We start from the raw sequence: 57671 nt of genomic DNA on the forward strand, positions 1-57671 counted from the left end.
GCCGGGGATGAGCGTCTCCCAGCCGACTGCTGGAGACCTCGTGGACCGTGGGCCGGGGACCGGAGCCGGAATGTGTGCCCCCGGCTGGGCTCGGGCCGGGTTCCGGACGCGTGGCGTCGGTGTCGTGCGCGATCGGCGCGTCCGAGGGCCGCCTCATGGCCGTACGAGATTCCGCAGGTCGGCGAAGCGCCGGTCACCGATGCCGTTGACCTCGCGCAGCTCGTTCACCGAGCGGAAGCCGCCGTGCTGCGTGCGGTAGTCCAGGATGTGCCGCGCCAGCACCGGGCCGACCCCCGGCAGTGTGTCGAGCTGCTCCACGGTGGCGGTGTTGAGCGAGACCGGGCCGGCCGGCCCCGTCCCCGGCACCGGCCCCGCCGGTCCGCCGCCCGTACCTCCCACGTCGCCCGAGCCCGGCATCGCGGGAGCGGCGGAAGCCCCGACGATCACCTGCTCTCCGTCCACGAGGAACCGGGCGCGGTTGAGCCCGTCGGTGTTCGTACCGGAGCGCACCCCACCTGCCGCGCGCAACGCGTCGGCGACCCGCGAACCGGCCGGAAGGCGATGCACACCCGGCTCACGCACCTTGCCGCCGACGTCGACGACGATCTCGGCCCCGGCCGTTCCTACCGCGTTCGGCGCCCCCGCCGAGGTGTCGGGCGCCGCCGGCCCGCCGCCCCGATGCCCCTCCTCGTACGGAGCGGCCGCGCGCACCACCTCCGGCGCTCGGACGGATTCCGCCCGGCCGGCCCAGAAGTGCTGGACGGCGAACACCGCGGCGACGACGAGCAACACGGACAGCGCCACCACGCTCCGCCGTTCCAGACCACACCTCGTCTGCACCCACAGCGGCATCCGCTCCCACAGCGCAAGCCCGGCCGCCGCCCGCCGCCGCTCCGCCACGCCCGCGCCGCCGCCCACGCCCACGCCCACGTCGAGATCGACGCCGATGCCCACGCCCCCCTCGCCGGTCCCAGCCGATCCCGCCGATCCCGCCGACCTGTCCAGCCCGACCGCTTCGTCCAGGCCGACCGACCCTTCCACTCCGATCGAACCGACCGCCCCACCCAGCCCGACCGACCCACCCGCATCAACCAGCCCGGCCGAAGCGTGCCCAGCCCGCCTCGCCGACCGGCGCGTCCCAGACCCTTCCGACCCTGACCCCCCAGAGGCCACGTCGACCTCCTCGCCCTCCGCGATCCCTCCTCCCCCACCCGGCGGCCCTTTCCCCGACTCCCGCCACTCACCGATGCGTTCGGCGAGCTCGGCGCGGTCGGCGCGGTCGGCGAGCTCGGCGCGGTCGGCGAACAGCGCCTCCGCCCGGCGCCGGAGCTCGTCCGCGGAGGCGTGCCGGTGCCGGGCGCGGCCCCGGACGGGGGCCCGTCGATGCCGGGTGCGCCCGTCGGACGCAGGTCCGCGTCCCGGACCACTGGTTGCGTTCGCTGCGTGTGAGCGTGATCGAAGTGCCATGCGGCGAGGATCGCCCAGATCGCCACTTCCGCGATGATCTTGGTCAAATCCCGGGGATTACCACCCAGTTGTGGATAACTCCCTCACCCACACGAGTGCTCATACACGCGGCACGCGACCCAACGGCCGTGCCGCGCCCGCCCCGCAACCACCCCACGACCACCCACGACCACCCGCGGCCATCCGCGGCCATCCGCGGCCATCCGCGGCCACTCGTGTCCACCCCGCTCAGCTCAACGCGGCGAGACCACGACCCCCAACAACCCGGGCCCCGTATGCGCCCCGATCACCGCCCCGACCTCGCTCACATGCAGATCGACCAGCCCCGGCACCCGTACCCGCAGGCGTTCCGCCAGGGCCGCGGCGCGCTCGTGGGCGGCGAGATGGTGCACGGCGATGTCGACCTGCGCGCTTCCTGCCCGGTCCGCGACGATCTCCTCGAGGCGGGCGATGGCCTTCGACGCCGTCCGCACCTTCTCCAAGGGCTCGATCCGGCCGCCCTGGAGCTGCAGCAGCGGCTTCACCGCGAGCGCGGAGCCGAAGAGCGCCTGCGCGGCGCCGATCCGGCCGCCGCGGCGCAGGAAGTCGAGGGTGTCGACGTAGAAGTAGGCGGAAGTGCCCGCGGCCCGCTTCTCCGCGGCCGTGACGGCCTCGTCCACCGTGCCGCCGGCCTCCGCGGCCTCGGCGGCGGCGAGCGCGCAGAAGCCGAGGGCCATGGCGACCATCCCGGTGTCGACCACCCGCACCGGCACCGGCGCCTCGCGGGCCGCCACGACCGCGGCGTCGTGCGTGCCGGAGAGCTCCGCGGAAAGGTGCAGGGAGACGATGCCGGTGGCGCCGGCCTCCGCGACCTTGCGATAGGTCTCCGCGAAGACCTGGGGGCTGGGGCGCGAGGTGGTGACGGACCGTCGCTTCTGCAGCGCCTGGGCCAGGGAGCGGGTCGAGATCTCGGTGCCCTCTTCAAGTGCCTGGTCCCCGAGGACCACGGTCAACGGCACCGCGGTGATGCCGTGACGCTCCATCGTCCGCGGCGGCAGGTAGGCCGTTGAATCGGTGACGATCGCGACATGGCGGGACATGAGCTGGAGGTTACCTGGCGTAGCGCCCGCGCGGCAGCCCGGCCCCTGTCACCTGATCGCCCGTGTCCGGTTCAAGTCGTGCTCTCGGGGCGGGCCTTCTTCTGCCAGGGATAGGTGGGACGCGGGCTCGGCGGGGTGATGGCGGGCCGTGCGGGCTCCTCGGCGGCGGATGTGTGAGGGGTCTTCGGCCGGGTCTGCCGGGCCGTGCCGGTGTCCGCGACGGTCGGCGTCTGCGGCCACGGCGGCGGAGGTGTCGCGGAGGCGGGTTCCGAGGTCGTCCAGTGCCGCAGGGCGCCGGCCTCGACGTCGATCTGGGTGCTCAGCGCGTCCAGGTCGTCGTCGGCGAAGCGGCCGGCCCGGTCGCGGGCGGCCCAGCGTAGTGAGTCCGCCGAGTGGATGATCCGCTCGGTGCGCTCCCGCAGGGACGGCAGCCGCTCGCCCAGCGTGGACTTGTCGGGCTCGGACTCCAGGCGCCGCAGCTCGGCATCCAGTTCGTGCCCGTGCGCGCTGAGCCGCTCGAAGAGGCCCAGGGATTCCTTGAGGGACTCGTCCTCGGCCACGCCCGCGTGCAGCGCGTCCTGGGTGGCGCGCATCGAGGTGCGCAGCTTCAGCCTCAGCTGGGCGATCTCGCCCGCGGGGCCGAACTGGGCGAAGGACTTGGCGCGCAGCGTGTGGTCCTCGACTGTGCGCTTGGCCTGGGTGATGGTGCGGTCCACTCCGCGCTTGGCGGCACCCACCGCCTTCAGGGTGGCATAGGCGCCCAGGAAGACGCAGAGCACGAAGAGCAGGGCGGCCACTGCGAACACTGCTTCCACGAGCTCCTCCTCGGTCGGTCGCGGCACACGCCGCGCCGCTCTTCAACGGTAAACGCAACGGGCAGGCCCTGAGTTCCAGAAGAACCCCGAACCTGCCCGTAAGGGACTACCCCGAGGCGCTCACTCCAGGCTCATGCCCAGCTCACGCCCGCGCCCACACGTACGACCGTGCCCGCGTCTACGCCGGAACGATGTTCACCAGCTTCGGCGCCCGCACGATCACCTTGCGGATGCCCGCTCCGGCCAGCGCCGCCACGACCTTCTCGTCGCCCAGCGCGACCTTCTCCAGCTCCTCGTCGGAGATGGCCGGGGAGACCTCCAGGCGCGCCTTGACCTTGCCCTTGATCTGCACGACGCAGGTCACGCTCTCGTCGACGACGTAGGCCGGGTCGGCGACCGGGAAGTCATGGTGGACGACCGAGTCGGTGTGGCCCAGCCGGCGCCACAGCTCCTCGGCGATGTGCGGGGCCAGCGGCGCGACCAGCAGCACCAGCGGCTCGGCGACCGTGCGCGGCACCGCGCCGCCCGTCTTGGTCAGGTGGTTGTTCAGCTCGGTGACCTTGGCGATGGCGGTGTTGAACCGCATGCCCTCCAGGTCCTGGCGCACCCCGTCGATCGCCTTGTGCAGCGCCCGCAGGGTGTCCTCGTCGGGCTCCGTGTCCACCACCGTCACGTCGCCGGTCGTCTCGTCCACGACGTTGCGCCACAGCCGCTGCAGCAGCCGGAACTGGCCCACCACCGCGCGCGTGTCCCACGGCCGGGACACGTCCAGGGGGCCCATGGCCATCTCGTACAGGCGCAGGGTGTCGGCACCGTACTCGGCGCAGATCTCGTCCGGAGTGACCGCGTTCTTCAGGGACTTGCCCATCTTGCCCAGCAGCCGGGAGACCTGCTCGCCCTGGTAGTAGTAGGCGCCGTCGCGCTCCTCCACCTCGGCGGCGGGCACCGCGATGCCACGGCTGTCGCGGTAGACGTAGGCCTGGATCATGCCCTGGTTGTACAGCTTGTGGAACGGCTCGGCCGAGGAGACGTGCCCCAGGTCGTGCAGGACCTTGGACCAGAAGCGCGCGTACAGCAGGTGCAGCACGGCGTGCTCCGCGCCGCCCACGTACAGGTCGACGCCGCCGTGCGGCTGGCCCTCGCGCGGGCCCATCCAGTACTGCTCGATCTGCGGGTCGACCAGCTTCCGGTCGTTGTGCGGGTCCGCGTAACGCAGTTCGTACCAGCAGGAACCGGCCCAGTTGGGCATCGTGTTGGTCTCGCGGCGGTACGGACGCGGGCCGCGCCCGTCGCCCAGGTCCAGGGTGACGTTGACCCAGTCCTGGTTGCGCGACAGCGGGGTCTCGGGCTGGGTGTCGGCGTCGTCCGGGTCGAAGGTCCGCGGTGAGTAGTCCTCGACCTCCGGCAGCTCCAGCGGCAGCATCGACTCGGGCAGCGAGTGCGCGACGCCGTCCTCGTCGTAGACGATCGGGAAGGGCTCGCCCCAGTAGCGCTGCCGGCTGAACAGCCAGTCACGCAGCCGGAAGTTGACCGTGCCCTCGCCGATGCCCTCGCGCTCCAGCCACTCGGTGATGCGCGCCTTGGCGTCGGCGACTCCCAGGCCGTCCAGCGAGATGTCGCCGTTGGAGGAGTTGATGATCTTCGCGTCGTAGGACGCGAAGGCGTCCTCCCACGTCGAGGTGTCGGTGCCCCGGCCGTCGGTCGGCTCGACGATGCAGTGGATCGGCAGCTCGAAGGCGCGCGCGAACTCGAAGTCGCGCTGGTCGCCCGCCGGGACGGCCATGATCGCGCCGGTGCCGTACCCCATCAGCACGTAGTCGGCGATGAAGACGGGGACCTGCTCGCCGTTGACCGGGTTGGTCGCGTACGCGCCGATGAAGACGCCCGTCTTGTCCTTGGCCTCGGCCTGCCGCTCGACGTCCGACTTGGAGGCGGCCTGCGCGCGGTAGGCGGCGACGGCCTCGGTCGGGGTCGCGTGGCCGCCGGTCCACGCCTCGTGGGTGCCCTCGGGCCAGGCGCCCGACGTGAACTTCTCGACCAGCGGGTGCTCCGGCGCCAGCACCATGTAGGTCGCGCCGAACAGGGTGTCGGGGCGCGTGGTGAAGACGGTGATGCGCTCGCCGTCGATCGGGAAGTCGACGCGGGCACCCTCGGAGCGACCGATCCAGTTGCGCTGCTGCAGCTTGATGGCCTCGGGCCAGTCCAGCGCGTCCAGGTCGTCCAGCAGCCGGTCGGCGTAGGCGGTGATGCGCATGTTCCACTGGCGCAGCTTGGCCTTGAAGACGGGGAAGTTGCCGCGCTCGGAGCGGCCGTCGGCGGTGACCTCCTCGTTGGCCAGCACGGTGCCCAGACCCGGGCACCAGTTGACCGGCGCGTCGGAGGCGTACGCCAGCCGGAAGTCGCCCAGGACGTCGGCGCGCTCGGTGTCGCTCAGCTCGCTCCACGCGCGCGTGTGCCCCGGTACGGCGCGCTCACCGGACTCGAACTGGGCGATCAGCTCGGAGACGGGGCGGGCCCGGTCGGCCTCCTGGTCGTACCAGGAGTTGAAGATCTGCAGGAAGATCCACTGGGTCCACTTGTAGTAGTCCGGGTCGATCGTGGCGAACGACCGGCGCTTGTCGTGGCCCAGGCCCAGCCGGCGCAGCTGGACCTTCATGTTCTCCATGTTGGCCTCGGTGGACACGCGCGGGTGCGTGCCGGTCTGCACGGCGTACTGCTCGGCGGGCAGGCCGAAGGCGTCGAAGCCCAGGGTGTGCAGGACGTTGTGGCCGGTCATGCGGTGGAACCGGGCGAACACGTCGGTGGCGATGTAGCCCAGGGGGTGCCCGACGTGCAGGCCGGCACCGGAGGGATACGGGAACATGTCCATGATGAACTTCTTGGGCTTGGCGACCAGCTGCGGGTCACCGGCCAGGTCACCGCTCGGGTTCGGCGCCGCGTAGGTGCCCTCGGCGTCCCAGAAGTCCTGCCAGCGTGCCTCGATGTCGGCCGCCATGACGGCCGTGTAGCGGTGCGGCGCGACCACCTCGGCGGTGGCAGCGGGGTTCGTCTCGCTCATGATCCTCAAAGCTCCATCGATCGTCTCTGCCAGCGGCTGCGACATTCAAGAAACGAAAAATCCCCTCGCACAGGAGGGGACGCCGCGCCGATTCCGACCAACCGATTCACCCGGCGGTCGGGATTGATCAGCGCGGCTCGCTAAGCAGAAGGCGTACGGCACGCATGGCGTTAGGGTACCGCAGCCGTTGAGCACGACGCGACGCGCTTACGTATGCCCTATTGGCACCGGGTGCCGCCCTCACTGACCCCGTCCGGAACACCGACCACAACGACCACAACCCCAAACCCGCAAAAAGTTACTTCGCGTAACAGCCACTAAGGGACATCACAACGACCGCGCAGTCGTTTGATAACAACGCAATAACTCAAACCTCGTACCCATCGGTATGGCGCCACTTAGAGTGCGGCAGCGGGACCGCTTTCCCGAAACTGCTCGGAGTTGCCCCCATGAACCCTCGTCGTAGTAACAGCTCGCTCCCCCAGCCCGGCCGGTCGGCCTATGGGGCGGCGTCGGCTGCCTTCCTGCTCCTCATACCCGTGTTCGTGCTGGTCGGAGGTGACAGGGTCCGGGACTTCCTGAACTTCGGTGCGGGCGTTCTGTCGCTCGTCTCGCTCAGCTGCTCGGTGATCTGGGGCCTGGTCGCCCAGGACCGGATCTTCCTGAACACCCGCCAGCGGCTCATCGGACAGGCGGTACACCGGACGACCGCGGTCGCCTCGATCGCGTTCCTGCTGTTGCACATCACCACCAAGATCGCGCTCGACCACACCACCCTGCTCGGCGCGCTGATCCCCTTCTCGCTCGGCGTCACCGGAGCCGAGGGCCTGATCGGCCTCGGCTCGCTGGCCGGCCTGCTCATGATCTTCGTGGGCATCACCGGCGCCCTGCGCAGCCGGTTCGCCTCACCGGCCCCGGTGGCGGCCCGCTGGCGTGCCATGCACATGCTGGCCTACCCGGCCTGGTGCGCCGCGCTCGTCCACGGCCTGTACGCGGGCCGCGCCGCGAAGCCGGTCTTCGTGATCCTGTACGGCCTGTCCCTGCTCGGCGTCACCGCCGCCCTGGCCCTGCGCGCCGCCCCGCGCCCGGTCAAGCGCAAGGTCGCCGACAGGATCTCCGCGTTCATGGGGACCGGCGACGAGCGCCCGGGCCGCGACGACCTCGACGCGAGCCGGGCCAGGATGGCGGAGGGTGCCGCGCTGCCTGGCTACGAGAACCAGCGCGGAACCCGCTCCCAGCCGCGCCCCCAGACCGGCAGGACACCCTTGTACGACGCTCCGGCGGCATCCCCCGCGGCCCCGGAACCCGCGAACGGCTTCGCGGCCGCCTACCGGGCCGTGTCGACACCACGCCAGCAGCAGCCCTACGCCGACCAGACCGCTCGCATGGACATGCCGTTGGACATGCAGCCCACGGAGGCGATCCCACGCGTCGACAACGGCGGCAGCACGTCGGGCAGCTGGCCCATCCCGTCGCCGCCGCCGGTGGGCGAGGCGCCGCCGTCGGCCTACGACCCGCTCCAGGACACGGGATTCAACATCCCCGCCTACGGCGGTGCGGGCGCGGCCGGGTACGGCACGAGTGACGTGTACGACACCGGTGAGTCGAACCCCCTCTACGGCACGTACAACACGAACGACACGTACAACAGCGGTCCCGCCACTGATCCATCGCCCGGTGATTCGTACGACTTCGACGCACCGGGATCGGGCGAACCTTGGAACATGCCTTCCGGAGGCTATAGGTGAACGAGGCCCTGCCCGACGTCCCAGAAGTCCGCGTGGTCGGCCTTCCCCAGCTCACGTCGGGCTTCGACCTTGTCGAGAGACTCGATCTGCCCATGCACCTGAAGGTGCACGGACCGCTCGAACCCATGGGTGGAGAGCAGCTCGCGAAGCTCTCGGAGAACATCAACCTGAAGGGCCGCGGCGGCGCGGGCTTCCCCTTCCACAAGAAGCTGCGCTCCGTCGCCGAGTCGGCGATCAAGCGCGGCGTACGGCCGGTCGTCGTGGTCAACGGCAGCGAGGACGAACCGGCCTGCCGCAAGGACACGGTGCTCATCAACCGTGCCCCGCACCTCATCCTGGACGGCGCTCTGCTGGTCGCGGAGGCGCTGGGTGCCCGCACGCTCGTGGTGGGGGTCACCCGTGAGTCGACGCAACGCTCCATGGAGGCCGCGCTCGCCGAACGCGGCCTCAGCAACGGCCGCCGATCGGCGCTGCGCGCGCGCGTGCAGCGCAATCCCGTCCGCATGGTCACCGGAGCGGCGGCGTCCCTGATCCGCTCCATCGACGGCGGGCCCGCGATCCCGCCGGGCCGCAAGGTCAGCGCCTCGCAGACAGGCGTCGGCGGAGCGCCCACCCTGCTGTCCAACGCCGAGACCTTCGCCCAGCTCGCCATCGCCGCCCGCATCGGCCCGGAGCGCTACGGCAACACCGGCCTGTACGACGAGCCGGGCACCGTCATGCTCACGGTCTCCGGCGCCGTCGCACGCCCCATGGTCATCGAGGTCCCCACGGGCGTGCCGCTGCGCTACGTCCTCCAGCTCGCCGGTGCCCCGCCGGTCCCGCAGGGCGTGCTGACCGGGGGCTACCACGGCAAGTGGATCGACGCGGCGACGGTCAACGAGGCGATCGTCTCGCGCAACTCCCTGGACGCGGTGGGCGGTTCGCTGGGCGCGGGCGCGATCCTGCCGATCAGTCAGGACACCTGTCCGCTGGGCGAGTCGCTGCGCGTGGCGCAGTGGCTCGCCGAGGAGAGCGCGGGACAGTGCGGTCCCTGCTATCTCGGCCTGCCGGCCGCCGCCCGCGGCATGGAGGACATCATCAACGGCGGCGGCCCCGCCGCTCTGGAGGCCCTCAAGCAGGTCGCCAAGAACGTGAAGCGGCGCGGCGCGTGCTCGCACCCCGACGGCTCCGCGATGTTCCTGGAGTCGACGATCAAGGCGTTCACGGACGACCTGGCCGCGCACGTGCTGGGCAACGGCTGCGGAAGGCCCGTGGAGGGCGTTCTGCCGCTCTTCGAGGGCGGTCAGATGCCCACGGGCATCCCCGGAGGCGGGGAGTCCGAGGAGAACGGTCCCAGCCGTCAGAAGATCTACGTCGACTGGACGCTGTGCCGGGGCCACGGCCTGTGCGCCGACATCCTCCCGGAGGTCTTCGAGCTGGGCGCCGACGGCTTCCCGACCGTCGCCCAGGCCCAGGTGCCGCGCTACGCGGAGGCCAAAGCTCTACGCGCGGTGCGTCGCTGCCCGGCGCTGGCCCTGCGTCTCGAGGAGGACACCCGCTCGCAGGGTGCGACCCGCAACAACCTCCCTGTCCTCTCCCAGGGCCGCGGCCGCCGCGCTCTCGGCCGCTGAACACCCGTCGGCGGGCCGCCCTCCCGAGGGCGGCCCGCCGTTCGTCTGCCGCCGCCAGACACCCGGCACACACGACGAAGGCGGGTCATCCTCTCGGATGACCCGCCTTCGATTGCTGTGGAGCTAAGGAGAATTGAACTCCTGACCTCCTGCATGCCATGCAGGCGCTCTACCAACTGAGCTATAGCCCCTCGCGGCCGTGTGGCGAAGCCACATGTTGACCGTGTCGCCGGGTTTCCCCGGCGGCGACGCCAACATTACCGGCCCATCCGGTGGAGCACCAAATCGTTTCCGTTCTGTCCGGATACGGAACTGATGTCCGGTCACGCGGTGACGAACGAGTAGAACCGCTTGAGCGTGCAGTGCTCTTCGAGAAGCCGGCCGTAGATCGGCTCGCCCTCCAGTTCGCGGTACGTCTCGATCGGGTCGCCCTTTATGATCAGCGCCCGCGCGCACTCCTCGCACCAGTACTGGTAGTCCGGGTTGACCGGCTCCATGTCGCGGACGATCGGCGTACCACTGCCGCACCAGTCGCACTTCCGCCTGTGTGCACCCATCGATCAGCTCCAGCTGTGGCCGCAGGCCGTGCACACGTAGGAGATCCCGCCGTTGTCACCGAGGACCTGAGCGACGTGCACGGAACCACAGGAAGGGCAGCTGAGGCGGACGACCGTGTCCCGCGCCGACGCTGCTTCGCGGAGGTGGCCGACCTCCACGAGGATGCTCGCAGGCATCACTACTCCCTCCCGTCGGGCCGCGCTCCCTTCCGGCCGTTTGATTCTGCCACGGCCGGACCAATACGGTCAGCGACGCCTCAGTACCAGTCCGGACACGGCACCCACCGCGGGCGTCCCGGCCGGCGCGAACACGCACGCCAGGAGCGCCTCCGCAGAGGTATACGCCTCGAAGGGCCCAAGTGACTCAAGCCGGTCCGAGAACAGTGTGCCGAACGCCGTCTCGTCTTCGGGGGCATAAGAAAATCCCGCCCCCAGGGGGACGGGATCGTCATACACCGATCTTGACAACTCGAGCGGTCGTCACCCGAGACTGTCGATCTGTGGAGCTAAGGAGAATTGAACTCCTGACCTCCTGCATGCCATGCAGGCGCTCTACCAACTGAGCTATAGCCCCTCGCGTTCTTCCCGCTCGGCGGGGCGAACAAGAAGAACTTTAGCCTGCGACCTGCCGGAAAGTGAAATCCGGTCCCCGGGGCCGCGGAGCCGCTCAGTCGTCGTCGCCGAGGACCGGCTCCGGGAGGGTGCCGGCGTTGTGCTCGAGCAGGCGCCAGCCCCTGGCCCCCTCGCCGAGGACGGACCAGCAGCAGTTGGAGAGTCCGCCGAGGCTCTCCCAGTGGAGCGCCTCCAGGCCGAGGAGGCGTCCGATGGTCGTGCGGATCGTGCCGCCGTGGCTGACGACGACGAGCGTGCCGTCGTCGGGGAGCTTGTCGGCGTGCCGCAGCACCACGGGGGCGGCACGGTCGGCGACCTCGGTCTCCAGTTCGCCGCCGCCGCGGCGCACCGGCTCGCCGCGCTTCCACGCCGTGTACTCGTCGCCGTGCCGGGCGATGATCTCCTCGTGCGTCAGGCCCTGCCAGACGCCCGCGTAGGTCTCACGCAGGCCTTCGTCGTGGGCCACCTCCAGGCCGGTGAGCGTGGCGAGCTCGGCCGCCGTGTGGGCGGCCCGCCGGAGGTCGGAGGCCACGATCGCGTCGGGCCGGAGGGAGGCGAGCAGCCGGGCGGCGCGCCGGGCCTGGGACACACCGGTCTCGGTCAGGGCCACGTCCGTGGTGCCCTGGAAGCGGCGCTCCACGTTCCACGAGGTCTGGCCGTGGCGCCACAGGATGACGCGCCGGCCCCGGCCCGGCCCACGGTCGGCGCCGGTCACCGGGGAGGCACTCACCGCTGCTCCCCGAACTCGGCCGCGTCCTCCTCGGCCCGCAGCTTGGCGTGCTCCTGGCCCTTGCCGCGGGTCGCCTTCGCGTCGGCGGGCAGCTCGAGCTCGGGGCAGTCCTTCCACAGCCGCTCCAGGGCGTAGAAGACACGCTCCTCGCTGTGCTGGACGTGGACGACGATGTCGACGTAGTCGAGCAGGACCCAGCGGGCCTCGCGGTCACCCTCGCGGCGCACCGGCTTGGCGCCGAGCTCCTTCTGGAGCCGCTCCTCGATCTCGTCGACGATCGACTTGACCTGGCGGTCGTTGGGTGCGGAGGCCAGCAGGAAGGCGTCGGTGATCGACAGGACGTCACTGACGTCGTAGGCGATGACGTCGTGCGCCAGCTTGTCGGCGGCCGCCTGAGCGGCGGTGTTGATGAGTTCGAGCGATCGGTCAGTGGCGGTCACTACAAGGCTTTCGGTCGGCGGACACTGGACACCAAGGGTCTCACGGACCGCCGAGGGCACCCCACGCGTGATGCGGATCACGTGGGGTGCCGTCCTGGGCCGGCTCGCCCGCAGGGGGCGGGGCGGCTAGGGGGAGGCCGGCTCGTAGTCCTGGCCGAGGACCACGGCGACGTTCGCGTTCCCCGAGACCTTGCCCTTGGTGACGGCGCCGGTTGGCAGGCCCAGGGTCTTGGCGACCTCGGTGGCGTTCTGCTTGTCGGCGGCGTCGGCGTAGACGACCTTGGACGTGGTCTGGGCCGCGGCGGCCGTACCGCCTTCCAGGAAGGTGAAGCCGCCGTTGAGGAGGACCACGCGGGCCTTCTCGGTGTTGTCCTTGACTCCGGTGGCGTTCTGCACGGAGACGCTGACGGCCGCGTCCTTGTCGGGGCTCTTCGCGGTGCCGCCGAGCACGTCCTTGACGACGCTGTCGCTCGCCTGCGCGCTCAGGGTGCCGTCGTTCTGGACGGGCAGCAGCGCGGTCTTGTAGTCGCCGCCCTTGGCGCGGTCGGCGAGCTTGGCGAGGAAGGTGCCGAGGTCCTTGTCCGTGAGCGAGGGGTCCAGGATCTGCGCCAGCGTCTGCACGGTGGTGGTGGCCCCCGTGGGATCGGAGGACAGCTTGCGCAGTACGCCCTGCATGACCTGGCCGAACCGCTCCAGCTGGGCGTTCTGGGCCTCGCCGGAGGCGCGGTAGGTGGCGTAGGCCACTGCCGTCTTGCCGCTCAGCGTCCGGTCCTCGCCCTTGCTCACCAGGGGCGCCTGGCCCTTCTTGGCTTCGGGGTCGGGCACGTCGGTGTTGGCGTCGACCTCGATGTTGCCGACCAGGTCGACCAGGTTCTGGAGGTAGGGGGTGTCCAGGCGCCAGGTGCCCTCGATGTCGGTGCCGAGGACGCCGTCGAGGGAGTCGCGGGTGCCGGTGGAGCCGTCGTCCTCGACGGACTTGGCGAGCGTGGTCGTGCTGCCGTCGTCGTCCGTCAGGACGAGCGAGTTGGGCAGCAGGACCGTGGTGCCCTGCTTGGTGGTGGTGTTGTTGACGAGCAGCGCCGTGGAGGTTCCGCCCTCCGCGGTGTTGTGCAGGTGGACCACGATCACGTCGCGGTTCTGCGCGGTGACCGGCGTCGCGGTGCCGGTCTTGTCGTCGGACGACGACAGGCCGGGCAGCTTCCCGGCGTACCAGAGGTAGCCGACGCCGCCGACCGCGACCAGGGCCAGCACCACCACGAGGGCGACGAGGCGGCTGCGGGCGCGGCGCTTGGCCTCCTCGCGTCGCTCGGTGCGGTTCTCGGTGAAGTTCAGCCAGTCGATGACGTCCTCGGAGTCACCGTCGGGCTCCTCGACGAAGGCGAACTGCTCGGTGTGGTACTGCCGTTCGCCCTCGGCCGGGTGATCGTCGCCGGGCCCGGAGGGGCGGCTTCCGCCCGGGGCGGCCGTTTCCTCGGCCGGGCCGGCCTGCTGCGGGATGTAGGCGGTCTGTTCGGCGACGCGGGGCTCGACGCGGGGCTGCCGGCCGCCGGTGGCGGTCTGGCCGTAGGGGTCGTACGCCGGTGCCTGCCCGCCGCCCGGCTGCGGGCCGCCGGTGCCGTACGGGTCGTAGGGATGCGGGGCGGGCGCCTGCTGGGGGCCGGTGCCGTAGGGGTCGTACGAGGACGGGGCGCCGGGCTGCTGGTGGCCGGTGGCGTACGGGTCGTATCCGTAGCCCTGCTGCGCGTACGGGTCGTACGGCTGCTGCTGGGGGGCCTGGCCCTGCTGTGGCTGTTGCTGCGTCTGGACCGGCTGGTACACCGGCCGGCCGTACTCGTCGTAGCCGACGAGTTCGTACCGGTCGTCGGGATGGCCGCCGTAGCCCGCGTCGTATCGGTCGTTCACCGGTGCCCCTCTCGGCTCACTCGCCGCGGTACAGCTCGCGCTTGTCGATATAGCGCACGACTCCGTCCGGCACCAGATACCAGACGGGGTCGCCCTTGGCGACTCTGGCACGGCAGTCGGTGGAGGAGATGGCGAGGGCGGGGACCTCGACGAGCGAGACACCGCCCTCCGGGAGTCCGGGATCGGACAGGACGTGGCCCGGCCGGGTGACCCCGATGAAGTGCGCGAGGGAGAACAACTCGTCCGCGTCCCGCCAGGTGAGGATCTGGCCGAGGGCATCGGCGCCGGTGATGAAGAAGATGTCGGCGTCGGGGTTGAGCGCCTTCAGGTCACGCAGGGTGTCCGTGGTGTAGGTCGGGCCGCCGCGGTCGATGTCGATGCGGCTGACCGAGAACTGGGGGTTCTCGGCGGTGGCGATGACCGTCATCAGGTAGCGGTCCTCGGCCGGGGAGACGTGGCGGTGGGTCTTCTGCCACGGCTGGCCGGTCGGGACGAACACCACCTCGTCCAGGTGGAACTGCGCGGCGACCTCACTGGCCGCCACGAGGTGCCCGTGGTGGATCGGGTCGAACGTTCCGCCCATGACGCCGAGACGGCGTTTGCCGGGGGGCTTCGGTTTGTTGCCGAGGCCGCTCGACGGACGGTTCTCGGCGTTGTTCGCCGGACCGGTAGGCATGTCCTGCTCTCCCATGCGTGCAGACCCTACCGGCCCGGCCTGAGCGCCCTGGCCGACAGAGGGCCGGGACGGGCCCCGCGGGAGCCCTTGCCGGGCGCCTGCCGGGCTCGCGCCGGACTCAGCGGTCGCGGTTGAAACGGGTGGTGATCCACAGCAGCAGCATCAGGATGAGGAAGGCGGAGCCGCCCACCACCAGCGGGTCGAGGCTCTCGTGGTTGCCACCGTGCTCCTCGCCCTGGGCGGCGAGGGTGACCAACTGGGCAGCGGTGCTGTGGAAGCTCATCTTCAGCAGGACCTATCCGGTGTGGGCGGGATAAAGACGTCGGCCCATCGTAAGCGGGCGGCCCGACGGCACTCACGCCGACTCCGCCATTGGGAACCTTCGTCCGACGTCACTCGTCTTTCCGCTTGTACCCCCGCAGCAGGAACCACGCGGTCAGCACACAGCCCAGCACCATCACCACCAGCACGACCCGGAGCAGATTCCCCGGCCCTTGCTGCTCGGCGGCGCTCGCGGCCTCGGCGAGCCAGGCGGCCCGGGGGTTGTGCTCCATGGCGCGGAACTCCTTCTGCTGTAGTGCCCGTCCACCGTAACTCCGCCTAGGCTGGGCTCTGCTTCGGGGGCGCAAAGGACCGCACAAGGGTCCGCAAAGGCCACTCACACGCACATGGGGGAAGACATGTCCGACGGCCACCACGACGGTCACGAGAACGTGCCGAGCAGGCAGCGCAGGCGCTTCCCGGGGATCTCCTCCCGTGCGTACGAGCACCCGGCCGACCGCTCCGCCCTGGTGGCGCTGCGCAAGCTGAGTGGCTTCGACACGGTCTTCAAGGCGCTGAGCGGGCTCCTGCCCGAGCGCAGCCTCAGGCTGCTGTTCCTGTCCGACTCGGTGCGCGTCTCCGACCAGCAGTTCGCGCATCTCAACGACATGCTGCGGGACGCCTGTTACATCCTGGACCTGGAGAAGGTCCCGCCGATGTACGTCAACCAGGACCCGCAGCCCAACGCGATGTGCATCGGCCTGGACGAGCCGATCATCGTCGTCACCACGGGTCTCGTCGAGCTGCTCGACGAGGAGGAGATGCGGGCGGTGATCGGGCACGAGGTGGGCCACGCCCTGTCCGGCCACTCGGTCTACCGCACCATCCTGCTCTTCCTGACCAGTCTCGCCCTCAAGGTGGCCTGGATCCCGCTCGGCAACCTCGCGATCATGACGATCGTGACCGCGCTGCGCGAGTGGTTCCGCAAGTCGGAGCTGTCCGCGGACCGCGCGGGCCTCCTGGTCGGCCAGGACCTCACGGCCTCGATGCGCGGCCTGATGAAGCTTGCCGGCGGCAACCACCTGCACGAGATGAACGTGGACGCGTTCCTGAAGCAGGCGGAGGAGTACGAGGCCGGTGGCGACCTGCGCGACTCCGTGCTGAAGATCCTTAACGTGCTGCCGCGCTCCCACCCCTTCACCACCATCCGGGCCGCCGAGCTGAAGAAGTGGGCCGAGTCCCGGGACCACCAGCGGATCATGGACGGCCACTACCCGCGGCGCAGCGAGGACAAGGACACGTCGGTCTCGGACTCGTTCCGGGAGTCGGCCTCGCACTACGCGACGCACGTCAAGACCTCCAAGGACCCGCTGATGAAGCTGGTCAGCGACCTCGCCGGCGGGGCCGGGGACCTGGGCGGCCGGGTGCGGCGCGGCTTCGGCGGCTTCACGAGCTCGGCACCGGCGGACCAGCCGCCGACGGACACCCCGGGCCCGGCGAACGGCACGGACACGCCGCCGCGGGACGACGCCTGACCGAGGGATCACCCGACCGAGGCCGCCGACGCCGTGAAGACCGCGGTGGCCGCGGTAGCCACGGAAGGGCGCGGTGGCCACGGAAGGGCGCGGTGGCCGCGGAAGGGCGCGTCAGAGCTTCGGCTGCGCGCTCGACGCCAGCGACCCGCACAGCGCCGGCGCACCGCCCGTCGCGTACGGGTCGGTGCCGGCCGGGCCGCCTGCCTTGGCGGTCTGGCCGGCGAGCAGCGGGCGCAGGAGGCTCGCGGAGTCCTCGGCGCAGGACAGGGGCCCGGCCTGGACGTAGGAGACGACGAGCTGGGCCGTGTGCAGGCGCAGGTCGTCGTGGTCGAAGCGGAAGTGCAGCTCGCGGCGGACGGTGAACAGGGACGCCTCGGCGTCGTCCGCGGAGCCGGTGGGCCGCAGCGCGTACACGAAGGTGTGGTCGGCGGTGACCTCGAGGGTGGACGAGTCGGTCTCGGCCGCCTGGAGGGTGCCCTGGACCCTGACCTTGTCGTCGGCCAGCTCCGCCTCGGACGGGTCGAAACGGACCAGCCAGCCGGTGGGGGCGTGCCGTCCGTCGGCGGCCGGCCGGTCGAAGCTCTCGTCGAACTGGTCGAGTTGGTCGGAGTCGAGGAGGACCCGCACCGGACGGACCTGCCCGCCGGTGAGCACCTCCGGATAGAGCGCGGAGCGGACGATGTAGTCCTTGGCGGTGGTCAGGGCGGCGACCACCTGGCTGTCCGAGAAGTGCGCGGTACGCCGGGACGCGGGCAGCGGGATCCCCTTGGCGCCGATGCGGTACTGGGCGGCGGGACTGTGCGCGTACAGGTAGGTGGTGTCGGCGTGCCCGGGCACCTTGCCCTGCGGGGCGAGCGGGATGACGGTCATCCGCAGGGGCTCGACGGGCTGCTGGGCGGCGGGGGTCTGGTACGGATGCCGTACCCCCATGTAGACGGCGGTGCCGAAGGCCACGGCGATCAGCACGACCAGGATCAGCGCCTGCCGGGACAGGCCGCGACGCAGCGGGGGGCGGCGGCGTACGGCGGGGGCGTGGTCGGCGATGCGCTCCTGCGCGGAGAACTCCTGGAGGCGGGCAGCGCGGACGAACGACTCGTCGAAGACGACGGATCGGTACTCGTCCTCTCCACCTCCGGGGCCGCCCTCGGGTGTCCCCTCGGGTGGATTTCCAGGCCCTCCCATATCTTCAGGGTAGGTCGCGGGGCGCTCGGGTAAACGCCCCGCTACGCGACACTTCTGACAGGTTCTCACCAGGAGTGGCCATGACCTGCGGGTCCGCGCTCAGGGCGTGCGCGGGTCCGCGGACACGGCTGGCTGAGAGTAGTCGGCGGAGACCGATGGGGCCGCCGCGCTGCCCTGTTCCAGGCCGGTCGAGGCGGGCAGCGGCGGACCCTGGTCCCGGCTGCCGGACGAGGCGCTACGGTAGACCGCCGCGAACGCCAGTGCGACCATGCCGACGCCCATCACGAGGGCGAGGATCCAGGCGACCGGCCGATGCCAGCGGACCTGTTTGCCGTACGTACCCGGCGCGCCGTAGCGGCCTGCGAGGACGTCGGTGTCGTCCAGGTCGTCGAGGTCGGGATCAGCGGCGAATCCGGCGCGGCGGTCGGGGCCGTACCCGTCCTCGTAGCGCTCGCCCCTGCCGGGCGCTGCCCGGCGGGCCTCGGTCTCTGAGGCCTCCGCTCTCGCCTGCGCGGCGGCAAGGAGGCGTTCGACGGCGGTCGGCTCGTGCACCACGGCCGCCTGTACGAAGGCCTCGTCGAAGACCACGGAGGCGAACTCTTCGTCCGACACCCCGCGGTCGTGGTCGTCGTCGGGCTCCCAGCCGTCAGGGAACGGCGTGCCCCCCACGTCCTCCGGCACGGTTCCAGAGTAGACCTGGGGGGTCATTTTGGGCAGACGGTATGGAAATTCATCCGGTTGATGAGACGCCGTTCCCGGCGGGCCGCGCCCCGGATCTCAGCGCCGTACGTGCCCGTCCCCGGTGACGATGTACTTCGTGCTGGTCAGCTCGGGCAGACCCATGGGGCCGCGGGCGTGCAGCTTCTGCGTGGAGATGCCGATCTCGGCGCCGAAGCCGAACTGGCCGCCGTCGGTGAACCGCGTGGAGGCGTTGACGGCGACCGTCGTGGAGTCGACCAGCTGGGTGAAGCGGCGGGCGGCCTGCTGGGAGGTCGTGACGATGGCCTCGGTGTGCCCGGAGGTCCACAGCCGGATGTGCTCGACGGCCCGGTCCAGGGAGTCCACCACCGCGGCGGCGATGTCGTAGGAGAGGTACTCCGTCTCCCAGTCCTCCGGGGTGGCCTCCACGACCGTCGCCTTGGAGTCCTTGGCGTACGCCAGCACCCGCTCGTCGGCGTGCACGGTCACACCGGCCTCCGCGAGGGCGTCCAGGGCGCGCGGCAGGAACTCGGGGGCGATGTCCTGGTGGACGAGGAGGGTCTCGGCGGCGTTGCAGACGCTGACCCGGTGCGCCTTGGAGTTGATCAGGATCTCGATCGCCATGTCCAGGTCGGCCTGCGCGTCGACGTAGACGTGGCAGTTGCCGGTGCCGGTCTCGATCACCGGGACGTTGGACTCGGAGACGACCGTCTGGATGAGCGAGGCCCCACCGCGCGGGATGAGGACGTCGACCAGGCCGCGGGCCCTCATCAGCTCGCGCACGCTCTCGCGGCTCTCGCCGGGCACCAGCTGCACGGCGTCGGCGGGCAGCCCGGCCCCGCCCACGGCGTCCCGCAGGACCCGTACCAGCGCGGTGTTCGACTCGTAGGCCGAGGCCGAGCCGCGCAGCAGCACCGCGTTGCCGGACTTCAGGCACAGGGCGGCGGCGTCGACGGTGACGTTCGGGCGGGCCTCGTAGATGATGCCGACGACGCCGAGCGGGACGCGGACCTGGCGCAGGTCGATGCCGTTGGGGAGGGTCGAGCCGCGGACCACCTCGCCGACCGGGTCGGGCAGCGCCACGACGTCCCGTACGTCGGAGGCGATGGCCCGCACCCGCTCCGGCGTCAGCGTCAGCCGGTCGACGATGGCCTCGCTGGTGCCGGCCTCGCGGGCCTTGGCGATGTCCTTGGCGTTGGCCTCGACGATCTCGCTCGTACGGACCTCCAGGGCGTCCGCGATGGCCAGCAGCGCGTCGTCCTTCTCGGCCCGCGGCAGCGGCGCGAGGTCGGCGGCGGCGGCCTTGGCGCGGTAGGCGGCCTGGGTGACCGGGGACATCGAGTCGTACGGCGAGAGCGTGGTCATACGCAAAGGGTAGTGCGCCCGACGGGTGCGTCCACCGGTCGTTCCATACGGCGAGACAGGGTCAAAAGGGGTGAACACCGACCGGGGTCGCGGGTGCCGGTCCGTACCCCTCGGCGAGGCGGTGGTGATAGGTCTCGCGGTCGATGACCTCCAGGCCGACGATCTCCCAGGGCGGGAGCTCGGCGGTCCGGCGGTGCTCGCCCCACAGGCGCAGCGCGACGGCGGCCGCGTCGTGCAGGTCGCGGGCCTCCTCCCAGTAGCGAATCTCCGCGTGGTCGTTGGCGTATCTGCTGGTCAGCAGAAAGGGGTGGTCGTGGGCCAGCTGTTCGAGACCGCGCCGCACCTCCTTCAGCGGTGTCTCCTCGCCGGAGACGCTGAGGGTGACGTGCCAGAGGCGAGGCAGGTCCGCCGGCTCCTCGAACCGGTCGCCGGCCGCGACGCTCGTCAGGGCACGCTCCTCGCCGGCAGCGCGCGAGGAGGAGCCGCCGGCACCGCCACGGGCCGCCGCCCCAGGGCGCACTCGTCTCACGACGGCCTCCTTTACCCAATGGCCGAGCAGTGCTCGTGCTCGCCGGTACCACCGGACCGCGGTACCGCTGAATGTGTCCCTGGGACAAAGTTGAGCAGCCCTGGGGCCTCCGCGTGGCGATTTTGCGGAACGTCCACCTCAAGGCGACGGCTGTGTCGGGGCGTTCACCCCGTTTTCGGGTGTGACGCCCGTCCCGGGGACCGCGGCGGACCGGGTCAGGGGTGCAGGAGCACCAGATCGTCCCGGTGTACGACCTCGCGCTCGTACGCCGGTCCCAGCTCGCGGGCGAGCTCCCGGGTCGAGCGGCCGATCAGCCGGGGGATCTCCTTGGCGTCGAAGTTGACGAGTCCGCGGGCCACCGCGCGCCCCTCGGCGTCCCGCAGTTCGACCGGGTCGCCCGCGGTGAACTCGCCCTCGACGGAGGCGATCCCGGCCGGCAGCAGCGACTTGCGCCGGTCCACGACCGCCTTCACGGCACCGTCGTCCAGGGTCAGCGACCCCTGCGGGGTGGAGGCGTGCTGGAGCCACAGCATCCGGTCGGCGGAACGCTTGCCGGCCGGATGGAAGTAGGTGCCGGTGTCCCCGCCGGACAGCGCGTCGGCCGCGTGCACCGCGCTGGTCAGCACCACGGGGATGCCGGCGGCGGCCGCGATCCGGGCCGCCTCGACCTTGGTGACCATGCCGCCGGTGCCGACGCCGGCCTTCCCGGTGCTGCCGATGTCCACTCCGGCGAGGTCGGACGGAGTGCGCACCTCCGCTATCCGCGAGGTGCCCGGCTTGCCGGGGTCCCCGTCGTAGACGCCGTCGACGTCGGACAGGAGGACCAGCAGGTCGGCGTGGACGAGGTGGGCGACGAGGGCCGCGAGCCGGTCGTTGTCACCGAAGCGGATCTCGTCCGTGGCGACGGTGTCGTTCTCGTTGACGATCGGCAAGGCACCCATCGCGATGAGCTTGTCCAGGGTGCGCGAGGCGTTGCGGTGGTGGGCGCGCCGGCTCATGTCGTCGCTGGTCAGGAGCACCTGGCCGACGCGGACGCCGTAGCGCGCGAAGGAGGCGGTGTAGCGGGCGACGAGCAGGCCCTGGCCGACGCTGGCGGCGGCCTGCTGGCGGGCGAGGTCCTTGGGGCGGCGGCGCAGGCCCAGCGGGGCGAGGCCGGCCGCGATGGCACCGGAGGAGACGAGGACGATCTCCCGCTCTCCCCCGCTGCGGCACTTGGCGAGGACATCGACGAGCGCGTCGACGCGGTCGGCGTCCAGGCCGCCCGAGGCGGTGGTCAGCGACGAGGAACCCACCTTGACGACGATCCTGCGGGCCTCACTCACGGCCTGCCTTGCCCCTGCCACCTTGCGTTCCGTCCCCTCGCACCTCGGCTGCCTCGCAATCTACGCGAACGGGGTGGGGCGGCGCGCGCCGGTCCAGCCCCCGGACACGCACCGTGCGTCACCCGCGTCACTGTTTACTCACGCTTCGCATACGGCAAAAAGGTTGTACTGGTTGCCTATAGAAATCAAAGTCGAAGCCAACTTATTTTGACTAACGTGTCACCTAAAGTTCGCCACGTGAACCGCATACTCCTCCGCTCGGGGAAGAGCCCCTACGACGCCGTACCCGTCGAGGAGGCTCTCCACCGGGACGTCATCGCCACCAACTCGGGCAACCTGATCTTCAGCGACGCCACCCACAAGATCCTCGAGACTCCGGGGACCGAGGTCGTGTCCAACGGGATCAGGACCGACGTGAACGCGGCCGGGCGGATCAACGAGGAGTACGACGCGTTCGTCGTACCGCTGGCGAACGCGTTCCGGCCGTCGTTCGAGCCGCAGCTGAAGCGGCTGACCCGGCTGATCAGCAAGCTGCGGATCCCGGTCGTGGTGGTCGGCGTCGGCGGACAGGCCGGGCTCGACTACAACCCGGCGCGCCTGAAGCCCATGGAACCCACGGTCCGCGAGTTCGTCTCCGCCGTGCTCGACCGCAGCGCCTCGATCGGGGTGCGGGGCGAGTTCACCGAGAAGTACCTGAAGGACATGGGGTTCCGGGACGTCGAGGTGATCGGCTGTCCGTCCCTGTTCATGTACGGCAAGGAACTCGCCGTACACAAGGGAGTGGGGGCGCTGACCAGCGACTCCCGCATAGCGATCAACGGCTCCCACAACGCCGTGCAGAAGCAGGGCCTGGACCGGATCATCCGCCGCGCCCACGCGCGCTACCCGCACCTGCGCTTCATCGGGCAGAACCTCAGCGACGCACGGCAGCTGCACTGGCGGGACCTGTCGGACGCCAACGCCAAGGTCACGGCGATGCCGACGCACCCCGACCACCCGATGTACGGGGAGGGCAAGGCCCGCGTCTACATCGACCCGGTCACCTGGATAGACGACCTTCGCGCCTTCGACTTCTCCTTCGGCTCCCGCATCCACGGCAACATCGCCGCGCTGCTGGCGGGCACGCCGGCGACGGTGCTGTGCGGTGACTCGCGGACGCTGGAACTGTGCCGCTACTTCGACATCCCGCACCGCCTCATCAACAGCCTGCCGGAGGACCTCGACCCGGCCCGGCTGTACGAGGAGGCCGACTTCACCGGCCTGGTCAGCGGTCACCACGAGCGTTTCGAGCGGTTCACGGCGTTCCTCGACCGCAACGACCTGCAGAACACGTTCACGCACGGCGACTCGGGCGCGGCCTTCGACGACCGTATGCGCTCCCTGTCCTTCCCGGCCGGCATCCGCCCGTGGACCGACGCGGACCTCACCTCGGTCATGTCGCGCTTCGGCTGGCTGTACGGCCGCGTCGACGAACTGAGCAAGGACAACACCCGCCTGAAGCGGGAACTGACCCGGGCGAAGTCGGGCGCGAAGGCGACGGCCACGGGCGCACCGGTGCCGACCTCGGTGTACCGGCGGGCTCGGCGGATCGTGGGGCGGCCTATTCGGAAGGTGATCGGGGGGTAGTAGCACGCACCGGCCGCGTCCCGGGTGGGCGCGGCCGGGTTGGGTGCGGCCCTCGTCTGAGCGAGCCGTGTCAGGGCAGGAGAGCCACCGCGCCCTTCACCAGCAGTGCGCACACCAGGACCACGATAGGCAGGAAGAGCACCAGTTCCACGAGCCCCCGCGTCGGCACGACCGTGAATTCGCCGGTCGGACCGACGTCGTCCCGTTGCTCACGCGCCCTCTCCAGTTCGGCGATCACTTTCCTGTGGCGGCCGAAGGAGGGCCAGCGGCTGAACGCCTGGACCGGGACGTTCTGGTCTCCGTCCAGGGTGAGGCTCAGGCTTCCGCTCTTGGCGTCCCAGCCGAGGTGCCGCACCGCCGTCCAGGGAATCTCGTACGTCTGTCCGACATTGCGGATCACGAGTCTGGTCCGGTCGTAGCTGACGAAGGGGATGAAATGGATTCTTGCCACGACTGCCAGGACGCTCAGCAGGCTGATGAGTCCCGAGGCGTTCAGGACAGTGACCTCCGACAGGGACCGGAAGCTCAGGGCCACGGCGCCCGCGCCTACGGCGACCACCACGGCGGTCATCAGACGCCGGTCCCACCAGGGGCTTATTCGATGCATCATCGCGTTCCTCGGGTCTGGCCGCCGCCCCGCCGGACGGAACCGGCGGAGCGGCAGGGGGGAGGGCATCAGCCGCCGAACATGCCTCTGACGCCGCCCCAGACACTTCGGGCACCGCTGGCGACGGCGCGTCCGGCGGTCGTGACACCGGACCTGACCGATGACAGGCCCCGGACCAGTTCACCGGCTTTCGCCATCCCGAAGACACCTCCGGCGATGGAGAGAAGGCCGCCGGCGCATCCTAGGCTGATCGGGTCCGCGATGCAGGCGTCAGCCGCGACGACGATTCCGATGCCCACCGCCGCCAGGCCGAGGACGGGCCCCACCGGCGTCGCCGAGGTTGCCAGCGCGCCGATGCTCAGTCCTCCGGCGACCAAGCTGAGGGTGTCTGCCGTGTCCTCGCTCAGGAACGCGTGCCCGTCGTCCTTCTCCTCCTTCTGACCGAGCTGCACCTTCTTCGCCACCGCCATGCAAGCTTTGGCCCGGCCGCCCTTCAAGCAGTCGTGGAAGGTTGCGATCTTCGCCTTGACCTCGTCCGACTTGACTGACTTGTACCAGGCGTCGTACTGGGGAGCTGTCAGCCATTTGGTTCCCCGGTAACCAAGGTCCTTGGTGAGCCAGTTGTAGACGGGGGGCGGAAGCTTCTTGGTCGTGGCTCTTCCACTCACGATCGACCCGTCACCCACCTGGGTGCCCTTCGTGTAGTCGACCGAGGTGGTGCCGTCCGCGTGCTTCTTGTAACCGACCGCGTCCTGCGTCTTCTTGTCGCAGTACTCCAGGGAGTACCGGCAGGAGTTCGGCGGGGAACCGATCTCCAAGCCGCTCGGGTCGCTGTAGGCGATGGGGTTGTTCGCCGCGTAGCTGTAGGCGTTGACCTCCTGAGGGGAGTACGGCTTGCTGATTTCGTCCGGACTGAGGAAGCGCGCGAGGCCAGGGTCGTACATGCGCGCGCCCAGCATCGACAGACCGGTCGAGTCGTCCTCCGGCTGTCCGACGTAACCGCGGTCCATGGTGGACGGCAGATTGCTCGTCGTGCCCCGCTGCTTGCCGAACGGGGTGTACCGGCGCCGGGTGACCAGCCCGCCCACGGCGGTGACCATGATCTGGGTGGAAGCCTGGCCGTCGCCGAGCAGCCAGGTCAGCTTGCCGTTGGCAGTGTTGTCGACCGTGCGCACCGCGATGCTGGTTCCGTCGGCCGAGTAGTAGCGGCTCGCCTCGGCGGTGGCACTGCCCGTCTTGTGGATCTCGTGCCCATCGAGGTAAAGCACCTTCTCGGTGGGCGCGTTGCGCAACAGGACGTTGCCGGCGGCGTCGTAGACATACGTCGTGGTGTCGCTGCCCGTCTTCACGGAGGTCACGCGGTGCAGCGCGGACCAGGTGAGCGTCGAGGACACGCCATTCACCGTGCGTGTCTGCAACTGGCCGGCGCCGTCGTAGCCGTAGGTGTCGGTGTTGGAACCGGTGACCACGCTGGTGACGGCGTGCGGGCGGGCGGTGTCCGCGGTGTAGGTGGACTCGTCGGCGCTGTAGCCGGGGTAGTGGTAGTCGTGGGTGACCGCGGCGGTCGTCGAGGAGGCCTTCTCCGTGAGCGACTGCAGGTTGCCCATCCTGTCGTAGGTGTACTGCTGCTGGTACGGGTCGGGCCCGGCGAAGTCCGAGGCCGGGATCGTGCCGCAGGCGGTGGCCGCCTGGGTCCAGGCGGCGGTGAGCCTCCTGAGGTCGTCGTACGTGTAGCACTGCTGCTGCCCGGCGTTGTTCTCACGCAAGGCGGTGATGTCACCGTTGTTGTTGCGGGTGTAGGTGTCGTCCTGGATCTTCGTGGACGTGCCGCCGGTCAGCGTGCTGGTGGTGATGTTCTTCAGCCATGCCGTGCCGTTGGCGTCGTCATAGGTGAAGGTACGGGTCATGCGGGTGTCGGCGCCCGAGGCTCCGAGCGAGCGGGAGACGACCCGGCCGTAGTCGTCGTAGCCGACGTTGTCGAGGTAGGTGGCGAGGCCGCTGGACAGCTTCGTCAGGCGTCCTTGGCCGGAGTAGGCGGCGGTGACCGTCTCGGCAGGCAATTGGCCGATGGCCGGGTACTCCGCCGAGGTGACGTGGTCGCCCAGGTCGTAGTGGTACTTGAAGGTGTAGGTCCCGCTCAGGCCCGCGCCGTCACCGGCGTTCGGGACGATCACACTCCTCTGGGTGACCCTGCCCCGTGCGTCGTAACCGTTGACCTTGGTCGTGTACGCGTTGCCCGCCGAGTCGTACGACGTCGTCGAGGTGGCCAGCCCCTTGGCTCCGGTGACCGCCGTGCCGTTGTCGTTGTCGTACGCCGTCCTGGTGAGCACAGTGCTTCCCTGCGAGACCGTGAGCGGCCGCTGGAGCGCGTCGTAGGTGTAGGTCAGCACGGCGTTCTTGCCGTCGGTGGTGGTGGCCAGCCTTCCGTTCGCGTCGTAGGTGGAGCTGGACGTACCGGTATCCGGGTCCACCGTGGTCAGGCGGTCTCCTGCGGAGTTGTACGTGTGGTGGGTGGTGTTGCCGTTGGCATCGTGGAGGTACTTCAGCTGTCCGCTGCGCGTGTACTCGTACGTCGTGGCGTTCGACTGGGCGCCCACGTGCTCGACGACCTTGACCGTCTGCCCATAGACGTCGGTGTAGGTCTCGGTGGGCTGGCCGACCGCCGGGGTGACCGTGGTCAGGTCGACTCCGGAGTAGCTCGTGGAGACCTTGCCCGCCGCCTGGGCCGTGCCGTTGACCAGGTACTGGCTCAGCGTGGTCCGGCCCGCCCAGTCCACCTGGCGGTCCGTGTAGGACGGGATGGCGGTGTACGCCGGGTTGACCACCTTGGAACCGGCGGCGGCGGAGTTGTAGAACGGCTGCGAGCTGCCCGCGACGTTCCCGGATGAGTCGTAGCGCGTGACGGACACCGTCATGCCGGTGCCCGAGGGCGCCGGGGCCTGGGTCTCCAGGGTGCGGCCCAGCCCGTCGGCCCAGCCGTACGAGCTCGCGTACGTGGTCCCGCTCTGCAGCACCTTCGTCGTGGCCTTCAGCGGTGCGCCGGTGGCCTGGTAGGGGATGGACGCGCTGGCGCTCTGCATCGGCAGCAGGTAGTCGAAGGTCATCGACGCCGTGCCGTCGGGGTAGTTGGCGGACTCGGTCGGCTTGAAGACCCTGGAGATCCGGCCGACGCCGTCGTAGACGACCTGGGTCGTGTTGCCGTTGGCGTCGACTGTCTTCCACGCCTCTCCCCAGTAGCGGGAGAAGTAGTCGGTGGAGGTCAGCGCCGTCCCCGCCCCCGTGCCGTCCGGGTCCGGGGTCGTGGTCACCACGCCGTTGACGGGCCAGGACGTCGCCGGGTTGTAGGCCGTCGTGGTCGCGTTGTTCTTGCCGTCGAACGTCTTCACGACGCGACCGGCGTCGTCGAAGTTCGCCCGTGTGATGCGGGCGTTGGCCGCGTCCGCGTCGGTGTAGACGCGGACCTCGGTCGCGTTCCCGTCCACCAGTGCCGTGTTGTTGCCGTCCCAGCTCGTGGAGCCGTCGTAGTACGTGGCCGTCCGTCGGTCCAGGTGGGCGAAGGGCGTGCCGGCCGTCTTGTCGTTCTGGACGGTGGTGCAGCCGACGTTGTAGTGCCGTTCGTCGTCCTGGTAGACCATCCAGCGGATGGTGCCGGTGGCGTCGTCGGCCATGTCCGCGGTGTTGTAGGCGCGGCCGTACTCCGTGCAGTGGTTGTCGGAGACGTTGCTCTCGCCCCAGTCGTCGACCCGCATCGGCAGGCCGAAGGTGGTGGAGGCGGCCTCGCTGGTGTCGAACTCGGTCTCGACGATGTGCTCGCGCCAGGTGGAGAGGTCCGAGTCGCTGGAGTAGTACGCCTTGTCCAGGGTGCGGAGCTTCTTCTCACGGACGAAGCGGGCGTCCGGGAGGCCGGTGTACTGGGCCGTGTTGTGCACCCAGTACTCGTGCCACTCGCGCCGCTGCGACGCGCCGGCGCTGTCGCGGGTCGACGTCTGAAGGGTCTGGCCGGCCAGCCAGGCGGAGTCCGTCCACTCGGTGCCCTCGGAGTCGGCGACCTTGACCGAACGGGTCTGGGACGCGTCGGTCTTGGAGGTGCGGTCGCCGTCGAGGCCGCGGTAGAGCCAGTGGTACGTGGAGTGGAGGTTGGCGTTGGCGCCGGTGGTGACCAGGACCTTGGCGTAGCCGCGCCATTCGGACCAGGTCTCGTCCTCGTCCTTGACCAGCGGGCTGGCGGTGAACGCCCAGCCCGGCGCGCCGTCGTACTCGTAGGTGGTGGTCATGGCGGGGTCACCGTCGTCGTAGCTGCCCGGGTCGACCTTGACCTGCTTGACGACGAACTTCTTGAACCAGCCGGTGCGCGCCTCGGTCTCGCCCTCGGGCGTCCATTTCTGCCAGAAGCACTCGTAGTTGTTCGAGGACTGGGACGGTGGACTGGACTCGTCGCACTGGCGGGAGACCGTGCCGCCGGAGTCCGTGGCGTGTCCGTACGTCACGTCGATCGTGGAGCCCGTGTCGGTGACGACCTGCTCCACGCGGCGGAAGTTGAGGGTGCCGGTGCCGACCAGGTTGTCCTGCCAGTCGCCGTCGAAGTTGATGGCGGGCAGGGTGACGTCGGTGCCGGAGTAGCCGCGGCGCTGGATGTAGTCGAGCCAGAGCTGGCCGCCGACCTCGCCCTCGGGGTTCACCATCGCGTACCGCATCTGGTACTGCATGACGGTGTCCCACTCGGCCGCGTTGTTGTCCCTGACCTGGGTGGTGATGTCCCAGAGCAGGTCGCGCTGGAAGAACGTCGGGTAGTACGTCTTGCCGGCGCAGGCGTAGTCGTCGGAGGAGCCGTCGCAGATCAGGTCCGTCGGGACGTCCGGGTACGACGAGGGCGAGGAGTCGATCGTCGGGCAGCTCGCCGCGGTGTCGTCCAGCGGGTTGGTCTCCTCCAGGCGCTCCTTGCAGCGGTTGAGGTGCTGGAAGACCACCCGGGCGGGCAGCTGGGCGCCGGAGATCTGCGAGGACCAGCCGTACTCGATGCGGGTCAGGTACGAACCGGCGTCGTACTTGCGGGCCTTGTCGCTGCCGGCGACCGACCGGTAGTAGTTGGTCTCCTTGTCGTAGAAGTACGAGGTCTCCACCTCGTTGGGGTCGACGATCCGGTCGAGGTTCCACTTCCAGGCCTGGTTGCAGTACGTGGGCTGGCCGCCGTCGTAGCAGGGTTCGCCCTCGTCGTCACCGATCACCGGGACGCTGAGCACCGAGCGGGTGGCGAGGCTGGTGTCGCGTTCGGAGCGGCCCCAGCCGAAGTAGTAGCGGGTGCCGTCCTGCTTGGTGATGACCCAGAACTCGTCGGTGTTGTCCGAGTTGTTGGGGCTGCCCTTGAGGTGCTGGATCTTCCAGCCCTTGTCGTCCTTCATGTGGAAGGAGCCGGTGCCGGTGTTGTCCTGGATCAGCTCGGAGCTCTCGCCGCCGAGGGTGATCTGGTACACGGCTCCGTTCGGGTCGTCGGTGGAGTTGGGCGAGTCCCAGCACAGGTCGCCCCACTGCTGTCCCTGGTCGGGGCCGTGGCCGTCCTCGATGCAGTTCCTGTACTTGCGCTCGATGTAGCCGACGTTGAGGTCCCAGCCCATGCCGACCCAGGAGGCCTGGTTGTTGGAGGCCGAGGTGCGGCCGTCCAGGGACTGGGAGTTGTAGCTCAACGCCAGTTCCGGTGCCGAGCCGACCGGCGGCTTGGGCACCTCGATCGGGACGTTGTAGGTGAAGGCGCCGGAGCCCAGTGACACGTTCCACTTGCCGGACTGGTTGGTGGGTGTGGCCCGGTAGTCGCCCTGGTCGGAGGAGGAGCCGCTGGTGAGCGCGTAGGTGACGGCTTCGGCGGCGAGCAGCGAGGTGCCGGCGTCCGGCGCGGCCTCGACCGTGGCGGTGAGGGTCTGCTGCTCGGTGTCGTTGTCAGCGGCGACCACGGTGCCCTGGCGGCAGGACGGCACGTCCGGCGTGACGGCGGCGCAGGCGGGCAGGCGGGTGAGCTGGAGACGGTCGGCGAAGTCGCCGCCGTAGGCGTGGGCGAAGCCCGAGTAGTCGAGGCTGACCTCGACGGGGCCGGCGGTGGTGGAGCCGTCGGCGCGGCGTATCTGGAGGCCGAGGCCGAGGCCGCCGAAGGGCTTCACCTTCGCGCGGTCCAGTACCTGGACGGAGACCTTGCCGGGACCGCCGACGGCCAGGGCGCGGGCCGGGCTCTTCGCGGCCCGGACGGCGACGGCCGCGGACTCGTCCGTGCCCGGGGTCTTCACGTCCCTGGGCGCTGCGTCCGCGGCCGGTACCGCCACGGTGGCCTTTCCGGCCTTCGGCCAGACCACCTTCGGTGTCTTCGTCATGCCCTTCTCGACGCGCTGCGGCACCGCGTCACCGAGCGGTCTGGCCGGTACGTCCGGCCGCTTGCCCGACGGCAGCGCGAGTGCCGCCGTCGGCGCGAAGGACACCGCGACCAGCAGCGTGGCCAGCAGCGCCTTCACGAGCACCACGGCAAGTCTTCGACGACCAGGCTTCACGACTCATCAACCCCCGTCAAATGATCATGAGCATGCCAGGTGGCGGAGTCACGAGCTCCGCTCCTCACACGAGTGGCGGGAGTCTAGCCATGGCCGAATCAATCAGGCCAGATCAACAAAAGGGACGTATTGGAAAGTTAAACGATCCGATCTGTTCACACGTGTGCTTTCTCTGGCAACATCCGCAAACCAAGCATCAGCAGGCAGCAGTTCGAACTCTTGCCAGGGGGGTCCGATGCGTTTCGCATTCCGACACAGCTCCACCCGCCCCGCCGCGTTCGCCGTGGCGCTCACGCTCACCGCGGGGCTCCAACTCGGCCTGGCGGAGGACGCGTCCGCCGCCGTCACGGCCGGCCCGGTCTTCAACAACCCGACCGGCGACGTGGCACAGCAGCAGGCGATACGCACCCGGCTCCTGGAGTACATAGGCCAGGCACCGGCCGGCTCCTCGATCAGGGCGTCGGTCTACCACTTCTGGGACACGGGGCTGGCCCAGGCCCTCGCCGACGCGCACACCCGCGGGGTCGCCGTCCAGCTGATGCTCGACGAGAGCGACGTCAGCGACAACCCCGACGACGACACCTACGGCATCCTGACCGCGGCGCTCGGCACGGACACCGGTCAGAGCTCCTTCGTCGGACTGTGCCCGGTCAACAAGTCCTGCCTGGGCGACCCTTCGCTCGGCGCCTCCATCAACCACAACAAGTTCTGGCTGTTCTCGCAGCTCGACGGGGCCTACAACGTCGTGGTGCAGACCTCGTCGAACATGACGCCGTCCAGCTACAGCAGGTTCTGGAACGACGCGTACGTGATCCCCGCAAACGCCACGCTCTACGCCGCGTACGGCAGTTACTTCGGCAAGCTGGTGGGCAAGGACTGGGACAGCTGGCAGTACAGCTACACCACCAGCAGCCCGTACAAGGTCTACTTCTTCCCGCGTCCGGCGAGCGACCCCTCGCCCGGCGACACCATCACCGGCGTCCTGGACAACGTCACCTGCTCCTACACCGAGAACGGCACCAGCAAGAGCACCAGGGTGCGGGTGGCGATGTTCAAGCTGACCCGGCTCGCGGTCGCCCAGAAGCTGGTCGCGCTGCAGAAGGCCGGCTGCACCGTCGACATCGTCTACGCCACGGCCGACAGCGGCTCCTCCAGCGGCACCTGGGAGACCCTGCACGCCTCCGGCGGCCCGGCCCTGCGCTGCTACAACTGGGACGACGACGGCGACGCCGGCACCGCCTCGCGCATCGTCCACTCCAAGTACCTGCTGATCGAGGGCAAGTACGACGGCTCGGTCGGCCAGAAGGTGCTGTGGACCGGCAGTCACAACTACAGCGGCCCCGCCCTCACCAAGAACGACGAGGCGCTCCTGAAGGTCGACAGCGACAGCGCCCACGACGCCTACGTCACCAACTTCACCGCGGTGAAGGCGGCGGCGGTCCCCGGCTCCTCCGACAACACCAACGCCTGCAAGGGCGTCACGAGCACCCCCGAGGACACCGTGCCGGCGCCGTGAGGTCCCGGCAGCGGCACCCGTGACAGACGCGGTCACTCCAGGGCCGCCGGACACATGCGTGTCGTCCGGTGGTCGGCGTGCGTTAACCCATGCGCACGACAACCCGTGCGCACGAAGCCCTGCGCCGACCTTGGAGTGACCGCAGTGTCCGATCCCCTCCCCCGCCGCACGGCGAGACTCCGGCTCCGACCGGCGGCGGCGCGACGCCCCCGTCGGCGGCTCACCGACCTGTTCCGCGCCCGGCGGTCCGTCCCGGTCGCCCTCCTGCTCCGCCGCCACGCGGCCCAGGTGCTGCTCACCGCCCTGTTCGCGGCCGCCTTCACCGCCCAGGCCGTCGGGGCGCTCCTCCCCCACCTGCCGCTGCTGCTCGCCGCGACCATCGCCTCACTGGCGGCGGAGGGCGTGCTGCACCGGTGGCAGCGCGGCATGGTCACGGTGCTCGCCAAGACGCACGCCGACCTCACCGTGCGCCACGTCCTGCGGGACCTGCTGCTGGTGTTCGGCCTGCTGCGGTTGGGCGAGCAGGACCGGGAGACGGTCTACGCCCCGCTCGTCGCCGGTCTTTTGGCCTTCTACGCGCTGCACTGCGCGATCCAGGCCCTCTCCGTGCTGGTCCGCCGCACCCGCACGCTGCCGGTGGTCACCCGCAACATCGACGCCTCCGCCCTGCGCCTGTCCGCCGCCCCGCCCCTCCTGCTGCGCCGTCCCGGTCACCGCCTGCTGGTCTTCGGTCTGCCCTCCACGGCCGGCCTGCTGGCCACGGTGGCCACCGACGACCTGCGGTGCGCGGCCCTGGGCATCGCCCTGTCCCTCGGGCTCGCGGTGATGGGCCTGTTCGACCTGCTGGTCCGGCTGCTGCCGAGCCGCCGCCCGGCGGGCGAGCAGGAGGTGCTCGACTGGTTCGACGCGTGGCTGGCCGAGTACCGGCCGACCGTCGGCCTGTACTTCTCGGGCGGCGCGTCCTCCGCGTACCAGGCGAACATGTGGCTGGAGCCGCTCGCGCAGTTGGAGGGCCGGCCGCTGATCGTGCTGCGCGAACGCTTCATGGTGCAGAAGATCGCCGCGACCGACGTGCCGATCGTGTGCCTGCCCAAGGTGACCACCCTGATGCGCCTGGAGCAGTCCACGCTCCAGGTCCTCGTCCACCCCTCGAACTCCGGCAAGACCTCCCAGGTCCTGCGCATCCCCACCCTCAAGCACACCTTCGTCAACCACGGCGAGAGCGACAAGCTCTCCTCGTGCAACCCGTACGCGAAGGCGTACGACGAGGTGTGGGTGGCCGGTCCGGCCGCCCGCGAGCGCTACGCGCTGGCCGAGGTCGGCGTCGAGGACAAGGACGTGGTGGAGATCGGCCGCCCGCAGCTGGACGCGGTGCTGCCGTACGCGGGCCCGCCGGCCGGGACGTACACCACCGTCCTGTACGCGCCCACCTGGGAGGGCTGGGACGGAAACCCCGGCAACACCTCGGTGGTCGAGGCCGGTGAGAACCTCGTACGGGCGCTGCTCGCGGATCCGGGGGTTCGGCTGCTGTACAAGCCGCACCCGTTGACGGGATCCGTGGATCCGCGTGCCGGGGCCGCCGACCTGCGCATCCGGGAGCTGATCCGGGCCGCGAACCGGGAGCGGACGGGCAGCCGTCCGGTCGCCGACGGTGAACTGGAGCGCCGCACCAAGGAGTTGGACGCCCTCACCGCCACGGACGGCCGGGCCTGCGCCGACCAGGTCGAGCGGATGCTGCTGCAGTCCACGCCCGAGCCCGGACGGGCCGACGCGGTGGCACGGGCGACGGCGGCCTGGGAGGAGGCGTACTGGGCCTCCCTCCCCGAGTGGGAGCACCAGGTCGTCACGGACGTCCGGCCCGCCCTGTACTCCTGCTTCAACCGCGCCGACCTGCTGGTCAGCGACGTCTCCAGCGTGGTCAGCGACTTCCTGGCGAGCGGCAAGCCGTACGCGGTCGCCAACACCAGCGGGCTGCCGGAGGACGCCTTCCGCGAGATGTTCCCGACGGTCCGCGCGGCCACCGTGCTGGCACCGGACGCGGCTGGGGTGCCGAAACTGCTGGAGGCGGTACGCCACCCCGAGAAGGACGAACTGGTCGAATCGCGTGCCGAGTTGAAGCGGCAACTGCTGGGACCGGACGAGCCGCCCTCACAGGTGCGTTTCAACGAGGCCGTACAGACGCTGTGCTCGGCGTCACGGGAGCACCGGGTGCGGATGGCGGAGCGGGTCGCGGGCGAGATTCCCGGGCCTCGGGGGGCGCTGGACGAAGCACGCGAGCTGGAGCTGGACGCCACCGCGGAGAACTGACCGTAGACCTGCCCCTACCGGTCAGGCCGCTGCCCGCATCTCCCGAGCGGGCAGTGCCCGGCGCACCTTGCGTGCCGCCCGCTGCATGAAGGTGTCGACCGTGCTCTCGCGGTACCCCGGGAAGGCGCGGGCCTCGCGGGCGTCGGCGAGGTAGACGCAGTCGGGTATGCCGGCCTCACGGTCGCGGAAGTACGGGTAGACGAGGTAGAGGCGGCGGCCCTTCTTCTCCAGGATGGCCGGCGCCTGCTTCTTGGCCCGGACGAACGCCACGACGTCCTTGAGGAGGTCCGGCCGCTGGTCGGCGACCAGGTGCAGCCGCAGCCGCTCGTGGACCCTGAGCCGGCGGGCGACGTCCTCGTTCCAGTACGCCTCCATCAGCGGCTTCGCCAGTTCGAGCTTGTGCCGCCTGACCTCGTCGCTGTCCTTGAGGTACCGGGGGCCGAACTGCGGCAGCAGGGTGACGACGAAGGGCCGGACCATGAGCACGTCCCGCTTCGGACCCGGAGGGATCATGTCGGCGATCAGGGTCATCAGAGCGCGGGCGGAGTCGAAGCGCAGGGTGTAACCCCCGCTCTTCGTCACGTGCTTGCCGTCCTCGCGGCCCACCAGGTAGTAGCAGGTGTGGTCGGCGACGATCGACACGCCGTCCGCCCGCAGGTACGCCTCCATCGTGAACAGCGCGTCCTCGCCGGTGAACAGGGACTCGTCGAAGCGCATGCCGTGGCGTTCCAGCAGGGCGCGGCGGAACAGCTTCTGCGCGCTCAGCGTGAACTTGATGTTGGAGGAGTAGACGTCGGTGCGCCCCACCGTGCTGCCCCACATCGACTTCGGCGCCGACCGGTTGACGCCCTCGACCTTGCCGAGGACCACGTCCGTGCCGTTCTCGTCGGCGATGGCGACCATGCGCCGGAGCGCCTCGGGGCCGAGCCGGTCGTCGGCGTCGAGGAAGAAGACGTAGCGTCCGGTGGCCTTGCCGAGGCCGACGTTGCGCGGGCCGCTGGGGCCCCCGGAGTTCTCCTGCCGGATCACCGTGACCGGCATGGCCGCACGGGCCGCGAACTCCTCCAGGTACTCCCCCGTCCCGTCCGTCGAACCGTCGTCTACCGCGATGACCTCGATGCGCGTCTGGTCGATGGTCTGTGCCTCCACGGACGCGAGGCACTCGATCAGATACGGCATCGCCTCGTACGCACCGATGATCACGCTCACATCAGGTTGCGCAACGGTCACTTTTCCCCCAGTCACGGAAAATCTCCCCTGTATCGCCTCATTGGCTACCTGATAGACGGACAACCTCCGCAACCGGTTGCCTAAACTCCTGCTTTTCGTGAGCCAGCTCACAGGGGGCCACATCGGGAGGACATGCGGAAGGGCCCGGTCCCCGAGGGTCAACTCCCCTGGAAACCGGGCCCTTTCAGTGAGCGCGGATCAGTTCGCTCAGTGCGCGGTCACGCCGTCAGACCGTCCGCCTCGCCCGCCGGCGACGCACCCGGCGCCGGCACCGCGTTCGCCAGCTCCGCCTCGGCCTCGGCGGCCTCCGCCGCCGCAACCCGCGACTCCTGGCCGACGTTGCGCGTCTCGGCCTTGATCGCGAGATCGGCCACCGCGGTGTTGAACTGCTCGAGTGACGTCGGCTCGTCGGGACCCAGCAGGTACTGCTTGAGTTCCTGACGGTCCTCGGCCAGCGGGTCGGCGGCCGGGTCGCGGACCGCGTCCAGCAGCCCGCCCAGCTCGGCCGCGCTGTTGGAGAGGATCACCGCGGCGCGCACCGCGGTGTTCTGCCGCTTGAACTCCTCGACGCCCAGCTCCGCCGAGTCCGTGACCGCGTACGGCTTGCCGCTCGCGATGAAGTCGGAGACCACGCTGGAGATGTCGGAGACCATCGCGTCGGAGACGTTGAAGCAGTCGTACAGGCGCGGCTCGGCGCCCGCGATGACCCGGTGCTCCCAGCTGGGGAAGGAACGCCAGTAGGCGTCGTTCCACTCCGCCCGCAGCCGGGCGATCTCCTCGTGCTTCGCGACGTCGACCAGGCCGTCACGGGTGGCCTCGGCCTCGTCGCGCTTCTCCCCGCCGCTGCCGGCCAGCTCGGCCAGGCGGGCCTCGACGCGGACGAGCTCGGCCTTGGCCTTGGCGTCGGCGTCGCTCTTGAATCCGGCGTCGGCCGCCCGCGCGCTCGCGGCCTTCTCGACCAGCGCGACGATCCGCCGGTGCGCGGCGCCGGCCTCGGCGCTGACGGTGCCGGTGAACGGGTGCGGCTTGTACAGGACGCGGACCGGCGGGTCGGCCTTCACCAGCTTCTTCACGATGTTCTCGCCGGCGAGGACGATCGAGGTGTTGCCGGGGTTGCCGTCCCAGCCCTCCCAGGTGGGCGCGTACAGGACGGTCGGGCAGCGTCCGTCGGCGGCGGGGCCGTCCGGCACGCCCTGCCAGGTCTGGATGGGCGCCAGCTGCGGGCGGCCGACCTCGACGATGTCGTCGTCGCGGACCCCGACGTCGGCGATGGCGTAGCGGTCGCGGCCCGCGCGGCCCGCGGTCCACACCTCGTCGTACACCTTGCTGAACGGGTTGACGCTGGCCAGCTTGTCGCTGTCGCCGTGGCCGATGAAGACGTGCTTCATCGTGGGGACGCGCAGCATGTGGATGTTCTTGCCGACGTTCGCCGCGTACAGCGCGACCCGCACGGAGGACAGTTCCATGTTCATCAGGTGCACCCCTCCGGGCACGCAGATGACGGGAACCGTGGTCGGCGCCAGGTTCTGCAGTATGACCCGCTCACGCAGGATGATCAGCGGCCTGGAGTCCAGCTTCTCCATGGTGTCCAGCCACATGTTGACCTGGTACGCCGAGTCCTTGGAGCCGGAGAAGTACAGCACCGTCTCCGGCCGGTACTCGCGCAGCCAGTCGTCGACCGCCTCCAGCACCTTGTCGGCGGTCGGCGGGATCTTCCTGCCGCGCACGTACGGCAGCAGCGCCGCCACGTACAGGCAGCCCAGGGCCAGGGTGACGGCGACGCCGACGAACCCGGCGAGGGCGGAGTCCATGGCGGCGGAGACGAGTATGCCGATCACGGCCGCGAGGTCGAGGTGGAGCATCTTCTCGGCCGAGCGGTTCAGCAGGCGCTTCGGCGGGGCGTTCGGGATCCGGATGCGGGAGGCCAGGTCGACGTTGCGGGTGGCGACCGGCATCCGGCGGCGGTTGCGGATCAGGGTGACCAGGGCGCCGTGCGGGGCCTGGAGACCGTAGAACGCGATGAAGCAGGCGGTCGCACCGTAGAAGACCAGGTTGTCCGCGAGGGACAGACGGGCCAGCAGCAGGATCAGCAGGAGTTGTCGGATCAGGAAGCGGATCGACAGACCGGCCCGCACCTTGCTGAGGCGGTTGATCAGATAGCTGCCCTTGCGGTGCAGATAGTGGTCCGCCAGGTACGTCACGGCGGCCGCGGCCGCGAAGGCGGGGACGCTCGGGACGAGCGCGGCCAGCATGAGGGCGGGGAAGCCCAGGATCATGAGGGCCGCCGCTGCCAGCTCTGCCGCGCTGCCCACCCGGGCGACGCGAATAGCGGTGCTTATCACGGAGAAACCTGCTCTTGGAGGGGTGCCGGTTTGCGAAAGTCGAAAAAGTCCGGAAAAAACCTTGTAGAAGGTTCGGGAACTTTACGGATTCAGGCCCCTGCGAATGCTCCGCGAACGGGCAGCCACAGAGGCCTGAATGACAGACGACTAATTGTTGTTGATTATGCCACGCCGTCCTGACGGTCCAGGACACTGGCCAGGGCCTGCTCGAACCCGGAGGCCTGTCCGGCGGACGCCGTGGGGTCCTGCTGGCGAACGTCGATGACGTGCCCGGTCAGTTCGGACAGCAGCACGTCGAGCGAGGTACGGGCCACGGCCTCGGAGGAGAGCAGGCTGCCCGCGGGCTCCTGCCCGAACGCCTTGGTGCGCATCGGCGTGGCGGTGCGCTCCGGGTTCACACAGTTGACCCGGATGCCGTCGCCGGCCCACTCGTCGGACAGGGCCTGGGTGAGGTTCACCATGGCGGCCTTGGTGGAGGAGTAGAGGCTGTACTCGGCGCGACCGCGGGTGTAGCTGCTGGAGGTGTACAGCAGCAGCTGTCCCTTGGTCTCGGAGAGGTACTTGTACGACGAGCGGGCGATCTGCACCGGGGCCAGGTAGTTGACCTTCAGTGCTTCCTCGATGGTCGCGTTGTCGGTCTCCGCCAGCTTGCCGATGCGCAGCACGCCCGCGGTGTTGACCACGTAGTCGATGCGCCCGGTCTCGCCGTACGCCTTGGACAGTGCGTCGTCGACCTCCTCCGGGTTCTCGACGTGGGTGCCGGTGGTGGAGCGACCCAGCGCGTACACCTTGGCGCCGTAGGACTCGGCGAGTTCGGAGATGTCCTTGCCGATGCCGTACGAGCCGCCGAAGACGACGACCGTCTTGCCGGTGAGGAGTTCGCGGTAGAGCTCCTCGCCCTTCTGCTCGGGCGCGGCGGTGGAGGCCAGCTGGAACAGCTTGTCGGCGATGAAGACGTCGACCGGCTGGGTGACCTTCATGTTGTACTCGTCGCCCGCGACGACGTGGACCGGCACGTCGGGCAGGTACTTGAGCACGACCGAGCAGTCGTCGGTGGCCTGGAAGTTGGGGTCGCCGGCGGCGACCTCGTAGGCCCGCTTGATGGTGGACAGCTTGAACGCCTGGGGCGTCTGGCCGCGGCGCAGCCGGGAGCGGTCCGGGATCTCGGTGATGAACTCGCCGTCCTCGCCGTGCGTCCGCGTGACGATGATGGTGTCCGCGGACGGGATGGCGACGTCGACCGCCTGGAAGCGCTCCAGGGCCGTGACGCAGTCGTCGATGACGCGCTGCGACAGCAGGGGGCGTACGGCGTCGTGGAACAGGACGTTCACGTCCTCGCCCTCGGCCAGCCCCTCGCCCAGGGCGGCGATGGCGCGCTCGGTGGTCTCGTTCCGGGTGGAGCCACCCTCGATGATCTTCTTGACCTTCTTGAACCCGGCCTTGGCGACGATCTTCTCGATGTCGGGCACGTAGCCCGGCGCCATCAGCACGATGATGTCGTCGATCGAGTCCGCCTTCTCGAAGGTGGTCATGGTGTGCTCGATGACTGCCTTGCCGGCGATCTTCAGCAGCTGCTTGGGGATCGACAGACCCACGCGCTGGCCGGTGCCACCGGCCAGGATCACTGCGGTGGTACGGGGCTTGGCTATGCGCTGTGACACAGGTGACCTACCTTGGGGCGACAGGGAACTCGGAAATGGTCCCACTTGTGGTTACCGCAGTGCAAGGTGAGCGCCCTTAGCTGCATATGTGCGCGCAACCTGTCATTCACCTTGCACTCCTGGTGATTGAGGGACACCTTCCACCGACGCCATGGAATTGCTGTGAGTAACTCCACAGATGTCCGGCATTGCGGAGAGTACACGTCGCGGGCTCAGCTTCTACGCAGCCGCTTCAGGCAGCGGTGTCCCAGCACCCGCACGAGTTCCTTCGAGGAGGTCTGGTGCACCGTCCGTGACTTCGCCGGCGCGCTGTGCCTGACCGGTGCCGCCGCGGCCGCCGCGAGCACCCCGTACAGGGCCTGAGCGGCCACCTCGGGGGCGATCCTCGGCTCGGCCACCGGCTCGTCCCGCGACGCTCCCCACGCGCCTGAGGCGCGGTCGGGCCCAGCGGACAGCAGTGCCGAATCGCCGAGGACCCGTACGCCCGCCCCGCCGATCCGCTCCGCCATCCCGGCACCGATCCCGGCGGCGGCCTCGACGGCCCAGCGGGGGGTGGGGATCTTCACGTCCTCCGGGCCGGGGGTGCACGTGTTCTTCATATGCATCACGGCGCCGTATCGGACGAGCTGTGAATAGAGCTCGTCCGGGAGGCCATTGCCCCGGAATTCCATATTAAGATTCCGCAGCATTTCGGTCTCGGCAAGGGTCAGCGAGCGGTTCGCCGCGTCCGGAACCGGCCGCAGGAGGTGGGCGGGCAGTCCGAGAAGCTGCTCGAAGCTCCGCAGCAGACCACCCCGGTCACGGTCGTCGACCACGACGACGGTGACCCGTTCGGGGCCGACCACCCGGGCCCACCGCTCCACCAGCCGGTCGTGCCGGTGCCGACGCCGGAAGCTGGGGTCGGGCTGCTCGTACGGGGCCTTTTCGAGCATGTGCTCGAGCCAGTCCTCGTAGCCCATGCGCAGGCCGTTCTGCACGTACTGCTGCCACTGCGAGGACATGATCCGGGCCAGCGGGCGCAGAGTCAGAGGACTGCCCGAGACCGCGCTGAGAGAGGCCTGGGACGCACATGAGTCCCAGGCCCGCCCCACGGGTTTCCTACGCCGGGCTCACACGACCCGGACGCCGGGCCGTCCGGCGTCGACCCGCAGCGTCGCCAGGGTGCTCGGCGTGGACTGCGGCGCGCGCACGGTGTCCACGATCCGCACCCGCGCGTCGATGCCGTCGCGGCGGACGTCGAGCAGGTGGTAGCCGCGGTGGGCGTCCAGCAGCTTCCAGTGTGGGTTGTCCGGCAGTCGCGGGTCCCACTCCCGGTGGAAGGCCGCCTGGTCCTGGTCGCCGTTGCTGGAGATGGAGGTGCCGACGAACTCGGCGCCGACGACGGCGGAGTCCGGGTTCGCGAAGTCCTCCTTCAGGTCGCTGATCATCGTCAGGTGCCGGTCGCCGGTGAGCACGACCGGGTTGCGGACGCCTGCGAACTCCTTCAGGAACTCGTTGCGTTCGACCTGGTAGCCGTCCCAGGCATCGTAGAACCACTGCTTGCCCTCGCCGACCAGCAGATCGGTCTCCGCCATCATGATCTGCGAGGCGATCAGGTTCCAGCGGGCGGGCGAGTGGCGCAGCCCGTCCAGCAGCCACCGCTTCTGCCCCGCCCCGAGCATCGTCAGCGACGGGTCCTGGGCGCCGGCCTGGCTGGTCGCCTGGTCGCTGCGGTACTGCCGGGTGTCCAGCACGTTGAGCCGGGCCAGCCGCCCGAACTCCAGCCGGCGGTGCATCCGGATGTGCGGGCCGTCGGGTACGGCGCTCGCGCGCACCGGCATGTGCTCGTAGTAGGCCTGGTAGGCGGCGGTCAGCCGGGCCACGAACGCGTCGTGGGGCTGCTTGTCCGGGTCCTGCGGGATCTCGCCCGCGAAGTCGTTGTCGACCTCGTGGTCGTCGAAGGTGACCACGAAGGGCGCGTTCGCGTGCATCGCGGCGAGGTCGGGGTCGGTGCGGTACTGGGCGTACCGGTTGCGGTACTGGGTGAGGGTGTACGGCTCACCGGTGCCCTCGTGCCGGCGCAGGGCGGTCGCCGACGGCGAGGACTCGTAGATGTAGTCGCCGACGAAGAGGACGACGTCGGGGTCCTGGGCCAGCATGTCGGCGTATGGCGTGAAGTAGCCGTGCTGCCAGTTCTGGCAGGAGGCGAGCGCGATCCTCAGGCCGCCGCCGGAGCTGTACCGGGCGGGCGCGGTGCGGGTGCGGCCGGTGCGGGAGAGCTGGCCGCCGGTGCGGAAGCGGTACCAGTAGGCGCGGTCCGCGCGCAGCCCCCGTACATCGACGTGAACGCTGTGCCCGTACTCGGGCCGGGCGTGGGCGGTGCCCCGGCGGACGACCTTTCTGAACCGGTCGTCCTCGGCCACTTCCCACCGCACCGGCACCACCTCGTCGGGCATGCCGCCGCCGTTCAGCGGGTCGGGGGCGAGTCGCGTCCACAGCACGATGCCGTTTGGCAGCGGGTCGCCGGACGCCACGCCGAGGCTGAAAACGCCGTCGGGCAGCGGTGTCTCGGCGGCCTGGGCGCTGTTCGGCAGCCACAGCTGGGCGGAGGCCGCGGCGCCGAACACGGCGGCTCCGGCGGTCAGAAAGCGGCGTCGGTCGGGCGATAGTGCTCCGGTCACGGGCGAACTCCCCTGCCTCGCTTGCCTCATGGATGAAGAAAGCTCACGCTTCCGGTTGGTCCGCCCGTTGAACAGAGGTATTCGCGTACATGACAGATGGGGAGACAACAGAAGACCCGTCGTGGCACGGGAGCACACACGAACACCACTGTGCCACAACGGGTCTGACAGTCGATCAGTACGCGAAGCCCGTGCCGAGCCCTCCGTTCGCCGCGACCGTGCCGAGCACCGAGGCACCGAAGGCGGTCGTGCCGTTCGGGGCCACCACCGTCGAGGAGCCGGAGCGGAAGGTCCACACGAACCCGGCGCCCGTGTTCTCCCCCGGCGTGCCCACGGCCAGGTCGGCCAGACCGTCACCGTTGGCGTCGCCCAGATGGACGGCACGCCCGAAGGTGTCGCCCTTCTCCGCGGTCCCCGGCACGTTGGCGGTGTTCTGCGTGACCACCTGGGCGCCGGTGCCGGTCAGCCCGGTCGCGGTGCCGCGCAGCACGACGACGGCACCCGCGTTGGTCACCGAGCCCAGATCCTCGCCGAACACCCCGGTGGCCACGTCCGGGTAGCCGTCCCCGTCGACGTCGCCGATCTGGACGTCGGTCCCGAAGGCGTCGCCCTTCTCGGCGGTGCCCGGCACGCCGGCACTGTCCTGGTTGACGAACACCGCGTCGACGCCGTCCGGCCCGTCCGCGGTGCCGGGGATCCAGGCGACCCGGCCGCCCTTGGCGCGGTAGGTGTCGAGGTCGCTGTCGTACCCGTCGACGGCGCGGCCCACCACGATGTCGTCGTAGCCGTCCCGGTTCACGTCGCCGACGTCGAGGTTCTCGCCGCCCTGCAGCTGGGCGCCGTCGACGTCGTAGACGAGGGTGAAGGAGGTGAGGCCCTCGGGGGTGCCCAGCCAGTACGGGATGCGGCGGGCGTCGTACTCGTCGCCGTCGTTCTCGGTGGCGACGACGTCGGTGATGCCGTCGCCGTTGATGTCACCCGCGTCCAGGTCGAGGACCCGGCTGTCGTAGGGGTCCTTCACCACCTGGTCGCCGCCGCTGTGGGCACCGTCCCGGGTGAACGGGCCCTTGGCGATCCGCAGGTCGTGCTGGGTCTCCACGGTCACCACGTCCGTGGCGTCGTCGCCGTCGACGTCCGCGACGGTCATCCGGCCGTGGGCGCCGAGCGCGTCGTGGGCACGGCCCGTGGCCAGCGCCGCGCCACCGGACAGGCCCTTCGCGCCGCCCCAGATCACCTCGACCAGACCCGAGTCGGTGCCCCCGCCGGCGGTGTCCTCGCGTCCCACGCCGACGACGAGGTCCGCGTACCCGTCCCGGTCGAGGTCGGCGGTGTTCAGCGCGCTGCCGAACTCGTCGTCCGTCTCGGCACTGCCGGGCACACCCGCGGTGTTCTGGCTGAACACCTGCTTGGTCGCGGTGCGCAGCCCGCTTGCCGAGCCGTACAGCACGGCGACGTAACCGGCGCCCTTCTTGCCGCCGACGGTCGCCGAGGGCGCCGCGACGGCGAGGTCGGCGTAGCCGTCCCCGTTGAAGTCGTCCCGCAGTTCGGCGGTGGCGGCGGCCTCGCCGCCGGCGGCGTGCGCGGCCGGGACAGCCACCGCTCCGGTGACCGTCATGGCAACGGCGAGACCCGTACGCCACGCCCGTCGGGATATGTTCATGTCGCTTCCTCCTGTCGTGGCGTACGCGTCGTACGCGTTGGTCCGGTTGTCCGGTCGTGCTGGTCGCTCAGGTCGTCTCGGTGCTTCCCGTTGTCCAGGTCCCGCGATCCCGTCAGTCCGCCAGCGAGGCACCGAAGCGCGATCCCGTCGCGGGGGCGCCCATCGTGGCCGCACCGAAGGTGAGGGAGCCGCTCGCGGTGACGCCGGCGGACGTCGCGGCGAACACCCAGACGGAGCCGTTGCCCGCGTTCTCGGCTGGGTCGCCGACGACCAGGCCGCTCGTCCTGTCCGCGTCGGCGTCGACCAGCGCGGTCTGAGTGCCGAAACGGTCCGCCTTCTCGGCGGCACCGGGCACGCCACCGGTGTTCTGGCTGAACGACCTGGCGCCGGTACCGGTCAGGCCGCCGGCGCTCCCGCGCAGGACCAGCACGCTGCCCGCGTCGGTGAGGCCGTCGAAGTCCTCGCCGGGCAGCCCGGTCGCCACGTCCAGGTATCCGTCACCGTTGGTGTCCGCGATCGACAGTCCCGAGCCCATGCCGTCCTGGTACTCGCCGGCGCCCGGCACACCCGGGGTGTCCTGGTTGATCCACACCGGCTCGCGGGTGCGGGAGACGCCGTCGGGACCGCCGTAGACCACGCCCAACGCACCGCCCCTGGTGGGGAGCTCGACGTCACTGTCATAGCTGTCCAAGGAGTGGCCGACGACGATGTCGCCGTAGCCGTCCTTGTTGACGTCGCCGATCACCACGTCCTCGCCGCCGATGCTGCGGCCCTGGGTGTCCTTCAACCCGCCCTTGTCGGTGAGGCCGTTCGGGCCGCCGGTGAGCAGGACCACGCGGCGGGAGTCGGGCTCCTCGGTGCTGCCGACGCGGACGGCGACGTCGGCGACACCGTCGCCGTTGACGTCACCGGTCGTCAGTGACTTGTAGGAGGTGACCCGGTCGGGATCGAGGGTGAGGTAGTCCTTCTTCGCTGCCTGCCCGGTCCTGGTGAACGGGCCGTGGCGTACCGTGCCGTCCCCGTTGTACGTGTCGGGCTGCTCGCCGAGCCAGTTGTCGGCGCCCGCCGTCACCAGGTCGGGGCGCTGGTCGCCGTCCACGTCCCCGACGGTGAACTGGCCCCTCCACTCGTACTGCGGGGCCCACATCAGGGTGGTCGGCGTGGCCGAAAGCCCCTTGGGGCCGCCCCAGTTGACGACGACGGCGTAGCCGGAGTCGACGTCCTGCATGTACGACTGGACGCTCGACAGCAGGTCCGCGTAGCCGTCCCCGTCCAGGTCCGCGCTCAGCAGTCCGGTGCCGTACTGGCTCTCCGGCCGCTCCCCACCGCTGTTCGCCCAGGTCAGCACCTGCTTGCGGGAGGTCGACAGCCCAGTGGCGGAACCGTACAGCACACTGACCGCCCCGGCCTTGGCCTGGTGGCCGACCTTGGTGTCCGGGGCGCCGATCGCCAGGTCGGGGAAGCCGTCGCCGTTGAAGTCGTCGTGGAGCTTCGCGGCGGCGGTCACCCGGGCGTCGGCGGCGTGCGCGGCCACCGGAGCCGTCACACTCGCGGTGAGGGCGACGGCCGCCGCGAGGGTGAGACGGCTGCCGGACCTGCGCTTGCTCATGGTGCTCCTGCGCGTGGCTTGACGGGGCGGGGAGGTCAGCGCGGGAAGACGTCGCCGAGGCGGGCGTTGTTCGCGACCGTGCCGAGGGTGCCGGCGCCGAAGGAGAAGGAACCCTTCGCCGTGGCTCCGGCGGAGGTGGAGCGGAAGGCCCAGACGGAACCCGCGTAGGAGTTCTCGGCGACCGCCGCCACGACCGGCTCGAGCCTGCCGTCGCCGTCGCCGTCGACGAGGGCGGTGTTCTCTCCGAAGTGGTCACCCTGCTCGGCGGTGCCGGGAACGTCGGCGCTGTTCTGGCTGAACAGCTTGGAGCCGGCGCCGGTCGGACCGTCGGCGCCGCCGGGAACGACGACGAAGGCGCCGGCCCCCGTCACCCCGTCGATCTCCTCGTACGGGTCGCCCGCCACGATGTCGCCGTATCCGTCGCCGTCGACATCGCCGATGGAGACGTGGAAGCCCAGGAAGTCCTCGGGCTCCTCGACGCCCGGTACCCCTGGGGTGTCCTGGTTGATCATCAGGGGCGCGCGGGACACGTCGGGGCCGTTCGGGGTGCCGTCGAGGACCTGGAGAGCGCCACCGCCCATGACGATCTCCGCGCACCCGTCGCCGTCGAGGTCACCGAGGGTCAGGAAGTGACCGGCGCGGATCCTCTCGCCCTGTGCGTCCCTCAGCACGACCGGCGGCTTGAAGCCGTCGCGGGTTCCGCGGGCGTACAGCAGATGGTCGCCGCGGTCGCCCTCGTCGTCGCCGTCGAACGAGCGGGCATGGGCGACGAGGTCGGTGATGCCGTCGCCGTCCACGTCACCGTTCACGACCTGGGCCAGGTCCGTGTCGCCGTCGGCGAGTTCGAAGCCGCGGGTGTACGCGGGCACACCGTCCCGGCCGATCGGCCCGTACTGCACGCCGGCGGACCGGATCAGGTCCTGGTGCCCGTCGCCGTCGAAGTCACCGGTGTCCGAGACGCCGCCCTGGTACAGGCCGTCGCCCACGGCGGGCAGGACCTTGCCGGAGGTGAAGCCGTCGGGGCCGCCCCACAGCACGGTCCGGTTGCCCTGTCGGGCGATGCCGCCCTGCTCCCACTTCTCCTTGCCGGTCTCGACCACCAGGTCGGTGAATCCGTCCCCGTCCAGGTCGGCGGCGGTCAGCGCGGAACCGAACTGGTCCCCCGCCTCGACGGTGCCGGGCACACCGGGCGACGCCTGCGTGTACACCTGCCTGGCCGTCGCCTTCAGCCCGCTCGCCGACCCGAACAGCACGGCCACGTAACCGGCGTCGGCCTGCCCGTTCACCGTCGCGTGGTGAGCGGCGACGGCGAGATCCCCGTAGCCGTCGCCGTTGAAGTCCTGCAGTACGTCCGCCGCGGCGGACGGCTGTGCGTGGGCCACCGGCGCCGCGCCGACGGTCCCGGCCAGCAGGGCGACAGCGACGGCGACGGAACGCCGAGTTCTTCGGGATACGGGAAAGGGCACGTCGACTCCGGCCGTGGTAAGGGCAGTTGACCGCGGAGAGATCCAAGATCCTCATCCGCACTGCCCAGTACGACTCGCCGGAGTGACGGTTGGTTGCCCTGTCCGTGCCGGAGCTTTCCCCGGAGTCAACCCATGCCGGTCTCCCGGGCTGCCGGGGCGACCTAGAAGGGCTCGAAGTCGTCGAACTCCTGCGCCGCCTCGTCGTGTTCCGCCTGCCGGTCCCGGCGGCGCTGTGCCGCGGGTCGCGGTGCCTCGAAGCGGTGGTCCTCGCCACGGCGGCCGAGCATCTCGGCGCCGGCCATGACGGTCGGCTCCCAGTCGAAGACGACCGCGTTGTCCTCGGGGCCGATGGCGACGCCGTCACCCGAGCGGGCGCCCGCCTTCATCAACTCCTCTTCCACACCGAGGCGGTTGAGGCGGTCCGCGAGATAGCCCACGGCCTCGTCGTTGTTGAAGTCGGTCTGCCGCACCCAGCGCTCGGGCTTCTCGCCCCGCACCCGGAACAGGCCGTCCTCCTCCTGCGTCACGGTGAAGCCGGCGTCGTCGACGGCCTTCGGCCGGATGACGATCCGGGTGGCCTCCTCCTTCGGCTTCGCGGCCCGGGACTGGCCGACGATGTCGGCCAGCGCGAACGACAGCTCCTTCAGCCCGATGTGAGCCACCGCCGAGACCTCGAAGACCCGGTAGCCCCGGGCCTCCAGGTCCGGCCGCACCATCTCGGCGAGGTCCTTGCCGTCCGGTACGTCGATCTTGTTCAGGACGACGATCCGCGGCCGGTTGTCGAGGCCGCCGTACTCTCGCAGCTCCGCCTCGATGATGTCGAGGTCGGACACCGGGTCGCGGTCGGACTCCAGGGTGGCCGTGTCCAGCACGTGCACCAGCACGCTGCACCGCTCCACGTGCCGCAGGAACTCCAGGCCCAGGCCCTTGCCCTGGCTGGCACCCGGGATGAGACCGGGCACGTCGGCGACGGTGTAGACGGTCGAGCCGGCCGTGACCACGCCCAGGTTCGGGACCAGCGTGGTGAAGGGGTAGTCCGCGATCTTCGGCTTGGCGGCCGACATCACGGAGATCAGCGAGGACTTGCCGGCACTCGGGTAACCGACCAGCGCCACGTCCGCGACGGTCTTCAGCTCCAGGACGATGTCCTGCGCGTCCCCCGGCACGCCGAGCAGCGCGAAGCCGGGCGCCTTGCGCCGCGCGGACGCCAGCGCCGCGTTGCCGAGGCCGCCGCGGCCGCCCTGGGCTGCGACGTACGACGTGCCGTGCCCGACCAGGTCGGCGAGGACGTTGCCCGCCTTGTCGAGGATGACGGTGCCGTCCGGTACCGGCAGGACCAGGTCCTGGCCGTCCTTGCCGGAACGGTTGCCGCCCTCACCGGGCTTGCCGCTCGTGGCCTTGCGGTGCGGGGAGTGGTGGTAGTCGAGCAGCGTGGTCACGGACTGGTCGACGGTCAGGATGACGTCGCCGCCCCGGCCACCGTTGCCGCCGTCCGGGCCACCGAGCGGCTTGAACTTCTCACGGTGGACGGAGGCACAGCCGTGGCCTCCGTTACCCGCGGCGACATGCAGCTCGACGCGGTCCACGAAGGTGGTCATGGGATGTGCCTCCAGTTACGTACGGGATGGTTCTCTGAGTGCTGTTCCTAGGAGAAACACGCGAAAGGCGGACCCGCTTCCCGTGAGGGAAGTGAGGTCCGCCTCGCGAAAGTTTCCGATCAGCCGACCGGAACGATGTTCACGACCTTGCGGCCACGGTGGGTACCGAACTCCACCGCACCGGCGTTCAGCGCGAACAGCGTGTCGTCGCCGCCACGGCCGACGCCCGCACCGGGGTGGAAGTGGGTGCCGCGCTGGCGGACCAGGATCTCACCCGCGTTGACGACCTGACCGCCGAAGCGCTTCACGCCGAGCCGCTGGGCATTCGAGTCGCGACCGTTCCGAGTGGACGATGCGCCCTTCTTGTGTGCCATGTGTCCTCAGTCCCTTACTTCGCAGCCGCGGGGATCTCAGTGACCTTGATCGCCGTGTACTGCTGGCGGTGGCCCTGACGACGGCGGTAGCCGGTCTTGTTCTTGTAGCGAAGGATGTCGATCTTCACACCCTTGTGGTGGTCCACGACCTCGGCCTGGACCTTGATGCCGGCCAGCACCCACGGGTCGCTGGTCACAGCGTCGCCGTCGACAACGAGCAGGGTCGAGAGCTCGACCGTGTCGCCAACCTTGGCAGTGGAAATCTTGTCAACCTCAACGATGTCGCCGACAGCAACCTTGTGCTGGCGACCACCGCTGCGCACGATGGCGTACACGCGGATCTCACTCTCTCGCTCGGGAACGGCACCCCCGCAGTCCAGCCGCCCGACACGCGAGTGGCCTCTCCACAGCACCCAGTGCCCTGGAGGATGAGGTTTACGGGGATGTGACGTGTCTAGGGACACGCCGACGGTCAAGGTTACGGGGCGGCGGCCGAACGGGTCAAACCGGGTCGGGCCCCGAGCGGGTGCGGCCGGTCACATGGACCGGCCGCACCCGCTCGGCGTTCGTCAGCCTGGTCGGCCTTCGTCAGCCTTCGTCGGTGGACGCCGACACCGAGGCGGGCGACTGCTGCTCCGCCGCCGCGGTCTTCTTCGACGTCGTCTTCTTCGCGGCCGTCTTGGCGGTGGTGGTCTTCGCCGCCTTCTTGGCCGTCGCCTTCTTCGCGACCGTCTTCTTGGCCGCGGTCTTCTTGGTGGCGGCCTTCTTCGCCGTGGCCTTCTTGGCCGTCTTGCGAGCGGCCGTCTTCTTGGCCGGAGCGGCCTCCTCGCCCTCGACGGGCGCCTCGGCGGTCTCCTGCGCACCGGCCGGCTCCGCGGCGGCCCGCTCTTCCGCGGCCGGCGCCTCAGCGACCGGCTCCTCCGCGGCCGAGGGGACGACCACGACGGCCGCCTCCTCGGACGCGGTGGGCGCGGTGGCCTTGCGCACGGCACGACGTCGCGGACGGGCCGGGGCGGCGCTCTCGGCGGGCGCCTGCGCCGAAGGCTCCGGCTGCTCCACAGGAGCCACCTCGGCCTGCGGCGCGGCCACCTGCACGGTCTCCGCGACAGTCACCACGGCGGCCTCGGCCCCGGCGGGCGAACCGGCGGGCGCCGACACCTTGCGGGTCGCGCGACGGCGGGTACGGCCCTTGGGCGCGGCCTCCTCGGCGGCGGCGGGCGCCGCGGCCTCGACGACCGGGTCCTCGGCGGCGACGGGCTCGGCCTGCGCGACGGCGGCCTCCTCCGGCTGCACCGGACGCTCGATCTCCTCCTCGGCGGTCACGTGCTGCGCGGTCGGAGCCTCGGCCCCCGCCGGCTCGTCCCGCTTCTCACCGCGCCGGTCGTCCCGGTCCCGCTTCGGCGCGCCGGCCGGAGCCGACGCCCGACGGCTCGCCCGGCGCCGCGAACGGCCCCGGCCGGCCGCGGCCTCCGCCTCGGCGACGCTGCTGTACAGCTCCTCGTCGGGCGTGTACTCGGGCTCGGGCAGCGCGAGCGGCTCGGCGGCCTCGGCAGCCACCTCCGCCTCGCTCTCCTCCACCGTCTCGGGAGCCTCGGCGGCCGCCTCGTGCTCGTGCGTGTGCCCGTCGGTGCCGCGTCCGCGCTTGCGGCGCTTGCCGCCGCCTCCGGCGGAGGTCGGCTGCTCCATGTGGACGATGACGCCCCGGCCGTTGCAGTGGACGCAGGTCTCGGAGAACGACTCCAGCAGGCCCTGGCCGACCCGCTTGCGGGTCATCTGGACCAGCCCCAGCGAGGTGACCTCGGCGACCTGGTGCTTCGTACGGTCGCGGCCCAGGCACTCGAGCAGGCGCCGCAGCACCAGGTCCCGGTTGGACTCCAGCACCATGTCGATGAAGTCGATGACGATGATGCCGCCGAGGTCGCGCAGCCTGAGCTGGCGCACGATCTCCTCGGCCGCCTCCAGGTTGTTCCTGGTGACCGTCTCCTCGAGGTTGCCGCCCTGACCGGTGAACTTGCCGGTGTTGACGTCGACGACGACCATCGCCTCGGTCCGGTCGATCACCAGCGAACCGCCGCTGGGCAGCCAGACCTTGCGATCCAGCGCCTTGGCGAGCTGCTCGTCGATCCGGTACGTGGCGAAGACGTCGACCTCGGAGGTCCACCTGGACAGGCGCTCGGCCAGGTCGGGCGCCACGTGCGAGACGTACCCGTGGATGGTCTCCCACGCGTCGTCACCGCTCACGACGACCTTGGTGAAGTCCTCGTTGAAGATGTCGCGGACGACCCGGACGGTCATGTCCGGCTCGCCGTACAGCAGCGTCGGCGCGTTCGCGCTGCCGCCGTTCCTCGACTTCTTCTGGATGTCCTCCCACTGCCCCTGCAGCCGCTCGACGTCGCGGCGCAGCTCGTCCTCGCTCGCACCCTCGGCGGCGGTGCGCACGATGACGCCCGCGTCCTCGGGGACGATCTTCTTGAGGATGGTCTTCAGCCGGGCCCGCTCGGTGTCGGGCAGCTTGCGGCTGATGCCGGTCATCGAGCCCTCGGGCACGTACACGAGGTAGCGGCCGGGCAGCGACACCTGGCTGGTCAGGCGGGCGCCCTTGTGGCCGATCGGGTCCTTCGTCACCTGGACGAGCACGGACTGCCCGGACTTCAGCGCGCTCTCGATGCGCCGCGGGCCGTTGCCCATGCCCAGCGCCTCGAAGTTGACCTCACCGGCGTACAGCACGGCGTTGCGGCCCTTGCCGATGTCGATGAAGGCGGCCTCCATCGACGGGAGCACGTTCTGCACCTTGCCGAGGTAGACGTTGCCGACGTACGACGTCGACTGCTCCTTGTTGACGTAGTGCTCGACGAGCACGCCGTCCTCCAGGACGCCGATCTGGGTCCGGTCGCCGTACTGGCGCACGACCATCACGCGCTCGACGGCCTCGCGCCGGGCCAGGAACTCGGCCTCGGTGATGATCGGGACACGTCGGCGGCCCTGCTCACGGCCTTCGCGGCGGCGCTGCTTCTTGGCCTCCAGACGGGTCGAGCCCTTGATGGACTGCACCTCGTCGGACGGCTCGGAGGGCTTGCGCGGCTCGCGGACCTTGACGACGGTGCGCTCGGGGTCGCCGTCACCGGGCTCGGCTTCGGTGGACGAGTCACCGGCGCGCCTGCGCCGACGGCGGCGGCGACGGCTGCTGCTGGAACCGGAGCCGCCGGACTCCTCGCGGTCGTCCGCGTCGTCGGAGTCCTCGGAGTCGTCCTCGGCCTGCTCGGCGGTGTCCTCGGAGTCCTGCGCGGCCTGTTCGTCGGCGAGGTCGTCGCCGTCGTTGTCCTGGCCGTCGCCCGACTCGGCGTCGGCGGAGTCGCCGCGGCGGCGGCGACGGCCGCCCCTGCGGCGGCGACGGCGCGAACCGGTCTCCTCGCCGTCGTCGCCCTCGGCGGAGTCGTCGGCCTCGTCGGGCTCCTCCTCCACGGCGGTCTCGGCGGCGGCCTGCGCGGGCTGTACCTCGGTCTCCTGCGCGGGAGCGGAGCCCCGGCGACGACGGCGACGCCGCCCGCCCTGCTCCTCGGAGAACTCCTCGGCGGCGGTCTCCTCGACCACCTGGGCCTCGGGCTCCGGCTCGACCTCGACCTCGGCCGCCGCCGCGGCGGCGGCCCGCTGCGGGGTCTGGAACTGCGGCTCGGTGAAGACGGGTGCCTGGAACACGGCGACGGCGGGCCGCGCCGGGCGGCGCGTGGTCCCGTCGGTCTCGTCGGCGGCGGGCTGCGCGGGCGCGGCGAAGCCGGTGGCGGCCTTGCGGGCGACCCGGCGGCGCCGGCGCGGGGAGGCGTCCTCGGCGGGCACCTCGGCGGCGGCCTGCGGCGCCTCGGTCTCGGCGGCGGGAGCCGCGGGCTCGGGAGTGCTCGTCACCACGGTCTCCTCGGCCGGCTCGGACTCGGCGCTGCCGGCGGGCGCGGTCACCCGGCGGGTGGCACGGCGACGGCCACGACGCGGAGCGGCGTCCTCGGTGGCCTCGTCGGCCGCGGGCTGCTCGGCGGTCACAGCGGCGGTGCCGGTGTCGGTGGAAAGGTCGGGGAGGCCCACCGGCTCGCCGGCGGCCTCGGCCGTCTCGGCGGCCTGGGCGGCCTCGAACGTCCCGGCGGTGTCGTCGGCCTTCGGCGCCCCGGCGGGCGCCGAGCTGCGGCGGGTGGCACGGCGACGCGTCCGCGGGGCGGGTGCGGCCTCTTCCTCCTCGGCAGCCGCGGGCGCGGGGGCCTCGGCGGGCACGGGTGCGGGGGCCTCGGCGGCCTCTTCGGCGGCCGGCGCCGCGGCGGGCGCGGTCACACGACGCGTGGCGCGCCGACGTGTACGAGGCGGGGCGGCGTCCTCGGTCTCGACGGCGGCAGCCGGGCTCGCGTCCGGCTCCGGCGCGGCGGCCTCGTCGGCGGCTGTCACCGGTACGACGGTCTCGGCGGCCTCGGCCGCGGCGGGGGCCCCGGCGGGCGCGGACGCCCGGCGGGTGGCTCGACGCCGGGTCCGCGGGGCGGGCGCGGCCTCTTCGGCCACGGCGCTCTCGGCGGCCACGGCCTCGGTGCCGTCGGCTCCCTCGACGAGCTCTTCCTCGTCGGGAACGAGGTCCTCCGCCTCCGCGGCCGAAACAGCCGGGGCGACGGTCTCCGCGGGCGCCTCGGAGGAGGCGACCGGCGGACCCGCCGGGCGGGAGGCGGCACGGCGCCGACGACGCGGCGGCAGGGTGTCGCTCGGGGTGTTCGCTTCGGGGTCCGTCGAGGACTCTGTGGGTTCGGTCGGTTCGAGCATGCGGGCGTTTCTCCCGTCAGGCTCCCGGGCGCCGCGCCTGGTCCGGCAAGGTTGCCGGTGACGTCCGCGGCTCGCGCGATGCGCGGTGCCGCCGTCCGGGGCGCGGGCGCCGCACGGGAGCTCTCTGTGTCCTGTCTCGCCGGTTCCGTACACCGAATGCGTACGGCCTGGCGAAAGTCTTGTGGTCGGTGCGCTGCCCGACCCAGGTGGCTCCCGAGTCCGAGGGCGGCGCTTACGACGTCCGTCCCTACGCGGAACCTTCCGGCACCGGCGCCGTCGCGGCGGCAGCGGGTGCGGCCGTCGAGAGGGCCGCCGCTGCCTCGCGGTCGGGCGCGAGCGGGTCGGTCACCGTGCCGGTATCCGCATCGAACAGCCCCTGCGCCAGCCTGGTCACCGCTGCGGGGACCGGCGGCGCCAGGTCGGCCACGGCGCGAAGACCGGACAGGACGTCGTCGGGTCGTACGGCAGGCGTCACGTGCCGAACAACCAGCCGCAGTATCGCACAGGGCTGGTCGGTCGGCCTATCAGCCGGTTCACTGTGTGTTTCCAGTCGCACGACCGCGGAGCGGGCATCGAAGGTCCGGATGCCGTTCTTGGCCTTGCGCTGGACCTCCACCACCTCGGCGGCGTCGAAGACCGCGACCGCGCGTTCGGCGTCGGCCGGGTCCACGCCGTCCAGCCTGAGCTCCCAGACGGAAGCCGTGAGCCGGTCGGCGAGCCCGGAGGTCCGGGCCTCGACCGCGTCGACGATGTCGAGGCCGGTGGGCAGCGACTCGTCGAGCAGCAACCTCAGCTTCTCCGGGTCACGCGCCTCGGTGAGGGCGATCTCCAGGTATTCCGCCTCACTGCCCGTGCCGGTGGGTGCGGCATTGGCGTACGACACCTTCGGGTGCGGTGTGAAACCCGCCGAGTACGCCATCGGCACCTCGGCGCGGCGCAACGCACGCTCGAAGGCGCGCTGGAAGTCACGGTGGCTGGTGAACCGGAGGCGGCCGCGCTTGGTGTAGCGCAGTCGGATGCGCTGCACCGCGGGTGCGGGCGGCGGGCCTTCGGGCTGTCGCTTGCCCAGTGTCGTTCAGTCCTTCGTGAGAGCGGTCGTACTTCTACCAAGAGTACGTGTCTCGTGGCCCGGAGGTTCCCGTCGGTCCACCATCTGCGGTTGCCCGCGCTCCCCGAAGATCATGCGCCGGACGTCGGCGCGGGCCTGGCGCGCGGACTCGCGGGCGGCGCGGAGGGCCTGCCGGGTGGCCCGCCCCACACTGCGCGCGGCCTCGGCGACGGGCCGCAGGACCAGGTCCCGTACGGCATGCCCGACCGGTGTCAGAACGGTCTGGTACACCCAGCGCACGGGCTCCACGAAGATCCACCGGAAGAGGGTGGCGAGGAACCGCCCGACGGCGAGCGAGATGTGCCCGGCGATCCGCCAGGCGTGCCCGAGGGCCTCCCCGATCTCCCGTGCGACGACGGCGAGGAACCGGCCGAGGGGTGCGAGGACCCAGCGCCACAGGGCGAGCGCGGGCAGCACGAGCAGGACGCGGGTGGTCCAGTACAGGGCCATGCCGATCCCGGTGACGATCATGGCGATGCACCAGGCGACTCCCCTGACACACCAGGCGATCGCCCGCCCGATCGGCGTGAGGACCCACTCGTACACCCACATCGCGGGTACGACGAGGAGATACCGCGCCAGCCAGGCGAGGCAGGTGTAGATCCCGACCCCGAGGGCGGCGAGACCGGCCCCGAGCCCTCGCAGCAGCCACACCACGCCGTGCCCGATCGGCGTCAGCACGCGCGCGTACACCCAGGCCGCCCCCGCCCCGAGCCCCCGCAGCAGCCACACCACTCCGTGCCCGATCGGCGTCAGCACGCGCGCGTACACCCAGGCCGCCCCCGCCCCGAGCCCCCGCACGAGCCAGACGAGGCCGTGGCCGAGGGGCGTCAGCACATACCGGTACAGCCAGCCGAGCGGCACGACGACGAGCACGGTGGCGAGCCACCCGAGCCCCTTTCCGAGCGGCACCAGGACGTAACGCCACAGCCCCACGAACGGCCAGACGAACACGGCCCGCCCGACCCACAGCAGCGCACGTCCGAGCGGTCGCAAAACCGCGTCGTTCAGGAACCGGCCCACCACCACGAGCGCGTCCCACACCATGCGCACCGGCACGACCAGCACGAGCACCACGATCCGCACCGGAATGCGGATCGCGACGACCAGGCACCCCTCGGGCTGCTGCGGCCGCGCCGACGCCTTCTCCAGATCCATACCGACGTAGACGCCGCAACGGCCTGTACGGATCCAGTAACGCGCATATCCGCCGGCCGCCCGCCCACCCCGGAAGCCGTGCGGCTTTCGCGCTCCCGCCCCGGCAGAGGATGATCCAGCCATGATTACGCTCACGAAGGAAGACGGTCCCGCGGATCTGGACGGGGTGACCCATCTGTCCATAGGGGTGTCCTGGGACCCCACCGCCGGCAGCAGCGGCGGAGTCATGGGCATGCTCCGCCGCAAGTCCGGCACCGACCTCGACCTGATCGCCATCGCCATGCACGACGCGGACCCGGTCCGGATGGCCGGCCTCGACTCCCTCGACCCCATCGGCAACGGCTCCCTGCTGCACAGCGGCGACAACCAGACCGGGCACGGGGACGGCGACGACGAGACGGTCACCGTCGAGTTCGCGAAGGTCCCGCCGCACATCACCTCGATCGTGTTCGTCGCCGCCGCCTACAAGAAGGGCAGTTCCTTCCAGAAGGCGCGCAACATCAGCTTCAAGGTGTACGACGCGAGCGGCGGCAGCTCCCAGCAGGTCGCCGACATCTGGCCCAGCATGCTCACCACCGACAACGGCTGCGCCGTCGCCAAGGCCGTCCGGTCCGGCAACGGCTGGAAGCTCGAGGTCATCAACGTGACGGGGAAGATCAAGCAGGGCGACCAACTCGCCCTGATGCGCTTCGCGGCCAGCAAGTAGCCGCCGGCACGGGGCGCACGGCTGCGGCTACCACGAACGGCAGCCGCAGCCGGCTGCGGAGGTGTCAGTAGCCGGCGGTGCGGTTGAAGCTGGTGATGTTGAGTTCGATGCCCGTCGCGCTCTTGAGCGTCGTGGGGTACTCGCCCCGGGCGGTCTGGCCGGGCTGCACGTCGGTCTCCAGTTGCGTTCCGTTCTCCAGACGGGTGCCGTCGGCGTCGACCGCCTCCCAGTCCCATGAGTAGTCGGACTTCTCGCTGCTGCTGTTCTTGATCGTCCAGGCGATCCAGATGTCGGTGAGACCGGCTGCCGAGCGGTCGTCCAGCCGGAAGCTGACGAGGTCCGCTCGTTCGCTGTTGCCCTGGGGTTCCTGTTCCGCCTCCTGCGTCGTGCTCCCCGCGGTGGTCTCGCTGGGCGCAGGTGTGGTGCTCTCGTCGCTGTCCCCCTGCGCGATCACCAGCACGGCCACGACGATGACGACCACCACGGCCAAGGCGCCCGCGCATCCCCAGAGACAGCCACGCCCACGGCGTTGCCTCTGCGGTGGCTCAGGAGGAGACGACCACTGTCCGGGAGGGGGAGCATCTCCCCGGTTCCCCCACTGCGGACCACTCGCCGGAGGTCCGCCCGCCGGCGGTTCGCTCACTGGCATGTCCACCTCCTACGTAGCGAATATCGCCACGCTAAGAAGCGGGAAGTGCCACCGCGAGCTGAGAGCGCCACTCAGGCGACAGCCTCCGTACGACGCTCTCGCCCTGGGCTGCCGACGCCTGACTCAGGAGCTCTTCCCGTCCCGAGGGCCGGCCTCACGACTCGGTGGTCCAGTCCCCCACGTAGAAGAGCTCCAACTGCCCGTACGGGTCGTCGAGGTCGGACATCTCGCGGGCGAAGGAGTGCAGCAGCGCCACGGATCTCACGAACCCGTGCACGTCCGCGCGCAGGAAGGAGGAAGCCGAGGTGAAGACGACCGCGATCTGCCAAGGGCGCTCCGCGCCACGTTCCTGGAGCAGGTCCCGCAACGCATCCCAGTTGTCCTCGTACTCCTCGGGCTTGGCCAGCGCCTGGGCCAACCCGGCCTGCAGGCCCCCCTCCTCCCGCACGCCCGCCAGGTCGATCTCCAGGACGGAGAGACGGGACCCCT

Annotated in this window: 42 protein-coding genes, 2 tRNA genes and 1 pseudogene (2 of these 45 running past the window's edge); 7 read left to right on the forward strand and 38 right to left on the reverse strand. The window is 70.6% G+C overall.

What is annotated here, in order from left to right:
- The 5 genes from AQJ84_RS12625 to leuS all read right to left on the reverse strand — a co-directional run.
- Positions 1 to 157, reverse strand: partial view of a ComEC/Rec2 family competence protein gene (locus AQJ84_RS12625; RefSeq protein ID WP_079022619.1) — the start only. The gene continues 2471 nt to the left of window position 1, outside the view; only the first 157 of its 2628 coding nucleotides appear in the window; it begins with the start codon at positions 155 to 157; the stop codon falls past the left edge of the window.
- Positions 154 to 954 (reverse strand): helix-hairpin-helix domain-containing protein, encoded by an 801-nt coding sequence (locus AQJ84_RS44095; RefSeq protein WP_374934946.1) that lies wholly within the window; start codon positions 952 to 954, stop codon positions 154 to 156. The genes AQJ84_RS12625 and AQJ84_RS44095 overlap by 4 nt, the downstream gene beginning before the upstream one ends.
- A gap of 746 nt (positions 955 to 1700) precedes the next feature.
- Positions 1701 to 2546, reverse strand: coding sequence for a DegV family protein (locus AQJ84_RS12635; RefSeq protein WP_030042970.1), 846 nt, complete (start codon positions 2544 to 2546; stop codon positions 1701 to 1703).
- Positions 2547 to 2617: 71 nt separating this feature from the next.
- A complete protein-coding gene (locus tag AQJ84_RS12640; protein WP_053190591.1) occupies positions 2618 to 3361 on the reverse strand; it encodes a hypothetical protein in 744 nt (247 codons plus the stop codon).
- Between the two features lie 178 nt (positions 3362 to 3539).
- On the reverse strand, positions 3540 to 6419 hold the full coding sequence (leuS, locus tag AQJ84_RS12645) for a leucine--tRNA ligase (RefSeq protein ID WP_030042968.1): 2880 nt from the start codon (positions 6417 to 6419) through the stop codon (positions 3540 to 3542).
- Between the two features lie 449 nt (positions 6420 to 6868).
- On the opposite strand from leuS, the gene AQJ84_RS12650 reads away from it, so the two are divergent.
- Together AQJ84_RS12650 and AQJ84_RS12655 are read left to right on the forward strand one after the other, a co-directional pair.
- Positions 6869 to 8167 carry a hypothetical protein gene (locus AQJ84_RS12650; RefSeq protein ID WP_053190529.1) on the forward strand — a complete coding sequence of 433 codons (1299 nt, stop codon included), beginning with the start codon at positions 6869 to 6871 and terminating at the stop codon, positions 8165 to 8167.
- On the forward strand, positions 8164 to 9777 hold the full coding sequence (locus AQJ84_RS12655; RefSeq protein WP_030042965.1) for an NADH-quinone oxidoreductase subunit NuoF family protein: 1614 nt from the start codon (positions 8164 to 8166) through the stop codon (positions 9775 to 9777). Before AQJ84_RS12650 ends, AQJ84_RS12655 begins: the two co-directional genes overlap by 4 nt.
- Positions 9778 to 9895: 118 nt before the next feature.
- Here the strand turns inward: AQJ84_RS12655 and AQJ84_RS12660 are convergent.
- The 10 genes from AQJ84_RS12660 to AQJ84_RS43450 form a co-directional block, all read right to left on the reverse strand.
- A tRNA-Ala gene (locus tag AQJ84_RS12660) sits at positions 9896 to 9968 on the reverse strand.
- A 132-nt stretch (positions 9969 to 10100) separates the two neighbouring features.
- Positions 10101 to 10334, reverse strand: a complete 234-nt coding sequence (locus AQJ84_RS12665) for a hypothetical protein (RefSeq protein ID WP_003976229.1) — start codon at positions 10332 to 10334, stop codon at positions 10101 to 10103.
- A 3-nt stretch (positions 10335 to 10337) separates the two neighbouring features.
- Positions 10338 to 10511: a hypothetical protein gene (locus tag AQJ84_RS42170; protein WP_107082654.1), complete on the reverse strand. Its 174-nt coding sequence runs from the start codon at positions 10509 to 10511 to the stop codon at positions 10338 to 10340.
- Between the two features lie 324 nt (positions 10512 to 10835).
- A tRNA-Ala gene (locus AQJ84_RS12675) sits at positions 10836 to 10908 on the reverse strand.
- Positions 10909 to 11001: 93 nt separating this feature from the next.
- Positions 11002 to 11661 carry a histidine phosphatase family protein gene (locus AQJ84_RS12680; protein WP_030042870.1) on the reverse strand — a complete coding sequence of 220 codons (660 nt, stop codon included), beginning with the start codon at positions 11659 to 11661 and terminating at the stop codon, positions 11002 to 11004.
- Positions 11662 to 11672: 11 nt separating this feature from the next.
- Complete coding sequence (gene rsfS / locus AQJ84_RS12685) at positions 11673 to 12116, reverse strand: ribosome silencing factor (protein ID WP_030042869.1); 444 nt, start codon at positions 12114 to 12116, stop codon at positions 11673 to 11675.
- Between the two features lie 126 nt (positions 12117 to 12242).
- The gene (locus AQJ84_RS12690; protein ID WP_053190527.1) at positions 12243 to 14018 is read right to left on the reverse strand and encodes an LCP family protein; all 1776 of its coding nucleotides are present in this window, start codon (positions 14016 to 14018) and stop codon (positions 12243 to 12245) included.
- Between the two features lie 16 nt (positions 14019 to 14034).
- Complete coding sequence (nadD, locus tag AQJ84_RS12695) at positions 14035 to 14709, reverse strand: nicotinate-nucleotide adenylyltransferase (protein WP_030042867.1); 675 nt, start codon at positions 14707 to 14709, stop codon at positions 14035 to 14037.
- 103 nt (positions 14710 to 14812) lie between these two features.
- Positions 14813 to 14977: a hypothetical protein gene (locus AQJ84_RS43445; protein WP_030042866.1), complete on the reverse strand. Its 165-nt coding sequence runs from the start codon at positions 14975 to 14977 to the stop codon at positions 14813 to 14815.
- Between the two features lie 109 nt (positions 14978 to 15086).
- Positions 15087 to 15248 carry a hypothetical protein gene (locus AQJ84_RS43450; RefSeq protein WP_030042865.1) on the reverse strand — a complete coding sequence of 54 codons (162 nt, stop codon included), beginning with the start codon at positions 15246 to 15248 and terminating at the stop codon, positions 15087 to 15089.
- Positions 15249 to 15362: 114 nt separating this feature from the next.
- Between AQJ84_RS43450 and AQJ84_RS12700 the strand changes: the two genes are divergently transcribed.
- Positions 15363 to 16490 carry a M48 family metallopeptidase gene (locus tag AQJ84_RS12700; protein WP_374934936.1) on the forward strand — a complete coding sequence of 376 codons (1128 nt, stop codon included), beginning with the start codon at positions 15363 to 15365 and terminating at the stop codon, positions 16488 to 16490.
- 111 nt (positions 16491 to 16601) lie between these two features.
- Here AQJ84_RS12700 and AQJ84_RS12705 read toward each other — a convergent pair whose 3' ends face one another.
- From AQJ84_RS12705 to proB, 5 genes are all read right to left on the reverse strand, one after another.
- Positions 16602 to 17672 (reverse strand): SCO2583 family membrane protein, encoded by a 1071-nt coding sequence (locus AQJ84_RS12705; RefSeq protein ID WP_053190524.1) that lies wholly within the window; start codon positions 17670 to 17672, stop codon positions 16602 to 16604.
- Between the two features lie 99 nt (positions 17673 to 17771).
- Positions 17772 to 18353 (reverse strand): SCO2584 family spore wall biosynthesis protein, encoded by a 582-nt coding sequence (locus AQJ84_RS12710; protein WP_445585615.1) that lies wholly within the window; start codon positions 18351 to 18353, stop codon positions 17772 to 17774.
- Positions 18354 to 18449: 96 nt separating this feature from the next.
- The gene (locus tag AQJ84_RS12715) at positions 18450 to 19736 is read right to left on the reverse strand and encodes a glutamate-5-semialdehyde dehydrogenase (RefSeq protein WP_030042860.1); all 1287 of its coding nucleotides are present in this window, start codon (positions 19734 to 19736) and stop codon (positions 18450 to 18452) included.
- 61 nt (positions 19737 to 19797) lie between these two features.
- The gene (locus AQJ84_RS12720) at positions 19798 to 20256 is read right to left on the reverse strand and encodes a hypothetical protein (protein ID WP_037803757.1); all 459 of its coding nucleotides are present in this window, start codon (positions 20254 to 20256) and stop codon (positions 19798 to 19800) included.
- 224 nt (positions 20257 to 20480) lie between these two features.
- A complete protein-coding gene (proB, locus tag AQJ84_RS12725; protein WP_030042858.1) occupies positions 20481 to 21587 on the reverse strand; it encodes a glutamate 5-kinase in 1107 nt (368 codons plus the stop codon).
- A gap of 237 nt (positions 21588 to 21824) precedes the next feature.
- On the opposite strand from proB, the gene AQJ84_RS12730 reads away from it, so the two are divergent.
- Positions 21825 to 23213, forward strand: coding sequence for a polysaccharide pyruvyl transferase family protein (locus tag AQJ84_RS12730; RefSeq protein ID WP_030042857.1), 1389 nt, complete (start codon positions 21825 to 21827; stop codon positions 23211 to 23213).
- 70 nt (positions 23214 to 23283) lie between these two features.
- Here AQJ84_RS12730 and AQJ84_RS12735 read toward each other — a convergent pair whose 3' ends face one another.
- Complete coding sequence (locus AQJ84_RS12735) at positions 23284 to 23823, reverse strand: hypothetical protein (RefSeq protein WP_128092330.1); 540 nt, start codon at positions 23821 to 23823, stop codon at positions 23284 to 23286.
- Between the two features lie 65 nt (positions 23824 to 23888).
- Positions 23889 to 30323 carry an RHS repeat-associated core domain-containing protein gene (locus AQJ84_RS12740; protein WP_051870122.1) on the reverse strand — a complete coding sequence of 2145 codons (6435 nt, stop codon included), beginning with the start codon at positions 30321 to 30323 and terminating at the stop codon, positions 23889 to 23891.
- 262 nt (positions 30324 to 30585) lie between these two features.
- Here AQJ84_RS12740 and AQJ84_RS12745 point away from each other — a divergent pair, with 262 nt between their 5' ends.
- Entirely contained in the window at positions 30586 to 31866 is a 1281-nt protein-coding gene (locus AQJ84_RS12745) for a phospholipase D-like domain-containing protein (RefSeq protein ID WP_037803756.1), read from the forward strand.
- A gap of 264 nt (positions 31867 to 32130) precedes the next feature.
- Complete coding sequence (locus tag AQJ84_RS12750; protein ID WP_030042853.1) at positions 32131 to 34173, forward strand: hypothetical protein; 2043 nt, start codon at positions 32131 to 32133, stop codon at positions 34171 to 34173.
- A gap of 21 nt (positions 34174 to 34194) precedes the next feature.
- On the opposite strand, the gene AQJ84_RS12755 is transcribed toward AQJ84_RS12750, so the two are convergent.
- The 14 genes and pseudogenes from AQJ84_RS12755 to AQJ84_RS12820 form a co-directional block, all read right to left on the reverse strand.
- Positions 34195 to 35403 (reverse strand): glycosyltransferase family 2 protein, encoded by a 1209-nt coding sequence (locus tag AQJ84_RS12755; RefSeq protein WP_030042851.1) that lies wholly within the window; start codon positions 35401 to 35403, stop codon positions 34195 to 34197.
- 218 nt (positions 35404 to 35621) lie between these two features.
- Positions 35622 to 37715 carry a hypothetical protein gene (locus AQJ84_RS12760; RefSeq protein WP_053190522.1) on the reverse strand — a complete coding sequence of 698 codons (2094 nt, stop codon included), beginning with the start codon at positions 37713 to 37715 and terminating at the stop codon, positions 35622 to 35624.
- A 191-nt stretch (positions 37716 to 37906) separates the two neighbouring features.
- Positions 37907 to 39406, reverse strand: a complete 1500-nt coding sequence (locus tag AQJ84_RS12765) for a bifunctional cytidylyltransferase/SDR family oxidoreductase (protein ID WP_030042848.1) — start codon at positions 39404 to 39406, stop codon at positions 37907 to 37909.
- A 212-nt stretch (positions 39407 to 39618) separates the two neighbouring features.
- Positions 39619 to 40434, reverse strand: a pseudogene (locus AQJ84_RS12770) (hypothetical protein); the annotation flags it as partial.
- An 81-nt stretch (positions 40435 to 40515) separates the two neighbouring features.
- On the reverse strand, positions 40516 to 42066 hold the full coding sequence (locus AQJ84_RS12775; protein WP_053190520.1) for an alkaline phosphatase D family protein: 1551 nt from the start codon (positions 42064 to 42066) through the stop codon (positions 40516 to 40518).
- Between the two features lie 175 nt (positions 42067 to 42241).
- The gene (locus tag AQJ84_RS12780; RefSeq protein WP_030042845.1) at positions 42242 to 43726 is read right to left on the reverse strand and encodes an FG-GAP and VCBS repeat-containing protein; all 1485 of its coding nucleotides are present in this window, start codon (positions 43724 to 43726) and stop codon (positions 42242 to 42244) included.
- A 112-nt stretch (positions 43727 to 43838) separates the two neighbouring features.
- A complete protein-coding gene (locus AQJ84_RS12785) occupies positions 43839 to 45335 on the reverse strand; it encodes an FG-GAP-like repeat-containing protein (protein WP_053190518.1) in 1497 nt (498 codons plus the stop codon).
- 35 nt (positions 45336 to 45370) lie between these two features.
- Positions 45371 to 46801: an FG-GAP repeat domain-containing protein gene (locus AQJ84_RS12790; RefSeq protein WP_063785358.1), complete on the reverse strand. Its 1431-nt coding sequence runs from the start codon at positions 46799 to 46801 to the stop codon at positions 45371 to 45373.
- 161 nt (positions 46802 to 46962) lie between these two features.
- Positions 46963 to 48399 (reverse strand): GTPase ObgE, encoded by a 1437-nt coding sequence (gene obgE, locus AQJ84_RS12795; RefSeq protein WP_030042842.1) that lies wholly within the window; start codon positions 48397 to 48399, stop codon positions 46963 to 46965.
- Positions 48400 to 48518: 119 nt separating this feature from the next.
- Positions 48519 to 48773, reverse strand: a complete 255-nt coding sequence (rpmA, locus tag AQJ84_RS12800; protein ID WP_030042841.1) for a 50S ribosomal protein L27 — start codon at positions 48771 to 48773, stop codon at positions 48519 to 48521.
- A 14-nt stretch (positions 48774 to 48787) separates the two neighbouring features.
- The gene (gene rplU, locus AQJ84_RS12805; RefSeq protein WP_007381993.1) at positions 48788 to 49108 is read right to left on the reverse strand and encodes a 50S ribosomal protein L21; all 321 of its coding nucleotides are present in this window, start codon (positions 49106 to 49108) and stop codon (positions 48788 to 48790) included.
- A 253-nt stretch (positions 49109 to 49361) separates the two neighbouring features.
- The gene (locus AQJ84_RS12810; RefSeq protein ID WP_053190515.1) at positions 49362 to 53561 is read right to left on the reverse strand and encodes an Rne/Rng family ribonuclease; all 4200 of its coding nucleotides are present in this window, start codon (positions 53559 to 53561) and stop codon (positions 49362 to 49364) included.
- A 247-nt stretch (positions 53562 to 53808) separates the two neighbouring features.
- Complete coding sequence (locus tag AQJ84_RS12815; RefSeq protein ID WP_053190513.1) at positions 53809 to 54588, reverse strand: TIGR03936 family radical SAM-associated protein; 780 nt, start codon at positions 54586 to 54588, stop codon at positions 53809 to 53811.
- A 48-nt stretch (positions 54589 to 54636) separates the two neighbouring features.
- Positions 54637 to 55827, reverse strand: a complete 1191-nt coding sequence (locus AQJ84_RS12820; RefSeq protein WP_059198818.1) for a hypothetical protein — start codon at positions 55825 to 55827, stop codon at positions 54637 to 54639.
- Positions 55828 to 55948: 121 nt separating this feature from the next.
- Between AQJ84_RS12820 and AQJ84_RS12825 the strand changes: the two genes are divergently transcribed.
- Positions 55949 to 56533 carry a TerD family protein gene (locus tag AQJ84_RS12825; RefSeq protein ID WP_030042835.1) on the forward strand — a complete coding sequence of 195 codons (585 nt, stop codon included), beginning with the start codon at positions 55949 to 55951 and terminating at the stop codon, positions 56531 to 56533.
- Between the two features lie 64 nt (positions 56534 to 56597).
- Here the strand turns inward: AQJ84_RS12825 and AQJ84_RS12830 are convergent, their stop codons facing one another.
- Together AQJ84_RS12830 and AQJ84_RS12835 are read right to left on the reverse strand one after the other, a co-directional pair.
- Positions 56598 to 57017 carry a hypothetical protein gene (locus AQJ84_RS12830; protein WP_225889097.1) on the reverse strand — a complete coding sequence of 140 codons (420 nt, stop codon included), beginning with the start codon at positions 57015 to 57017 and terminating at the stop codon, positions 56598 to 56600.
- A gap of 319 nt (positions 57018 to 57336) precedes the next feature.
- On the reverse strand, positions 57337 to 57671 hold the 3' portion of the coding sequence (locus AQJ84_RS12835; protein ID WP_030042834.1) for a barstar family protein. Its footprint extends 121 nt past the window's final position; only the last 335 of its 456 coding nucleotides appear in the window; its start codon lies off the right edge, out of view — the gene reads right to left on this strand; the stop codon is at positions 57337 to 57339.

This window comes from Streptomyces resistomycificus, assembly GCF_001514265.1.
In the GTDB taxonomy this organism is placed as follows: Bacteria; Actinomycetota; Actinomycetes; order Streptomycetales; family Streptomycetaceae; genus Streptomyces; species Streptomyces resistomycificus.

What these genes read in the sequence shown, in the direction of transcription:
- AQJ84_RS12635 (WP_030042970.1), bottom strand. Translation starts at nt 2,546, where the DNA reads ATGTCCCGCCATGTCGCGATCGTCACCGATTCAACGGCCTACCTGCCG.
- leuS (WP_030042968.1), bottom strand. Translation starts at nt 6,419, where the DNA reads ATGAGCGAGACGAACCCCGCTGCCACCGCCGAGGTGGTCGCGCCGCAC.
- AQJ84_RS12650 (WP_053190529.1), top strand. Translation starts at nt 6,869, where the DNA reads ATGAACCCTCGTCGTAGTAACAGCTCGCTCCCCCAGCCCGGCCGGTCG.
- AQJ84_RS12665 (WP_003976229.1), bottom strand. Translation starts at nt 10,334, where the DNA reads ATGGGTGCACACAGGCGGAAGTGCGACTGGTGCGGCAGTGGTACGCCG.
- AQJ84_RS42170 (WP_107082654.1), bottom strand. Translation starts at nt 10,511, where the DNA reads ATGCCTGCGAGCATCCTCGTGGAGGTCGGCCACCTCCGCGAAGCAGCG.
- nadD (WP_030042867.1), bottom strand. Translation starts at nt 14,709, where the DNA reads ATGGGAGAGCAGGACATGCCTACCGGTCCGGCGAACAACGCCGAGAAC.
- AQJ84_RS43445 (WP_030042866.1), bottom strand. Translation starts at nt 14,977, where the DNA reads ATGAGCTTCCACAGCACCGCTGCCCAGTTGGTCACCCTCGCCGCCCAG.
- AQJ84_RS43450 (WP_030042865.1), bottom strand. Translation starts at nt 15,248, where the DNA reads ATGGAGCACAACCCCCGGGCCGCCTGGCTCGCCGAGGCCGCGAGCGCC.
- AQJ84_RS12700 (WP_374934936.1), top strand. Translation starts at nt 15,363, where the DNA reads ATGGGGGAAGACATGTCCGACGGCCACCACGACGGTCACGAGAACGTG.
- AQJ84_RS12705 (WP_053190524.1), bottom strand. Translation starts at nt 17,672, where the DNA reads ATGGGAGGGCCTGGAAATCCACCCGAGGGGACACCCGAGGGCGGCCCC.
- AQJ84_RS12715 (WP_030042860.1), bottom strand. Translation starts at nt 19,736, where the DNA reads ATGACCACGCTCTCGCCGTACGACTCGATGTCCCCGGTCACCCAGGCC.
- AQJ84_RS12735 (WP_128092330.1), bottom strand. Translation starts at nt 23,823, where the DNA reads ATGATGCATCGAATAAGCCCCTGGTGGGACCGGCGTCTGATGACCGCC.
- AQJ84_RS12745 (WP_037803756.1), top strand. Translation starts at nt 30,586, where the DNA reads ATGCGTTTCGCATTCCGACACAGCTCCACCCGCCCCGCCGCGTTCGCC.
- AQJ84_RS12780 (WP_030042845.1), bottom strand. Translation starts at nt 43,726, where the DNA reads ATGAACATATCCCGACGGGCGTGGCGTACGGGTCTCGCCGTTGCCATG.
- AQJ84_RS12785 (WP_053190518.1), bottom strand. Translation starts at nt 45,335, where the DNA reads ATGAGCAAGCGCAGGTCCGGCAGCCGTCTCACCCTCGCGGCGGCCGTC.
- obgE (WP_030042842.1), bottom strand. Translation starts at nt 48,399, where the DNA reads ATGACCACCTTCGTGGACCGCGTCGAGCTGCATGTCGCCGCGGGTAAC.
- rpmA (WP_030042841.1), bottom strand. Translation starts at nt 48,773, where the DNA reads ATGGCACACAAGAAGGGCGCATCGTCCACTCGGAACGGTCGCGACTCG.
- AQJ84_RS12810 (WP_053190515.1), bottom strand. Translation starts at nt 53,561, where the DNA reads ATGCTCGAACCGACCGAACCCACAGAGTCCTCGACGGACCCCGAAGCG.
- AQJ84_RS12820 (WP_059198818.1), bottom strand. Translation starts at nt 55,827, where the DNA reads ATGGATCTGGAGAAGGCGTCGGCGCGGCCGCAGCAGCCCGAGGGGTGC.
- AQJ84_RS12825 (WP_030042835.1), top strand. Translation starts at nt 55,949, where the DNA reads ATGATTACGCTCACGAAGGAAGACGGTCCCGCGGATCTGGACGGGGTG.